This is a genomic window from Streptomyces sp. YIM 98790, from assembly GCF_011421595.1.
Lineage (GTDB): Bacteria > Actinomycetota > Actinomycetes > Streptomycetales > Streptomycetaceae > Streptomyces.
On the sequence record NZ_WTLH01000032.1, the window covers coordinates 1 to 42,213 of the forward strand.

General features: G+C 72.9%; 35 protein-coding genes and 1 pseudogene. 12 read left to right on the top strand and 24 right to left on the bottom strand.

The genetic code is table 11. The annotated features are described in order from the left end of the window. Positions 1–259: 259 nt before the first annotated feature. The 3 genes from GQS09_RS08315 to GQS09_RS08325 all read right to left on the bottom strand — a co-directional run bounded on the left by GQS09_RS08315 (position 260) and on the right by GQS09_RS08325 (position 3,150). Complete coding sequence (locus GQS09_RS08315; protein ID WP_165985356.1) at positions 260–664, bottom strand: hypothetical protein; 405 nt, start codon at positions 662–664, stop codon at positions 260–262. A gap of 185 nt (positions 665–849) precedes the next feature. Then, positions 850–2,034, bottom strand: a complete 1,185-nt coding sequence (locus tag GQS09_RS08320) for an adenosine deaminase (RefSeq protein ID WP_165985357.1) — start codon at positions 2,032–2,034, stop codon at positions 850–852. A gap of 144 nt (positions 2,035–2,178) precedes the next feature. Continuing rightward, positions 2,179–3,150 (bottom strand): LysR family transcriptional regulator, encoded by a 972-nt coding sequence (locus tag GQS09_RS08325; protein ID WP_165985358.1) that lies wholly within the window; start codon positions 3,148–3,150, stop codon positions 2,179–2,181. Positions 3,151–3,242: 92 nt separating this feature from the next. On the opposite strand from GQS09_RS08325, the gene GQS09_RS08330 reads away from it, so the two are divergent. Together GQS09_RS08330 and GQS09_RS08335 are read left to right on the top strand one after the other, a co-directional pair. Then, complete coding sequence (locus GQS09_RS08330; protein ID WP_165985359.1) at positions 3,243–4,568, top strand: MFS transporter; 1,326 nt, start codon at positions 3,243–3,245, stop codon at positions 4,566–4,568. Positions 4,569–4,733: 165 nt separating this feature from the next. Then, complete coding sequence (locus GQS09_RS08335) at positions 4,734–6,527, top strand: hypothetical protein (protein WP_165985360.1); 1,794 nt, start codon at positions 4,734–4,736, stop codon at positions 6,525–6,527. Between the two features lie 72 nt (positions 6,528–6,599). On the opposite strand, the gene GQS09_RS08340 is transcribed toward GQS09_RS08335, so the two are convergent. From GQS09_RS08340 to GQS09_RS08410, 15 genes are all read right to left on the bottom strand, one after another. Beyond that, entirely contained in the window at positions 6,600–7,061 is a 462-nt protein-coding gene (locus tag GQS09_RS08340) for a hypothetical protein (RefSeq protein WP_165985361.1), read from the bottom strand. Positions 7,062–7,078: 17 nt separating this feature from the next. After that, positions 7,079–8,404, bottom strand: a complete 1,326-nt coding sequence (gene mgtE, locus GQS09_RS08345; RefSeq protein ID WP_165985362.1) for a magnesium transporter — start codon at positions 8,402–8,404, stop codon at positions 7,079–7,081. A gap of 411 nt (positions 8,405–8,815) precedes the next feature. After that, positions 8,816–10,108, bottom strand: coding sequence for a thymidine phosphorylase (locus tag GQS09_RS08350; RefSeq protein ID WP_165985363.1), 1,293 nt, complete (start codon positions 10,106–10,108; stop codon positions 8,816–8,818). Between the two features lie 64 nt (positions 10,109–10,172). Next, positions 10,173–10,637 (bottom strand): cytidine deaminase, encoded by a 465-nt coding sequence (locus GQS09_RS08355; protein WP_165985364.1) that lies wholly within the window; start codon positions 10,635–10,637, stop codon positions 10,173–10,175. Continuing rightward, entirely contained in the window at positions 10,634–11,929 is a 1,296-nt protein-coding gene (locus tag GQS09_RS08360; RefSeq protein WP_165985365.1) for an ABC transporter permease, read from the bottom strand. The genes GQS09_RS08355 and GQS09_RS08360 overlap by 4 nt, the downstream gene beginning before the upstream one ends. Further along, a complete protein-coding gene (locus tag GQS09_RS08365; RefSeq protein WP_165985366.1) occupies positions 11,926–13,113 on the bottom strand; it encodes an ABC transporter permease in 1,188 nt (395 codons plus the stop codon). The genes GQS09_RS08360 and GQS09_RS08365 overlap by 4 nt, the downstream gene beginning before the upstream one ends. 5 nt (positions 13,114–13,118) lie before the next feature. Next, a complete protein-coding gene (locus tag GQS09_RS08370) occupies positions 13,119–14,753 on the bottom strand; it encodes an ABC transporter ATP-binding protein (RefSeq protein ID WP_165985385.1) in 1,635 nt (544 codons plus the stop codon). A 159-nt stretch (positions 14,754–14,912) separates the two neighbouring features. Beyond that, complete coding sequence (locus tag GQS09_RS08375; protein WP_165985367.1) at positions 14,913–15,944, bottom strand: BMP family protein; 1,032 nt, start codon at positions 15,942–15,944, stop codon at positions 14,913–14,915. A 195-nt stretch (positions 15,945–16,139) separates the two neighbouring features. After that, positions 16,140–17,477, bottom strand: coding sequence for an amidohydrolase (locus tag GQS09_RS08380; RefSeq protein WP_313896049.1), 1,338 nt, complete (start codon positions 17,475–17,477; stop codon positions 16,140–16,142). A 220-nt stretch (positions 17,478–17,697) separates the two neighbouring features. Then, on the bottom strand, positions 17,698–18,849 hold the full coding sequence (locus GQS09_RS08385; RefSeq protein ID WP_243761226.1) for a hypothetical protein: 1,152 nt from the start codon (positions 18,847–18,849) through the stop codon (positions 17,698–17,700). Positions 18,850–18,875: 26 nt separating this feature from the next. After that, a complete protein-coding gene (locus tag GQS09_RS08390; protein ID WP_165985368.1) occupies positions 18,876–19,820 on the bottom strand; it encodes an N-acetylneuraminate synthase family protein in 945 nt (314 codons plus the stop codon). After that, positions 19,817–21,049 carry an acylneuraminate cytidylyltransferase gene (locus GQS09_RS08395; RefSeq protein WP_165985369.1) on the bottom strand — a complete coding sequence of 411 codons (1,233 nt, stop codon included), beginning with the start codon at positions 21,047–21,049 and terminating at the stop codon, positions 19,817–19,819. The genes GQS09_RS08390 and GQS09_RS08395 overlap by 4 nt, the downstream gene beginning before the upstream one ends. Before the next feature lie 61 nt (positions 21,050–21,110). After that, positions 21,111–22,553 carry a DUF6716 putative glycosyltransferase gene (locus GQS09_RS08400; protein ID WP_165985370.1) on the bottom strand — a complete coding sequence of 481 codons (1,443 nt, stop codon included), beginning with the start codon at positions 22,551–22,553 and terminating at the stop codon, positions 21,111–21,113. A 261-nt stretch (positions 22,554–22,814) separates the two neighbouring features. Further along, complete coding sequence (locus tag GQS09_RS08405; protein WP_165985371.1) at positions 22,815–24,398, bottom strand: methylmalonyl-CoA mutase; 1,584 nt, start codon at positions 24,396–24,398, stop codon at positions 22,815–22,817. 491 nt (positions 24,399–24,889) lie between these two features. Beyond that, positions 24,890–25,507 carry an RNA polymerase sigma factor gene (locus GQS09_RS08410; RefSeq protein ID WP_165985372.1) on the bottom strand — a complete coding sequence of 206 codons (618 nt, stop codon included), beginning with the start codon at positions 25,505–25,507 and terminating at the stop codon, positions 24,890–24,892. Positions 25,508–26,097: 590 nt separating this feature from the next. Here GQS09_RS08410 and sdhC point away from each other — a divergent pair. Genes sdhC through GQS09_RS08430 form a run of 4 tightly spaced genes read left to right on the top strand, consistent with a single transcriptional unit; the run spans position 26,098 to position 29,493 of the window. Further along, a complete protein-coding gene (gene sdhC, locus GQS09_RS08415; RefSeq protein WP_165985373.1) occupies positions 26,098–26,478 on the top strand; it encodes a succinate dehydrogenase, cytochrome b556 subunit in 381 nt (126 codons plus the stop codon). 6 nt (positions 26,479–26,484) lie between these two features. Beyond that, entirely contained in the window at positions 26,485–26,943 is a 459-nt protein-coding gene (locus GQS09_RS08420; RefSeq protein WP_165985374.1) for a succinate dehydrogenase hydrophobic membrane anchor subunit, read from the top strand. A 22-nt stretch (positions 26,944–26,965) separates the two neighbouring features. Then, positions 26,966–28,726: a succinate dehydrogenase flavoprotein subunit gene (gene sdhA / locus GQS09_RS08425; RefSeq protein WP_165985375.1), complete on the top strand. Its 1,761-nt coding sequence runs from the start codon at positions 26,966–26,968 to the stop codon at positions 28,724–28,726. Continuing rightward, positions 28,726–29,493, top strand: a complete 768-nt coding sequence (locus tag GQS09_RS08430) for a succinate dehydrogenase iron-sulfur subunit (RefSeq protein ID WP_165985376.1) — start codon at positions 28,726–28,728, stop codon at positions 29,491–29,493. The genes sdhA and GQS09_RS08430 overlap by 1 nt, the downstream gene beginning before the upstream one ends. A gap of 127 nt (positions 29,494–29,620) precedes the next feature. Here the strand turns inward: GQS09_RS08430 and GQS09_RS08435 are convergent, their stop codons facing one another. Continuing rightward, positions 29,621–29,986, bottom strand: coding sequence for a VOC family protein (locus GQS09_RS08435; RefSeq protein ID WP_165985377.1), 366 nt, complete (start codon positions 29,984–29,986; stop codon positions 29,621–29,623). Between the two features lie 174 nt (positions 29,987–30,160). On the opposite strand from GQS09_RS08435, the gene GQS09_RS08440 reads away from it, so the two are divergent. The 4 genes from GQS09_RS08440 to GQS09_RS08455 all read left to right on the top strand — a co-directional run bounded on the left by GQS09_RS08440 (position 30,161) and on the right by GQS09_RS08455 (position 33,521). Then, entirely contained in the window at positions 30,161–31,528 is a 1,368-nt protein-coding gene (locus GQS09_RS08440) for an FAD-binding oxidoreductase (protein ID WP_165985378.1), read from the top strand. 159 nt (positions 31,529–31,687) lie between these two features. After that, positions 31,688–32,101, top strand: a complete 414-nt coding sequence (locus GQS09_RS08445; protein ID WP_165985379.1) for a hypothetical protein — start codon at positions 31,688–31,690, stop codon at positions 32,099–32,101. A 3-nt stretch (positions 32,102–32,104) separates the two neighbouring features. Further along, positions 32,105–32,575 (top strand): DCC1-like thiol-disulfide oxidoreductase family protein, encoded by a 471-nt coding sequence (locus GQS09_RS08450; RefSeq protein WP_165985380.1) that lies wholly within the window; start codon positions 32,105–32,107, stop codon positions 32,573–32,575. A 76-nt stretch (positions 32,576–32,651) separates the two neighbouring features. Next, complete coding sequence (locus GQS09_RS08455; protein WP_313896052.1) at positions 32,652–33,521, top strand: TetR family transcriptional regulator; 870 nt, start codon at positions 32,652–32,654, stop codon at positions 33,519–33,521. Positions 33,522–33,669: 148 nt separating this feature from the next. Here GQS09_RS08455 and GQS09_RS08460 read toward each other — a convergent pair whose 3' ends face one another. The 3 genes and pseudogenes from GQS09_RS08460 to GQS09_RS08470 all read right to left on the bottom strand — a co-directional run bounded on the left by GQS09_RS08460 (position 33,670) and on the right by GQS09_RS08470 (position 37,738). Continuing rightward, positions 33,670–35,307: an ABC transporter substrate-binding protein gene (locus GQS09_RS08460; RefSeq protein ID WP_165985381.1), complete on the bottom strand. Its 1,638-nt coding sequence runs from the start codon at positions 35,305–35,307 to the stop codon at positions 33,670–33,672. A gap of 185 nt (positions 35,308–35,492) precedes the next feature. Next, complete coding sequence (locus GQS09_RS08465) at positions 35,493–36,047, bottom strand: carboxypeptidase-like regulatory domain-containing protein (protein WP_165985382.1); 555 nt, start codon at positions 36,045–36,047, stop codon at positions 35,493–35,495. Between the two features lie 273 nt (positions 36,048–36,320). Then, a pseudogene (locus GQS09_RS08470) lies at positions 36,321–37,738 on the bottom strand (metallophosphoesterase). A gap of 245 nt (positions 37,739–37,983) precedes the next feature. On the opposite strand from GQS09_RS08470, the gene GQS09_RS08475 reads away from it, so the two are divergent. Beyond that, entirely contained in the window at positions 37,984–39,402 is a 1,419-nt protein-coding gene (locus GQS09_RS08475) for a D-alanyl-D-alanine carboxypeptidase family protein (protein WP_165985383.1), read from the top strand. A 115-nt stretch (positions 39,403–39,517) separates the two neighbouring features. Here GQS09_RS08475 and GQS09_RS08480 read toward each other — a convergent pair whose 3' ends face one another. After that, positions 39,518–40,108 (bottom strand): 2'-5' RNA ligase family protein, encoded by a 591-nt coding sequence (locus GQS09_RS08480; RefSeq protein WP_165985389.1) that lies wholly within the window; start codon positions 40,106–40,108, stop codon positions 39,518–39,520. Between the two features lie 246 nt (positions 40,109–40,354). Further along, complete coding sequence (trpS, locus tag GQS09_RS08485; protein ID WP_165985384.1) at positions 40,355–41,368, bottom strand: tryptophan--tRNA ligase; 1,014 nt, start codon at positions 41,366–41,368, stop codon at positions 40,355–40,357. Positions 41,369–41,584: 216 nt separating this feature from the next. On the opposite strand from trpS, the gene GQS09_RS08490 reads away from it, so the two are divergent. Then, the coding region (locus tag GQS09_RS08490; protein WP_165985390.1) for a sigma-70 family RNA polymerase sigma factor at positions 41,585–42,213 on the top strand (629 nt) is incomplete at its 3' end.

A 42,213-nucleotide genomic window follows, 5' to 3' on the forward strand; every position in this document is an offset into this window, starting at 1 on the left:
GCCGGGCATCGGCGGGCCGGCGCCCGCGCAGCCGCACGCGCCCGGCGGGGACGGGGTGTGGAAGCGGGTCACGGCCGGCGGGGACCGCCTGGACGGCTCGCTTCCCGTGCACTGACGCGGAGGGCTCGCGCGCCTCGCGCACATGCGGAGGGCCGCGACCCGGCTGGGTCGCGGCCCTTCTCCTCGGCCCGGGGCTGCCGCCCGGGATGCTGCTCTCCGCTGCGGCCGGCGGCACGGCGCGGCCGGCGGCACGGCGTGGTCAGAGCCGGACGCCGTCCAGGACCGGCCCCACCGGCAGTTCGGACACCGGCAGGCCGCCCAGCATGTCCAGTGCGCCGGCCTCGGTGGGCACCCCGCCGATGCTGCCGTTCTGGAGGATGTCGTTGCCCACCACCTCGGACACCGGGGTGTTCAGCGGGGTCTGCCGCAGCAGCGGGGTGCCGGCCGCCTCCTGCAGGGTGGTCTCCACCAGGCCCTGGCCGGCGGTGACCGTCCGGGCCCCGTCCGGCAGGATGGCGCCGAGCTGGTCGGGCACGCTCCGCACCGTGCTGTCCACGGCATCGTTCAGGGGCCCGGTGACGGCGGCTGCGCTGCCCGCTGCGGCGACGGCGAAGGCCGCACCGAGCGCGGCGGCTCCCAGGGAATTCACGGTGGCCTGCTTCATCGTTTTCCGTCCTTGCGTGGAGATCGTGTGGGGTGGGGGATCGAGCAGCGCAAGGACGATAGCCGGGCACCGGCCCCCGGGCAACGAACCGATAAACGCAGGTGTCGTCCCGGATTTGCCGGGGAAAAATCCTGCCGGCGCCGGAGAATCCGGCACCGGCGGGGTATCGGCCGAGTATCGGCAGGTCAGGTCACGTTCCCCTGCGCAGCGGTGAACAGCCATTCCGAACGCAGACCGGCATATCCTGGTTTGATCACATCATTGATCATGGCGAGACGTTCATCAAAAGGAATGAATGCGGATTTCATCGCATTGACGGTGAACCACTGAAGATCCTCCAGGGTGTAATGGAATGCCCGGACGAGGTGCTCGAACTCCCGGGTCATACCGGTGCCGCTCATCAGCCGGTTGTCGGTGTTGACGGTGACCCGGAAGCGGAGGCGGCTGAGCAGCCCGATGGGGTGCTCGGCATAGGAGGCGGCGGCCCCGGTCTGGAGATTGGAGGTGGGGCACATCTCCAGGGGGACGCGCTTGTCCCGCACATAGGCGGCCAGCCGGCCCAGCCGCACCCGGCCGTCGGCGTCCGTCGTGATGTCGTCGATGATCCGCACCCCGTGGCCCAGCCGGTCGGCGCCGCACCACTGGAGCGCCTGCCAGATGGACGGCAGGCCGAAGGCCTCGCCGGCATGGATGGTGAAGTGGTTGTTCTCCCGCTTCAGATACTCGAAGGCGTCCAGGTGACGGGTGGGCGGGTAACCGGCCTCGGCCCCGGCGATGTCGAAGCCGACCACGCCCTGGTCCCGGTAGGCGTTGGCCAGTTCGGCGATCTCCCGGGAGCGGGCGGCGTGCCGCATGGCGGTGAGCAGGGCACCGGCCCGGATGCGGTGTCCATCCCGGGCGGCCAGCCGCTCACCCTCCCGGAAGCCGTCGTTGACCGCCTCCACCACCTGCTCCAGGGTCAGGCCGCCCTCCAGGTGCTGCTCGGGGGCGTAGCGGACCTCGGCGTAGACCACGCCGTCCGCGGCCAGGTCCTGCACGCACTCGGCGGCCACCCGGAACAGCGCGTCCCGGGTCTGCATGACCGCGCAGGTGTGCGCGAACGTCTCCAGATAGCGCTCCAGGGAACCGGAGTCGGCGGCCTCCCGGAACCAGGCGCCGAGCCGCTCCGGATCGGTCTCGGGCAGCCGGTCGTAGCCCTGTTCACGGGCCAGCTCGGCCACGGTGGCCGGGCGCAGTCCGCCGTCGAGGTGGTCGTGCAGCAGCACCTTGGGGGCGCGCAGGATCTGGTCCGGGGTGGGCACATGGCCCGTCCCGGTGCCCTGGCTGCCGCCCGGTCCGGTGCCGGGATTCGGGTGGTGACTGTCGTTCATCCGCCGACTCTACGCCTACGCGCGTAGATGCGCATCCCGGCTGCCGCGAACACCCCTCTCCCGCGCCCTTCCCGCGCCCTTCCCGCCCCTTCCCCGCATCCTTCCGGGAACGCATCCGGGCCCGCACCCGGCAGGGGCGGGAGTTCAGGGGTGCGGGGGGAGAACCTTGCCGCGGCGGCCGAGCAGGAACTGCTTGAACGCGGCGACCGGTGCCGGATCGGGGCCGCCGCCCGCCATCCAGGCCACCCCGATGTCCCGGGCGGTGCGCGGCGCGGTCACCGTCAGCTCGCTCACCCCCGGCCGGGGCACCGTCGGCGGCGGCAGCAGCGCCACCCCCAGCCCGGCCGCGACCAGCCCGCGCAGCGTCTCCGCCTCCTCCCCCTCGAAGGCCACCCTGGGCTGGAACCCGGCTTCCCGGCACAGCCGTTCGGTGAGAGTGCGCAGGCCGTAGGCGGGTTCCAGCATCACGAACGGCTCCTCGGCCGCCTCGGCCAGCCGGATACGGCGGCGGCCGGCCAGCCGGTGGCCCTCCGGCACCACCAGCCGCAGCCGCTGCTCGTCCAGCCGCCGGGTGACCAGATCGGGCGCGTCCGGTATCGGCGAGGTCAAGCAGAGGTCCAGCTCGCCGGCGCGCATCCGCTCGACCATGTCCTCGCCGTAGCTCTGCACCAGGGCGAACCGCACTCGCGGGTGACCGGCGCGGAACTCCCGGATCAGCGCGGGCACCGTCTCCGGGCCCATGGTGTGCAGAAAGCCGAAGGCGACCTTGCCGGCGGCCGGATCGGTGTCGGCCCGCACCTGCTCGGCGGCGCGCTCCACCTCGTCGAGGGCACGCCGCACCGCCCGGGCGAAGGAACGGCCGGCCGGGGTGAGCGAGACGGCACGGCCGCGCCGGGCCAGCAGCGCCACACCCAGGTCCTCCTCCAGCCGGGCCATGGAACGGCTCAGGGTCGACTGGGGCACGCCCAGGTCGCGGGCGGCCCGGGTGATGTGCTCGTGCCGGGCCACGGCCGCGAACTGGGCCAGCCGGGGAGTGAGCAGCGCCGCCCAGGATTCCGCGGGAGCGACGGTCTCCCCTGTGACGGAAATGTCTTTTCTGTTGCCCGGTGATGACATGGCAGCCCGCCACCTCTCGTTATGCACAACAGCATCGATTCCAGCAGATTCGTGCATTGGACGCATCAGAAAGGGCGGCCTACCTTCGTGACATGCCCAGCGCACCGTCCGGGGCTCCCGCCACCGCGGGGGCCTCCGCTCCGCCGTTCCCGTCCACCGGCCACCCGGCCTCCGCCACCACCACGGCCGCCACCGCCACGGCCGGCACGGACCACCCGCATCCGTCGCCGTCACCGCTGCGCATCAACCTGGCCCTGTTCGGCCTCGGTGTGGCCACCTTCGCCCTGCTGTTCTCCACCCAGGCCCTGCTGCCGGAGATCACCGCCGCGTTCGCGGTCCGCCCGGACCAGGCGAGCTGGACGGTCTCGGCGACCACCCTGGCCCTGGCCGCGGCCGTGCTGCCGCTCAGCCTGCTCTCCGAGCGGGTCGGCCGGCGCGCCATGATGACCGGTTCGGTCGCTGCCGCGGTGGCGGTGGCCCTGGTGCTGCCGTTCGTCCCCGGACTGCCCGCGCTGATCGCGCTGCGTGCCGTGCAGGGCGTGGCCCTGGCCGGCATCCCGGCCTCGGCGGTGGCCTACCTCTCCGAGGAGCTGGACAAGCGGGCCATGGTGGGCGCGGTCGGCCTGTTCATCGCGGGCAACAGTGTGGGCGGCATGTCCGGCCGGATGGCCGGCGGCTGGGTGGCCCAGGGCTACGGCTGGCGCGCCGGGCTGGCCGCGGTCGCCCTGCTGGCCCTGGCCGGTGCCGTGGCCTACCGGGCGCTGCTGCCCCGGCCGCGCGGCTCCGGCGCGGCGGCCCGGCCGCGCCTGCGGGAGCTGACGGCCACCGTCGGCGGGCATCTGGCCAGCCCGCTGCTGCTGCGGCTGTTCGCCATCGGGGCGCTGCTGATGACGGTCTTCAACGCGGTGTACACGGCGATCGCCTTCCGGCTGGCCGAGGACCCGTTCGGGCTGTCGTCCGGGATCGTCGGCTCGGTGTTCGTCATCTTCCTGGTGGGCACCGGCTCCTCCTCGCTCACCGGCCCGCTGGTGGACCGGCTGGGGAGGCGCGGCGCGCTCTACGCGGCCTTCGGCGCGGTCGGCGCGGGCCTGCTGCTCAGCCTGTGGGACAGCCTGCCCGCGGTGCTGCTCGGCCTGGTGCTGGTCACGGGCGGATTCTTCTCGGGCCACGCGGTGGCCTCCGCCTCGGTGGGACGCGTGGTCGACCACGGCCGGGCCCAGGCGGCGGCGCTCTACCAGGTGGGCTACTACGCCGGGGCCAGCGCGGGCGGCGTCCTGGGCACGCTGGCCTACCACTGGTCCGGCTGGCCGGGCACCGTGGTGCTGTCCTCTGCCGCGCTGCTGGTCAGCGCCGCCCTCACGCTCTATGCCACGCTGCGTGCGGCGTCGGCCTCCCGCGCGGTGGCCGCGCCGGGGTGAGGGCCGCGCCGCGCGCCGGGGGCGTACGACAGGCAATTCCCTTGCCGCCGTTGCCGGTTCGGGACCGAAGCGCAACCGCGGGGGCCGGTGGAGCGTGATAGCACGGGCACACCCCGTTGCTCCGCTCCTTCCCGCGACCACCGACCACCCGACAGGGGAGCCGTCATGACGCTCTACGGCCCCGGCGCGCCGGTTCCGCCCTTCCCCCCGGCCACGCCCCCGCCCTCCGCCCCGCCACCGGGCAACAGCGCGGCCCGCGGCGCGGCCGCCGCCGCGCTCAACATCACCGCGCTCGGCGCCGGTTATCTCTATCTGCGCCGCTGGCGGCGGGCCGCGGCGGCCCTGGGCATCACCCTGCTGCTGGTGCTGCTGGCAACCTGGCTGGAGGCGCCGGGCGGGCGGGTGGTCTGGGCGGCGGTGTTCCTGCTGTGGGCGGCGGCCACCGCGGTGGACGGCCGGCGGCTGGGCCTGGCCGCACCGGGCCCGGGCCCCCGCCGCCCCTGGCCGGCGCCGGTCGCCGCCGTGGCGCTGCTGGCCCTGGTGGCGAGCGGCTACCTGGGCTACCAGGCGCTGCCCGGACAGGCCCTGGAGGACGCGGAAACGGCACACGCCGCCGGGAACTGCGCACGCGCCTCGGGCCTGTACGACAAGGCGCTGTCCGCCCGCTACGCCCTGGCCTTCCACGGCCGGGACGCCGCCGCGGCCAAGGGCCGCAACGGCTGCGGCATCGTGCTGCGGGCCGAGCAGCAGGCCGAGCGGGAGTCGTGGGCCGAGGCGGTCTCGTCCTACACCTCCTACATCGGCCTCTACGGCGGCGAGCCGCCCTGGGACGGCGCGCACGCCCGGCTGGCCGGCCTGCGGCTGGCCCATGCCGACAGCCTGGTGGAGCAGGCGTCCGGCAGCGCCATCGAGGCCGCCGACAACTTCTACCTGCGGGCCTTCGACGAGTACGTCACCCTGCGCGGCGAGCAGCCCGGCTCCTCCGAGGCCGCCGAGGTCCCGGGCCGCCTCGACGCGCTGTGGGACACGGCGACCGCTTCCCTGGCCGCCGAGGACCACTGCACGGCAGTGCGCGAGCTGCGCTTCTTCACCCGGCTTCCGGAGGAGTCCGGGGCACCGGAGGAGTGGGCGGCAAAGGACGCCGCGCGGCTGGCGGACCGGGCCGGCGGCGCGCTCCCCGCCGAGCTGCTGGCCTGCGGCAAGAGCTCGTACCGGAACGCCGACTGGGATGCCGTGGAGCGCAGCTTCGGCGATCTGCTGGCCGAGTTCCCGGACAGCGAGCAGAGCGGGAAGGTGCCCGGCACCCTGGAGTCGTTCCGCAAGGCCACGGCCGGCGACCTGTCCGGGGCCAAGGGCTGCGCGGCCTTCGAGGAGCTGGAGTTCCTGATCGGGCTGCCCGGCGGCCCGGCCGGCTTCGACGGCAAGACCTACGAGGAACTGGCCGGCCGGGCGGAGAACTCCCTGGCCGAGGCGCTCTACCAGTGCGGCAGCGCGGCCTTCGAGGACGGCGACTACGACACCGCCGAGGACCACATGCGGACCGTGGTGGACGAGCACGACACGCACGACCGGGCGGACCACGCCGCGGACATCCTGATCGCCATCGAGATCGCCCGGATCGGTGAGGGCGTGACCGGCGAACTGCCGCCGCCCTCCGCCGCGGGCAGCGCACCGGGCGGAACCACCACGGTGACCATCATCAACGACTCGGGCGAGGATCTGGAGATCCTGTACACCGGGCCGGAGACCGGCACCGCGTCGGTGGCCTCGCCGGGCGGCGGTGGCGGCCAGTGCCTCTCGCCGTCCGGCAAGCCCTCGGTGACCCTGGAACTCCGGCCGGGCGACTACTCCGTGGTGGCACGCGCCACCACCGGCAACGTCACCCCCTACTACGGCTCCTGGAACCTGGCCTCCGGCACCGCCTACAGCGACTGCTACTACATCACCTTCGGTTTCTGACCGCCGCGGCTCCCGCCGCGCCGCATCCCGGCCTCCGTGCCCCCGCCGCGGGCGGGGGCACGGAGGCCGGGATCAGTAGCGGGAGGCGCCGGCGTCCCGGGACAGGCCGGGCGCGGGGCCGGGGAGGGCGGCGGCCAGCTGCCGGTGGCCGAGGCGGACGGCCTGCACGTCGTCCATGTCCGGGTCGCCCAGGGCGTGCAGGGCGTGCAGGGCGGCGGTCACGGAGCCGGTCAGCGCCTCGCGCTCATCGGCCGGGAGGGGGTCGTGCGGGCCGCGTGACGCGGCGGCGCTCTCCACCAGTTCGCGGGTGAGGCGGCGCAGGTCTTCCTCGGTGAGGGTGCGCTTCTCGCCGCGGAAGGTGACCAGGGCGGACAGGCGCACCGGGCGGCCGGTGAGCCCGGCGCCCGGCTCCTCCGGGTGAAAGAGTTTCCTGACCAGCGGGGTGACGGCGGTGGAGCCGAGCCGCAGTGCGATACCCGCGAGTCCCTCTTCCTCCCCCCGGGCGGCACGGTTGCCCCTCCGAGTCTGCCGCATCGGCGGGGCGGGAGGGGTCAGAGGCCGAGGATGATCTTGGCGGTGGTGAAGTAGATGATGAGGCCGGTGGCGTCGACCAGGGTGGTGACCATGGGGGCGGAGACCACGGCCGGGTCGATGCGGAGCCTCTTGGCCAGCAGGGGCATGGTGCCGCCCACGGTGGAGGCCCAGCCGCAGATGACGATCAGGGTGATGCCGACGATCAGCGCGATGTCGGCGCCGACGAACAGGCCGCCGATCAGCGCGCCGACCACGGCGAGCAGGGTGCCCAGCACCAGTCCGGTGCGGCATTCCCGCCAGATGACCCGGAACAGGTCGGAGACCCGGACCTCGCCCACCGCCAGGGCGCGCACCGCCGCGGTGGCGGCCTGGGCGCCCGCGTTGCCGCCGGCGCCGATCAGCAGCGGGATGAACAGCGCCAGGGCGGTGACCTCCTCCAGGGTGGCCTCGAAGAAGCGGTTGACCGAGACGGTCAGGGTGGCGGCGACCAGCAGCAGCATCAGCCAGACCGCCCGCGCGCGGGCCAGCCGGAGCACGCCGACCGACATGTAGTGCCGTTCCAGCGGCTCGGCACCGGACTGCCGGGCGGTGTCCTCGGTGTCCGCGGCCTCGATGACCTCCACCGCGTCGTCGATGGTGAGCAGGCCGACCAGCCGGTCCTCGCTGTCCACCACCGGCAGGTCGAGCATGTTGGTCTCGCGCATCAGGCGGGCGGCCTGCTCGGCCGGGTCGGTGGCCCGGGCCCGGGGCGGTTCGGTGTCGACAAGCTGGGCGACCTGCACGTCCGGGTTGCTCAGCACCAGGTCGCGCAGTTCCACGATGCCGGTGAGGCGGCGGCCGGTGTCCACCACCGGCAGGGTGTAGATGGTCTCGGCGTGCGCGCCGCGCAGCCGCACCACGTCCAGCGCCTCGGCCACGGTCAGGTTCTGCTGGAGCGCCACGGTCTCGGGGGTCATGTAGCGGCCGACCGAGCCCTCGGGGTAGCCGAGCAGCGCGGCGGTCATGTGCCGCTCGTGCGCGCTCAGCCCGGCCAGCACCCGGCGGGCGACCTTGGCCGGCACCTCGCCCAGCATCCGCGCCCGGTCGTCCGGGTCCATGCCCTCGACAAGATCGCGGAACGCCTGGTCACGCAGCCCTTCCAGGATCTGCTGCTGGTCGACCGGATCGAGTTCCTCGAAGACTTCGAGCGCACGGTCCTTGTCGAGCAGACGGAAGGCGACGACGGAATTCACCGCGTCCATCCGCGCGATCTCGTCGGCGATGGAGTAGGCGGGCTGGGTCTCCAGCCACTCCATGGCCCCGGCGAGGTCGTGCTCCTCCAGCAGGACAGGCAGATGCGTCATGACGGGGTACCCCCTGACAACGGAATGCGGTCACTGAACCATCCGGTGTTCGCGCACACGCCTGGTGTCCCAGGGGCCGTCGCGGCGGCAGCTCGTCAGGCTGTCAGGCGGACCTGGGCGCGGGGGCGCGGCGCCGGGGATGACTGGGAGGCTCGCTGCGCATGACAGCACCACCTCCCGCAGGGACATTGACCTTCCGCCGAAACCGTTCTTCAGGCTACATCGAGCAGGAAAAGATCATGACAGAAAGTCCGGCATAAAGGACAGCGAATCGGGGAGGATTCACGGAATGTGCGCCGTCGCGCAACCGGACGCGGGGCATGCTCCGCCGCCCGCCGCCCCCGCAGGGGCCGGTGCGGACGGGGACGCCGGGCGCGGGGAACGGGGATGCCCGGCGCGGTGGGCGGGGTTTCAGGCGATGCGGTCCAGGATCAGCGGGGTGCGGGCCGGGGCGGGGACGGTGCCGTCCGCGTCGGGGGTGACGACCACGGCACCGTCCTCCAGTGCGGCCAGCGCGGCGGGGAAACGCTCGGGAGTGTCGGTGTGCAGGGTCAGCAGCGGCTGCCCGGCACTCACCCGGTCCCCCGGCCGGGCGTGCAGCTCGATCCCGGCGCCCGCCTGCACCGGGTCCTCCTTGCGGGCCCGGCCCGCCCCCAGCCGCCAGGCGGCGACGCCCACCGCGTAGGCGTCCAGCCGGGTCAGCACCCCGCTCGCCGGGGCGGGCAGGGTGTGCCGCTCGCGCGCCACCGGCAGCGGCGCGTCCGGGTCGCCGCCCTGCGCGGCGATCATCCGGCGCCAGACGTCCATGGCGCTGCCGTCGCGCAGCGCCCGCTCCGGATCGGCGTCCGGCAGCCCGGCCGCGTCCAGCATCTCCCGGGCCAGCGCCAGGGTCAGCCGCACCACGTCGGCGGGGCCGCCGCCGGCCAGTACCTCCACCGACTCCCGCACCTCCAGGGCGTTGCCGGCGGTCAGGCCGAGCGGGACGGACATGTCGGTGAGCAGCGCCACGGTGCGCACCCCGTGGTCGGTGCCCAGGCCGACCATGGTGGCGGCCAGTTCCCGGGCGTCGGCCAGGGTCTTCATGAAGGCGCCGGAGCCGACCTTGACGTCCAGCACCAGTGCGCCGGTGCCCTCGGCGATCTTCTTGCTCATGATGGAGCTGGCGATCAGCGGGACGGACTCGACCGTGCCGGTGACGTCCCGCAGGGCGTAGAGCTTGCGGTCGGCCGGGGCCAGGCCCTCGCCGGCCGCGCAGATCACCGCGCCGGCCGAGCCGAGCACGTCCAGCATCTCCTCGTTGCTCAGCCGGGCCCGCCAGCCGGGAATGGACTCCAGCTTGTCCAGGGTGCCGCCGGTGTGGCCCAGTCCCCGGCCGGAGAGCTGCGGCACGGCCGCGCCGCAGGCGGCGACCAGCGGCGCCAGCGGCAGGGTGATCTTGTCGCCGACGCCGCCGGTGGAGTGCTTGTCCGCGGTGGGCCGGGGCAGGCCGGAGAAGTCCATCCGCTCACCGGTGGCGATCATGGCGGCGGTCCAGCGGGCGATCTCCGCCCGGTCCATGCCGTTCAGCAGGATCGCCATGGCCAGGGCGGACATCTGCTCGTCCGCGACCTCGCCGCGGGTGTAGGCGCCGATGACCCAGTCGATCTGCTCGGGGGTGAGTGCGCGCCCGTCGCGCTTGGCCCGGATGACGGTGATGGCGTCCATGACGTGCGGCTCCTGGAAGAGGACGACGGGCCGGGCGGGACCGCGGCGAGCGGTCCGCGGCCGGTTAGGGATGCTGCGGGGCGGGGGGGCCGGCGGGGTGGCCGGCGGCGGGGGGGCCGGCGGGGTGGCCGGCGGCGAGGTGACCGGGGCCGAAGGACTGCGGCAGCAGGGCGGAGAGCGGCAGCTCCCCCTCGGGGGTGTCCATGCGCAGCTCCGGGCCGCCGTGCTCCAGCAGCAGCTGCCGGCACCGGCCGCACGGGGTGATGGTCCGGCCCTCGCCGTCGCAGCAGGTGAAGTGGGTCAGCCGGCCGCCGCCGGTGGCGTGCAGCGCGGAGACCAGTCCGCACTCGGCGCACAGGCCCAGCCCGTAGGAGGCGTTCTCCACATTGCAGCCGGTGAGGGTGCGGCCGTCCGCGGTGCGGGCGGCCGCGCCCACCGGGTAGCGGGAGTAGGGCGCGTAGGCCCGGGACATGGCCTCCCGGGCCGCCGCGCGCAGTTCCTCCCACAGCCCCTCGCCGGTGCCGGTCATGTGGACTGTCCCCTGCGGTAGGGCTTGCCGATGGCCCGGGGCACCCGCAGCCGCTGGGAGAACAGGGTCAGCACCACCAGGGTGGTGATGTACGGGCTGGCGGTGACCAGCTCGCCCGGCATGGTGTCGGTGACGGACCACCAGAACAGCAGCACCGCGGCCAGCGCGGCGTTGACCCCGGACGCCACCGTGACCCGCCGCGCCCGCACCGTCTGCCAGACGGCGACCGCGGCCAGCAGCACGGCGAAGAGCAGCAGGATGGCGTGCACGGTGTCGCCGCCGCCGCGGATCTGGAGCGCGTCCATGAAGCCGAACAGGCCCGCGCCGACCGCCACCCCGCCCGGCCGCCAGTTGCCGAAGATCATCGTGGCCAGGCCCAGGAAGCCGCGCCCGCCGGTCTGCCCGTCCTGGTACATGCGGATGAACACGGCCAGGTAGGCCCCGCCCAGCCCGGCCAGCGCGCCGGAGACCATCACCGCGATGTACTTGTACAGGTAGACGTTGACGCCCAGGGACTCGGTGGCCACCGGGTTCTCGCCGCAGGAGCGCAGCCGCAGGCCGAAGGAGGTCTTCCACAGCACGACGTAGGTGGCGATGAACAGCACCACGGCGATGACGGTCAGCCAGGACACCCGGGAGACCAGGGCGCCCAGCACCCCGGCGGTGTCCGAGACCAGGAAGAGGTTCTGGTCCTTGAGGTCGGCCAGCCATCCGGAGACGCCGGGGATGTTCATCTCGCCCAGGGGATCCATGCGTGGTGACTGTTTGTCGTTGCCGCCCTGCTCTCCTGCCTCGGTGCCCTCTCCGAACCACAGGTGGGCCAGGAACTGCACCACGCCCAGGGCGAGGATGTTGACGGCCACACCGGAGACGATGTGGTCCACGCCGAAGGTGACGGTGGCCACCGCGTGCACCAGGGCGCCCAGCACGCCGCCGATCACGCCGGCCAGCACGGCCGGCCACGGGCCGTACTGCCAGCCGATCCAGCCGGCGCCGAACATGCCGAGCATCATCATGCCTTCGAGGCCGATGTTGATCACGCCGGAGCGCTCGGACCACAGACCGCCCAGACCGGCCAGGCCGATCGGCACGGCCAGGCCCAGGGCGCTGCCCCACTGCCGGGCGTCGGTCAGGCTCGGGGTGTCGGTGACCACCCGGGCCAGGGAGAGCAGCAGCAGCCCGGCGGCGATGATCAGCAGGACCACCGGATAGCTCAGCCGCCGCCGGCCGCCGCGCTCCACCTTGCCGCGGACCTGCACCGGGTCCGGCGTGGTGTGAAGTTCCGTGCTCACTGGCCGACCTCCGCCGCGTCGTTCTTCCCGGGTCCGTTCTCCCCGGGCGCGTTCTTCCCGGCCCCGTTCCGGCCGGCCTGGGCGGCGGCGAGTTCGGCGCCGACCCGGCTCTGCTGGCGCCGCAGGCCCCAGCGCCGTACCAGTTCGTAGGCGATGACCACGGAGAGCACGATGGTGCCCTGCATCACGCCCACGATCTCCTTGCTGTAGCCCTCGAAGTCGAGGTGGTTGCCGGTGCGTTCCAGGAAGCCCCACAGCAGGGCGGCGAACGCCATGCCCACGGCATGGTTGCGGCCCAGCAGCGCGATGGCGATTCCGGTGAAGCCCATGCCGGTGGGGAAGTTGTTGCCGAAGTTGCCGGAGTCGTTGAGCAGGATCGGCATGCCCACCAGGCCGGCCGCGGCACCGGAGAGCAGCATGGCGCTGATCACCATGGTCTTCACATTGGCGCCGCTGGCCAGGGCCGCGGAGTCGGAGTGGCCCACCGCCCGCAGGTCGTAGCCGAAACGGGTGCGGCCGATCAGGAACCAGTAGCCGACGCCGGCCAGCACGGCGATCACCACGGTGCCCCACACCTTGCCGTTGCCGGTGTCGATGGTGAAGAACATGCTGGAGTCCGGCAGGTCCGGGGTGTGCACGATGTTCCCGGACAGCTCCGCCAGCCGGCCGTCCTTGAGCAGGTAGCCGACGAGCGAGCCGGTGGCGATGGCGTTCAGCATGATGGTGCTGATCACCTCGCTCACCCCGCGGGTGGCCTTGAGGTAGCCGGCGATTCCCGCCCACAGGCCGGAGACCAGCACCGCGGTGAGGATGATCAGCGGGATGTTGATGATCCCGGTCAGCGCCAGGGTTCCGCCCAGCCAGGCGGCGATCAGCGCGCCGACCTGGTACTGCCCGTCCACACCGATGTTGAACAGGTTCATCCGGAAGCCGATGGCCACGGCCACCGCGGACAGGTAGTAGGGGATCGCCTTGTTGATGATCCAGACCTGGCTGTCCGCCTTGGTCCCGTAGTCGAACATCAACCCGAAGGCGCGGAACGGGTTCTGGTCCGTGACCGCCATCACCAGGGCGATCAGCACAAAGGCCGTGAGCAGGGCCAGCGCCGGGGCGGCGGTGCCCAGCAGCAGCCGCTCCCGCCGGTGCGGGTCACGCACCAGACGGGTCAGGGGGGCAGCCAGCATGGCCATTACTCCTCACTTCCCCGGGCGCCGGACTCGCCGGCCGCACCGTCGTCACCGGTGCCGCGCCCGCCCTGGTGCAGCTCTCCGCCGGCGGCACCGGTCATGGCGGTGCCCAGCTCCTCCGGGGTGATGGCGGCCGGGTCGGCGCTGGCCACCAGCCGGCCCCGGTACATCACCCGCAGGGTGTCGGAGAGCCCGATCAGCTCGTCGAGGTCGGCGGAGATCAGCAGCACGGCCATGCCCTCGCGCCGGGCCTCGCGGATCTGGTCCCAGATCTGGGCCTGGGCGCCGACGTCCACGCCCCGGGTGGGGTGGGCGGCGACCAGCACCCGCGGCCGGTGGCTCATCTCCCGCCCGACGATCAGCTTCTGCTGGTTGCCGCCGGACAGGCTGGCCGCGGTGACGTCCACCCCCGGGGTGCGCACGTCGTACTCCTCCACGATCCGCTCGGTGTCCTTGCGGGCGTCGGCGCCGGTCAGCCAGGGACCGTTGCTGTTGGGGCGCTGGGTGACATGGCCGAGCATGCGGTTCTCCCACAGCGGGGCGCCCAGCAGCAGGCCGTGCCGGTGCCGGTCCTCGGGAATGTAGCCGACCCCGGCCTCGCGGCGCTTGCGGGTGGACGCCTGGGAGACGTCGTCGCCCTCCAGCCGGATCACGCCGCCGTCCGGCCTCCGCATGCCCATCACGGCCTCGACCAGCTCGGACTGGCCGTTGCCCTCCACGCCGGCGATGCCCAGCACCTCGCCGCGGTGGATGGTGAAGGTGATGTCGGACAGCACCTCGCGGACCACGCCCTCCGCGTCGGTGCCGGACAGGTGCAGCCCGGAGACCTCCAGCACCGGGGTGTCGGTCACGGTGGACTCGCGGGTCTCCGGCACCGGCAGCTCGGTGCCCACCATCAGCTCGGCGAGCTGCTTGGGGGTGGTCGCGGCCGGCTCCACCGAGGCGACCGTGGTGCCGCGCCGGATCACGGTGATCTCGTCGGCGACGGCCAGCACCTCGCCCAGCTTGTGGGAGATGAAGATGACGGTCAGACCCTCGGCCTTGAGCTCGCGCAGGTTGGCGAAGAGGGCGTCCACCTCCTGCGGCACCAGGACGGCGGTGGGCTCGTCCAGGATCAGGGTGCGGGCACCGCGGTAGAGGACCTTGAGGATCTCCACCCGCTGGCGGTCGGCCACGCCGATCTCCTCCACCAGCACGTCCGGGCGCACCCCGAGGCCGTAGGCGTCGGAGATCTCCTGGATGCGGCGGCGGGCGGCGGCACCGATGCCGTGCAGCTTCTCCGCGCCGAGAACGATGTTCTCCTGCACGGTGAGGTTGTCGGCGAGCATGAAGTGCTGGTGCACCATGCCGATGCCGCGCGCGATGGCGTCGGCGGGCGAGTGCAGGGTGACGGGTTCGCCGTCGAGGGAGATGGTGCCCTCGTCCGGCTTCTGCATGCCGTAGAGGATCTTCATCAGGGTGGACTTCCCGGCACCGTTCTCACCGATCAGGGCGTGCACGGTGCCGCGCCGGACGGTGATGTCGATGTCGCGGTTGGCCACCACGCCGGGGAAACGTTTCGTGATGCCGCGCAGCTCGACAGCCGGCGAGCCGTTGCCTGTCCCGGCGGAGGAGGCGGCTGGTGATGAGGCAGAGATGACGCACTCTCCTGGGGCGAAGGAGCAGGGCCTGGTCGGACGCCGACGCTATCGCGTCCCGGCCGATGCTACGCGCGTAGTCTTCCGAAGAGCGGCCCGGCGGGGAGGCTCGCCTCCGCGCCGGGCCCGGGTGCCGTTCCCGTTCCTGACCGCGGCGGGTCAGGGGGTCTGGCTGACCTCGATCTCGCCGCTGATGATGGCTTCCCTGGCGGTGTCGATCTCGCCCTTGATGTCGTCGATGAAGCCGCCGGAGGTGGCCAGGTAGACGCCGTCCTCGGCCAGGCCGTACTCGCCCACGCCGGTCAGCGGGTCACCCTCCTCCACGCTCTTGATCAGGTCGTAGACCGCGACATCCACCGCCTTGACCGCGGAGGTCAGGATGTGGTCCTGCCACTCCGCCAGGCCCTCCTGCTGGTACTGGTCGGAGTCGACGCCGATGGCCCAGACGCCCTCGTGCTTGGCGACCTCCTCGATGGAGCCGTTGCCGGAGGCGCCCGCCGCGGTGTAGATCACGTCGGCGTCGCGGACGATCATGCCGTCCGCCTTCTCCTTGGCCTTGGCCGGGTCGGCGAAGCCCGCACCGGTGCCGCTGTTCTCGTAGAGGTACTCGACCAGCACCTCGGCGTCCGGGTTGGTGTCGGTCACGCCCTGCGCGAAGCCGGCCTCGAACTTCTGGATCAGCGGGTTGTTCTCACCGCCGATGAAGCCGACCACATTGGACTGGGTCTTCAGCGCCGCGGCCACACCGGCCAGGTAGGACGCCTCGTGCTCGGCGAAGACCATGCTGTAGACGTTGTCCGCCTCCACCACGGAGTCCACGATGCCGAAGGTGGTGTCCGGGTACTGCTCGGCGGCCCGCTCCACGGCGGTGCCGTAGAGGAAGCCGACGCCGATCACCGGGTCGTAGCCGGCCGCGGCCATCTCGGTGAGGCGCTGCTCCCGGTCGGCGTCGGTCTCGCCCTCGCGGGCGGTCTGGTAGAAGACCTCGACGCCCAGCTCCTCCTCGGCCTTGTCACCGCCGCGGGCGGCCGACTCGTTGAAGGACTGGTCGTCGCGGCCGCCCACGTCGAAGGCGATGGCGGGACCCTTCTCCCCCTCCGACTCCGTCGAGCTCTCGCCGCACGCGGCGGCGGACAGCGCGAGCGCGACGGTGGCGGCCACCGATGCTGCAAGCTTGGATACGCGGCGCAAGAGACGTTCCCTTCGCTCGAAGCGCCTCGTTCGGCGCTGCTTTCGCGGAATAGTAACGCGCGTAGATCCCGCGATGCGGGAGGGAAGGCACCCGTTATCAATTCGTCGTGATCGCAATGCGCACGCAACACGACGGTGCCCCGGACGGTGACCGGCGCAGGGCCGGCCGGCCCTTGCGGACGCCGTACGGCCCGGTCAGCGGGCTGCGGCGTCCCGCAGGGCGGCGGCGGCCAGGAACTCCGCGCCGACCGCGACGGCACGCTCGTCCACGTCGAAATCCCCCTGGTGGATGTCCAGGTCCCGGCCGGTGCGGCCGGGGGTGCGCACCCCGAGACGGGCCATGGCACCGGGCACCCGCTCCAGATACCAGGAGAAGTCCTCGCCGCCCAGGCTCTGCTCGGTGCCGGTCACGGCCTGCTCCCCGAACCGCTCGGTCATGGCGGAGCGCAGCAGCTCCACCGCGCCGGCGTCGTTCACCACCGGCGGGACACCGCGCACGTAACGGAGCTCGGACTTGGCCCGGTACACGGCGGCCACCTCGTCCACCGCGGTGTGCACCAGATCGGGTGCCGCGCGCCACCCGGCCAGCTCCAGGCACCGGATCGTGCCGGCCAGCTCCGCGCTCTGCGGGATGACGTTGGCGGCGTGGCCGGTCTGCAGCCGGCCCCAGGTGAGGTTGACCCCCCAGCGGGTGTCGGCCCGGCGCTGCACCAGCGCGGGCACGTCCACCGCGAGCCGGGCGGCGGCGGTGACCAGGTCGGTGGTCAGATGCGGGCGGGCGGTGTGGCCGCCGGGCCCGGACAGCACGACGGTGATCATGTCGGCGGCGGAGGTGATCGCGCCGGTGCGCAGCCCGATCCGGCCGGCGTCCAGCCGGGGGTCGCAGTGCACCGCGACGATCCGCTCCACGCCCTCCAGGGCACCGCTGTCGATGGCCGAGTGCGCGCCGCCGGGCATGACCTCCTCGGCGGGCTGGAAGATCAGCCGCACCGGGTGCGGCAGCAGGCCGCCGCGGGCCAGCCGGGCCAGCGCCAGGCCGGCCCCGAGCACCACGGCGGTGTGCACGTCGTGCCCGCAGGCGTGGGCGCGGCCGGGCACCGTGGAGCGGTAGGGGACGGTCTTGGTGTCGGGGACGGGCAGCGCGTCCATGTCGCCGCGCAGGGCCAGCATGGGGCGGCCGCCGGCCCACTCGCCGGGGCGGCCGGAGGGCAGGATGTCGCAGATCAGCCCGGTGCCGCTGGCCAGCACCCGGGGCGCCAGGCCGGCCTTCTCCAGCCGCGCCTTGACCGCGGCGGTGGCCCGGACCTCCTGGTTGGCCAGCTCCGGGTGCATGTGCATGTCGCGCCGGAAGGCGATGAGCTCGGCGGCGAGCGCGTCGTCGATCAGGGCGGCCGGGCGGTGGCCGCTCCCGGGAAGGGGGTCCTCGGGCGCGGAGTCGGTGATCAGACCGGCCGCTCCGTCGTGGGGCACCGCGGTGGACCGCCCCCCGGTGGGCGGTACGGCTACGGCATCCCGCGACAGCATGTGGCTCACCTGACCGAGCGTAACCTCGGAGGGCCCCAAGTTCCCCGCGATCATGAGAACTTCACCCGCGAGGACGACATGTTGTTGATAGCTCCGCGCATACTCCGTCAGAGTACGGGGTAAGGACTAGGACTTCCCTTGAGTCCACAGAATGAGACGCAGGCCACTCCTGTCACACTCATTGATACGGGCAGCCAACTTCCCCGATCCCGGGCGCGGTTGCCGCGGCTCAGGGCGCGCCGGGCAGGGTGGCCAGACCGTGCACACCGCTTGCGGTGCGGGTGACGGAGGCCAGGAAACCGCCGGCGCGCGGCGAGGCGCGCTCGGTCAGCCAGGCCTCGTCCACCTCACAGACAGTAACCTTCACCGGCGTGTCGGCCAGCACCAGCGGCAGCGTGTGCACCACGGTGGAGGGGAAGCTGAGCACATGGGCGGCGACCGGGCCGCGCCGGGCCACCAGCTCCAGCGGCAGCTCGGGCCGGACGATCTCCAGTCCGGCCTCCGCCGCCACCCGCCGCAGCTTGTCCGCGCCCTCCCGGCGGTGCGCGAAGTAGCGGGTGACGCCGTAGCGCCCGGCCAGGGCACGGACCGCGGCCAGGTAGTCGTCCTCCCGGACCACACCCGTCTCCACCAGTGAGGTGCCGACCAGGTCGGCCCCGGGAGCGAGGGCCGGCGGGCCGAAGCGCTCCCGCGTCCAGCGGAAGTCGTTGGCCATGACGCTCATGCCGTCCGGGACCTCGACCGGCATGGCGCTGAACAGCTCCACGGAGCGGCGGCCGGGGCGCGGCCGCAGCCGGGTGACGGCGCGCCGGGCCACGGGGGCGAACAGCGCGGCGCGCGGCCCGCGCGACGGCTTGCGGTGCCAGCGCACCAGCCGTTCACCGCGGGCCAGTTGCGCGGCGAACTCCATGGTGGCGGTGCCGTCGTCGACAACCACCACCTCCCGCGGCCGGGACAGCGCGAGCAGCGTCTGTATCCAGCGGGAGAAGGGGTCGCCGACCAGCAGCACCCGCGCCCGGCGCAGCCGGGCGGCCAGACCCGGCAGGGTGCGGACGCCCGCGCCGGGCGTGCGGACCTCCCGCCAGAGCACCCGGTGACCGGCCTCCCGGGCCAGCCCCGCCATCCGGCGCAGCTGGTCCCGGGCACCGGCGTCGCGCGGCGGCAGCACCACCACGCGCAGCCCGGCCTCCCCGCGTCCCCGGGCCCACTCCAGCACATTGAGCAACTGCACCGGGCTCTCCACCAGCGCCAGCCGGCCGCCCTCACCGGACCGCCGCTCCCCCGGCCCGGGGGACGCCGCGCCGGCTCCCCCGGCGGGCGTGCCGGCCGCCGGGCCTTCCGGGCCGCCGCCGGGGCCGGGGACGGGATCGGGTCGGGTCATGTGGGGTCCCCCGGGGTCACGGTGCGTCAGACCATCGCCGGCTCGGTGCCGGCCGCGGACTCCTGCTGCTCGGCCACGACGCCCTTGACCCGGCGCAGCTTCTTCATCGGGGCAAGCTCGCTGTCGTAGACCTTCTTCACGCCGTCGCCCAGGGACTCCTCGATGATCCGGATGTCGCGGACCAGCCGGGTCAGGCCCTGCGGCTCCACCGAAGCGGCCTGGTCCGAGCCCCACATGGCGCGGTCCAGGGTGATGTGCCGCTCCACGAAGACCGCGCCCAGCGCGACCGCGGCCAGCGTGGTCTGCAGGCCGGTCTCGTGGCCGGAGTAGCCGATCGGCACGTTGGGGTACTCGGCCTGCAGGGTGTTGATGACCCGCAGGTTCAGCTCGGCGGCCTTGGCCGGGTAGGTGCTGGTGGCGTGGCAGAGCAGGATGTTCTCGCTGCCCAGCACCTCCACCGCGTGCCGGATCTGCTGCGGGGTGGACATGCCGGTGGACAGGATCACGGTGCGGCCGGTGGCGCGCAGCGCGCGCAGCAGCTCGTCGTCGGTGAGCGAGGCGGAGGCCACCTTGTGCGCCGGGATGTCGAACTGCTCCAGGAACGCCACGGCCTCGGTGTCCCAGGGCGAGGCGAACCAGTGGATGCCCTTGCGGCGGCAGTACTCGTCGATGGCGCGGTACTCCTCCTCGCCGAACTCCACCCGGTGCCGGTAGTCGATGTAGGTCATCCGGCCCCAGGGGGTGTCCCGCTCGATGTCCCACTGGTCGCGCGGGGTGCAGATCTCGGGCGTGCGCTTCTGGAACTTCACGGCGTCACAGCCCGCGTCCACGGCGGCGTCGATCAGCGCGAGGGCGTTCTCCAGATCGCCGTTGTGGTTGATGCCGATCTCGCCGGTGATGTAGACGGGACGGCCGGGGCCGACCACCCGGTCGCCGAAGGTGCGCAGTCGGGGGGCGCTGACAGGGGTCATGATGCGATGAGTTCCTTTCCGAGAATCCACGAGGCGATCTCGCGGATCGCGCCGGCCCCACCCGGGGCGGCGGTGACGGCGCGCGCCGCGGCGCGGACGACGTCATGGGCGCCGGCCACCGCAACGGGCCAGCCGACCAGGTGAAAACAGGGCAGGTCGTTGACGTCGTTTCCGGCGTAGAGCACGCGCTCCGGGGCTATGGCCCGCTCCTCGCACCACTGCTTGAGGGCGAGGTCCTTGCGGTCGATGCCGTGCAGTACCGGGATGCGCAGCTTGCGCGCCCGGGCGGCGACGACCGGGTTCTCCTCGGTGGACAGGATGAGCAGCGGCAGCCCGGCCCGGCGCAGCGCCGCGATGCCCAGGCCGTCGCCGCGGTGCACGGCGACCAGCTCCCGTCCCTCGGAGTCGATCAGCACCCGGTCGTCGGTCTGGGTGCCGTCGAAGTCGAGCACCACCGCGTCGATGTCCTCGCGGGTCGGGCGGATGCCCGAGCCCGGCGGCGGTGCGGCGCCGGCCTCTGCCGCCGCGTGGGCGTCGTCGCCGTCGAACAGCGGGGCCAGGGCGCGGGCCCGGGCCAGGTCGTGCGGGTCGTCGATCTCCAGCACCCGGGCCGGGTCGGTGGGCACCAGCTCGGTGCGGCCGAAGAACCGGTGGCGCCGGTCGCGGAAGCCGGGGGCCCGCATGGCGTACGCGGCGCCGGTCTCCAGCAGGTCGCGGGGACGGTCCTGGCGGCGCGGGCGGTGGCTCTTGTCGTGGTTGACGCCACCGGCGTCGCCGTCCGGGCCGGTGTTCTCCCGCCAGACGAAGCCGTGGAACGGGGCCACGGTGAGCGCGGTGTCGGCGCCGTCCCGGACCGCGCGGGCCACCCCGTCGATCTCCTCGGCGGTGAGGAACGGGCTGGTGCACTGCACCAGCAGCACCACGTCGGCGGCGGTGCCGTGCCGCTGCTCCCAGCCGTCCATGGCGTGCAGCACCGCGGCCTCGCTGGTGGCGGTGTCGCCGGCGATGTCCGCCGGGCGCTCGACCACCTCGGCGCCGGCCGCGCGGGCGGCGTCCGCGATGCCGGGATCGTCGGTGGAGACGACCACGGCGGTCACCAGCCGGGCCGCCCGGCAGGCCCGGACCGCACGGGCGACCAGCGGCACGCCCCCGACCGTGGCGAGGTTCTTGCCCGGCACGCCCTTGGACCCCCCGCGGGCGGGGATCACGGCCAGCACCTGTGTGGTCATCGTCTCGTCCTCGGTTCCATGCGGCGTACGGGTATGCGGCGGGGGTGCGGGGCCACGGGGTTCACATCCGGCCCCAGCGGCGGACGGCCGGGGCGACGCGCTGCACCCCGGCGCGGTAGGCGCCGCGCGCGGCACGGTGCACCAGGCGGCGGGTGGCGGCCCGCATGCCGCGCCCCGCGGCCGTCTCCGGGTCGCGGTAGCCGGGCAGCGGCTCGCCCTTGGGGTCCAGGCCGTGCCGGGCCAGCAGGCCGGGCAGATAGCCGGGGGCGGTGCGCGCGGTGTAGTAGGGGGCGAGCGGCGGCAGCCCGTCGTGCCGGGCGCGTACGGTCAGCGCCTCCAGCCGGGCCCGGGCCACCGCGAACGCGCGGTCGACGGCGTCCTCGGCGTCCTCGGGGTTCCCGGGGTTCCCGGGGTTCTCGCCCTGCCGCCCGCCCTCGGGGTCCGGGGAGACGCCCTGGTCGGTCAGCCAGCGGGGGTCGGGCACCGGCAGACGGCCGTCGTCGAGCTCGTCCCAGGAGGCGTAGCAGCCGGAGCCGGCGTAGTAGTGATTGCCCAGCGGTTCCCGGATGCCCAGGTCGGTGAGGACGGCGGTGGGGATGCCGCGGCACAGCGCCTCCAGCGCGGCCGTGGAGCTGACCGTGACCAGCAGGTCGGTGGTGTCCAGCACCTCGTCCATGCGGCCGTAGACGAGGCGGAAGTTGCCCGGCAGGCTCTCCTTGGGCAGCCGGCCGGCCAGCCGCTGGTAGGGCACCTCGTCGATGTGGGTGGTGTGCTCGCCGGGCTTGCTGCGCAGCTTGAGCAGCACTTCCCGGTCGGGGTGGCGCCGCGCGTGGGCCACCGCCCGGTCCAGCAGATAGGCGCGCTCCCGGCGGGTGTCCGGCACCGAGGGCTGCACGGCGAAGACCACCCGGTACGGGCGCTCGCCGCGCCGGACGGCCCCGGGGTCGTGGCGCGGGCCGCCGAGGAACGGCAGGGCGCAGGGCGTGACCGTGCCGGTCTCGGCGCCCACCCCGCTGTACACCTCGCGGAAACGCGCGGCGTCGAAGGGGCTGTTGGCGAGGACCAGGTCGGCGCCGTGGCGCAGCAGCAGGCCCTGGACCAGCTTTTCGTAGACCACACCCACATAGCCGGTGGCCACCACCGGCCGGTGCGCGGCGGACGGCCAGCGGCGCGCCAGGGCGTGCAGGGCGGCCTGCACGGTGTGGCCCACGCAGGCCAGCAGCAGCAGGTCGGTGCCCCGCCCGGGCTCGTCCTCCCGGGCCAGCTCCTCCACCAGGCCGGCCAGGCTGGTCTCGCGCAGCGCGGCGGCGCTCACCCCGGTCTCGGCGAGCTGGCGGGGGGAGGGCGTGGCTCGGCCGCGGAGCAGATAGCCGTGGAGTTCCGCTCCGGGAGCGAGGCGGCGCGCGGTGAGCGCCCCCCACTTCCACCGGGTGTCGGAATCCGCCAGCACGGCCACGCGCCGCGGAGCGGGAGAGGTTACGGACACATCAGCGAAACTAGGCATTCCCGGGGCGCGCCGGGTCAACTTCCCCGCAAATGCACGTGAACAGCAGGCAAAGAGCCGCCCAACCGGCCATGTGGGAGCGGGTGTCCCACCAGGTGCACGCCTCGGTTTATGCTCCCGTCATGTTTAGGCGGGGAAAAGAATGAACGGAGTTCACCTGCCGTCATTCACGGCACTCCGGCACCGGTCGTTGCGTTCCTTCCCGCCGGCACCGGTGCCGGCGGGAAGGAACGCAACGGGAACGGCCGGCGGACCGGCGGCTCAGAAGGTCTCGGAGGGCACATAGGCCCCCCACACCTCGCGGAGCAGATTGCACACCTCGCCCACGGTGGCGCGGGCCTTGAGCGCCTTGCGCATCGGGTAGAGCACGTTCTCGGTGCTGCCCTCCGCCGCCGCGCGCAGCTCGGCCAGGGCCGCGTCCACCGCCGCCTGGTCACGCCCGGCGCGCAGCTTCTGCAGCCGCTCTGCCTGCTGCGCCTCGATGGCCGGGTCCACCCGCAGCGGCTCGTAGGGCTCCTCCTCGTCCAGCTGGAAGCGGTTGACGCCGACCACCACCCGCTCGCCGGAGTCGGTCTGCTGGGCCACCCGGTAGGCGCTGCGCTCGATCTCGGACTTCTGGAAGCCCTGCTCGATGGCCTCCACGGCCCCGCCCCGGTCCTCGATCTGGCGCATCAGCTCCACCGCGGCGGCCTCCACGTCGTCCGTCATGGACTCCACCACATAGGAGCCGGCGAACGGGTCCACGGTGGCGGTGACATCGGTCTCGTAGGCCAGCACCTGCTGGGTGCGCAGCGCCAGCCGGGCGGCCTTCTCGGTGGGCAGCGCGATGGCCTCGTCGTAGGAGTTGGTGTGCAGCGACTGGGTGCCGCCGAGCACCGCGGCCAGGCCCTGCACGGCGACCCGGACCAGATTGACCTCCGGCTGCTGCGCGGTGAGCTGCACGCCCGCGGTCTGGGTGTGGAAACGCAGCATCATCGACTTGGGGTTCTTCGCACCGAATTCCTCCTTCATCACCCGCGCCCAGATCCGGCGGGCGGCCCGGAACTTGGCCACCTCCTCCAGGAAGGTGGTGCGGGCCACGAAGAAGAAGGAGAGGCGGGGCGCGAAATCGTCCACGTCCATCCCGGCGGAGATCGCGGTCCGCACGTATGCGATGCCGTTCGCCAGGGTGAAGGCGATCTCCTGGGCGGGAGTGGCACCGGCCTCGGCCATGTGGTAGCCGGAGATCGAAATGGTGTTCCACTTGGGGATCTCGGCCCGGCAGTACTGGAAGATGTCGGCGACCAGGCGCAGCGAGGGCTTGGGCGGGAAGATGTAGGTGCCGCGCGCGATGTACTCCTTGAGCACGTCGTTCTGGATGGTGCCGGCCAGCTTGTCCGGGGACACCCCCTGCTCCTCGGCGACGAGCTGGTAGAGGAGCAGCAGCAGCGCGGCCGGGGCGTTGATGGTCATCGAGGTGGAGACCCGGTCCAGCGGGATGCCGTCGAAGAGCACCCGCATGTCGTCCACCGAGTCGATGGCCACGCCGACCTTGCCGACCTCGCCGTGCGCCAGCGGGGCGTCCGAGTCGTGGCCCATCTGGGTGGGCAGGTCGAAGGCGACCGACAGGCCCGTGGTGCCGTTGGCGATGAGCTGCTTGTAGCGGGCGTTGGACTCCACCGCCGTGCCGAAGCCCGCGTACTGGCGCATGGTCCAGGGGCGGCCGGTGTACATCGTGGGGTACACGCCGCGGGTGTAGGGGTACGCGCCGGGTTCGCCCAGCTGTACGGCCGGGTCCCAGTCCTTGAGTGCCTCGGGGCCGTAGACCGGCTCGATGGGCTTGCCGGATTCGGACTCTCGCGCCATGGTTCATACCCTCCCGCCGTGGATGGACCCTCAGCGACGGACTGTAGCGAGGGGTCTGCGGCGGGTGCGAGAGGCTCCCGCTGGGAATTCCATCACATGAACAACTCACAGGTGCAAAGCGCCATGGAACGGCCCATCCCGCCGCGGTCACCCGCCCGTCGGAAAACTCCCGGAACACCCGGAACGACTCCATCGGGGCAACGCCCCCGGAAAAACAGGGCGCGGGCGGGACAAGGGGGAAATGCCCCGCCCGCGCATGGGCGCCCCGCGGGCACGGGGGGAACCCCGGGGGACCCGAACGGCCGATGACCAGTCGGCCTGTTATCTACAGCGTTCCCCGCTCCGAAACCGTTACCACCGGCGAATCGCCCGGCACACCGCCGTGCGGGACGGCGGAGCACCCCGCGAGTGCCCCGCGAGTGCCGTGCAAGCCGGCCTGCGAGGACGGACGGGCCCGGCCGCCCCGCGCGGGCGCCCGGCAGACGGGCCGGTCAGCGGTGGCGGGAGGACATCTGCGGGACCCGGGCCCCCGGCAGGGCCGGCCCGGAGGTGGCCTCCGGCGTCTCCGCCAGCACCTTGGCCAGCCGCCGCAGCCCGCGGTGCGCGGCGGTGCGCACCGCGCCCGGGCGGCAGCCCAGCAGCACGCCCGCCTGCTTGGCGTCCAGCCCCATCATGGTGCGCAGCATCACCGCACCGGCCTGCTCCCGGGGCAGGGTGCCGACCAGCGCCACCGCGCGGTCGGTGGCCACCGCGGCCAGTGCCTCCTCGGCGGTGTCCGCGGCGGCCGGCAGCTCCGCGAAGGCCGTGTCGTCCGCCAGTTCCACCGGTCTGCGGCCGTGCGCGCGCAGATGGTCCAGGGCCCGGTTGCGGGCGATCCTGGTGGTCCAGCCGCGGAACCGGTCGGCGTCGCCGTGGAAGCGCCCCAGATCCCGCGATATGTGCAGCCATGCCTCGGCCGTGACGTCCTCGGCGTCCGGTCCGGCGACTATGGTCCGGACGTAGCCCAGCAGCCGTGGATGGAGAGCCCGGAAGACCCGGCCGAAGGCCGTCTCGTCGCCCCGCTGCGCCGCGAGTACGGCGTCGCTGAGCTCGCTGTCTGCCCCCTGCACTCGAACCCGCCCCTCTTCACGGTGTGACCGCAAGTGTGACCGCATACTGTCGCAGAGCTGGTAACCGTGTGTCTCTGTGAGTTGTACGCTACGCGACGAATGCCTGCACGTCCATGCCTCCCTCAAGGACCGTCGGTGCCCGGCCATCCGGGGCCGGCCGGGCCGGTGCGCGCACCAGTAACACAATGGCCCCGTGTGGCGCTGAAGCCAACGTGGACGCGAGCGCCGCGGGGCTCGCGCGCCCGTGGCAGCCGGGGTCTCTCCTGTGGGGGGTGGCGGCCCCGGCTGCCCCGTCCGCCCGTTCCCTCCGTCCGCCGGGTCCCTCCGCCGGTTCACGGCCGCGAGCGCCGGGCGGGGTCCGCGCCGGGCCGGCCCTCTGTGCGCCAGGAGCCCGGATACGGCCGTCCGGCAGTCCCGAACTCAGCCATCCGTGCCTGATTGATCACACTTCCGGGGGCGGAGCAACCGACTCCGGGTGGCGTCGATAGCATGTCGGCGGCCGGTGGACCGTACCCGGCCGGGCCCGGCGGACGTCCCCTCGTCAAGGAACTGGCCGGCCGGCCCTACATCCGCTCCCGGAGGGTTTTTCCGTGCCGGCAGGAACGCTGTACCGCGGCCGGGAAGGCATGTGGTCATGGGTGGCTCACCGAGTCACCGGTGTCCTCGTCTTTTTCTTCCTGTTCGTTCATGTGCTCGATACCTCGCTCGTCCGCGTGTCGCCGGAGGCCTACGACGACACCATCGCCGTCTACAAGACGCCGATCGTCGCCTTCATGGAGTACGGCCTCGTCGCCGCCGTCCTCTTCCACGCCCTGAACGGCCTGCGCGTCGTCGCCGTGGACTTCTGGAACAAGGGCCCGCGCTACCAGAAGCAGATGCTCTGGGCCGTGATGGGGCTGTGGGCCCTGCTGATGGCCGGAGCCGCGTACCCGGTCCTCGGGCACGCCTTCCGCGAGCTGTTCGGGAGCTGATGACTCATGTCCGCCATCACCACCGAGAACGCGCAGGGCTTCGGCCCCGACAACCCCGCGCCGCGCATCGACCCGCCGCGCGCCCGCACCCGCCGCACCCCGCGCAGCACCCGCACCAACTTCGAGCTCTACGCCTGGGTCTTCATGCGGCTCTCCGGCATCCTGCTCGTCGTGCTCGTGCTGGGCCATCTGCTGATCCAGCTGGTGCTGGAGGGCGGCGTGACCAAGGTCAGCTTCGCCTTCGTGGCCGGCCGCTGGGCCGACCCGGTCTGGCAGGTATGGGACCTGCTGATGCTGTGGCTCGCCATGCTGCACGGCACCACCGGTCTGCGCACCATCATCAACGACTACGCGCAGCGGGACGGCACCCGCTTCTGGCTGAAGATGCTGCTCTACACGGCGGCCGTGTTCACCATCGTGCTGGGCACCCTGGTGATCTTCACCTTCGACCCGAACATCCGCTGACGCACCGGGGCTGACGAGACTCATGCAGATCCACAAGTACGACACCGTCATCGTCGGAGCCGGCGGCGCCGGGATGCGCGCCGCGATCGAGGCCACCAAGCGCAGCCGGACCGCCGTTCTGACCAAGCTCTACCCCACCCGCTCCCACACCGGCGCGGCCCAGGGCGGCATGGCCGCCGCCCTGGCCAACGTCGAGGAGGACAACTGGGAGTGGCACACCTTCGACACCGTCAAGGGCGGTGACTACCTGGTCGACCAGGACGCCGCGGAGATCCTGGCCAAGGAGGCCATCGACTCGGTCCTGGACCTGGAGAAGATGGGCCTGCCGTTCAACCGGACCCCGGACGGCACCATCGACCAGCGGCGGTTCGGCGGCCACACCCGCAACCACGGCGAGGCCGCGGTGCGCCGCTCCTGCTACGCCGCGGACCGCACCGGCCACATGATCCTCCAGACGCTCTACCAGAACTGCGTCAAGGAAGGTGTGGAGTTCTACAACGAGTTCTACGTGCTCGACCTGCTGCTGACCGGGACCCAGGCCGGCCGCAAGCGGACCGCGGGCGTGGTGGCCTACGAGCTGGCCACCGGTGAGCTGCACATCTTCCAGGCCAAGGCGGTGATCTTCGCCTCCGGCGGCAACGGCAAGTTCTACAAGGTGACCTCCAACGCCCACACCCTGACCGGTGACGGCCAGGCGGCGGCGTGGCGGCGCGGGCTGCCGCTGGAGGACATGGAGTTCTTCCAGTTCCACCCGACCGGCATCTGGAAGATGGGCATCCTGCTCACCGAGGGCGCCCGCGGCGAGGGCGGCATCCTGCGCAACAAGGACGGCGAGCGCTTCATGGAGCGGTACGCGCCGACCATCAAGGACCTCGCGCCGCGCGACATGGTCTCCCGCTCCATCTACACCGAGATCCGCGAGGGGCGCGGCTGCGGCCCGGACGCCGACCACGTCTACCTGGACCTCACCCACCTGCCGCCGGAGCAGCTCGACGCCAAGCTGCCGGACATCACCGAGTTCGCCCGCACCTACCTGGGCATCGAGCCGTACACCGACCCGATCCCGATCCAGCCCACCGCGCACTACGCCATGGGCGGCATTCCCACCACGGTGCGCGGCGAGGTGCTGGCCAACAACACCGACGTGGTGGAGGGCCTGTACGCGGCCGGCGAGGTGGCCTGCGTCTCGGTGCACGGCGCCAACCGCCTGGGCACCAACTCGCTGCTGGACATCAATGTCTTCGGGCGGCGGGCCGGGATCGCGGCGGCCGAGTACGCCTCCACGGTGGACGGCCATGCCGAGCTGCCGGAGGCGCCCGAGACCTTCGTGGCCGAGACCCTGACCCGGCTGCGCGACTCCGAGGGCGGCGAGCGGGTGGCCGACATCCGCCGCGAGCTGCAGGAGACCATGGACAAGAACGCCATGGTGTTCCGCACCGAGCAGACCCTGAAGGAGGCGCTGGAGGACATCGGCGCGCTGCGGCGGCGGTACCGGAACGTCTCCGTGCAGGACAAGGGCAAGCGGTTCAACACCGACCTGCTGGAGGCGTTCGAGCTGGGCAACCTGCTGGAGCTGGCCGAGGTGCTGGTGGTGTCCGCGCTGGCCCGCAAGGAGTCCCGCGGCGGGCACTACCGCGAGGACTACCCCAACCGTGACGACGTCAACTTCATGCGCCACACCATGGCGTACCGCGAGGTGGACGCGGACGGCAACGAGTCGATCCGGCTGGACTACAAGCCGGTCACCCAGACCCGCTACCAGCCGATGGAGCGTAAGTACTGATGAGCACCGCGACCGCAGCACGTCCGGAGAGCGCCGCCGGCGGCGCCCCGGCAGCCCACAAGATCACCGCCACCTTCCGGATCCGCCGCTTCGACCCGGAGGTCTCCGACAAGGCCGTGTGGCAGGACTTCACGATCGAGATCGATCCCAAGGAGCGGGTGCTCGACGCCCTGCACCAGATCAAGTGGGACGTGGACGGCACGCTGACCTTCCGCCGCTCCTGCGCGCACGGCATCTGCGGCTCGGACGCCATGCGCATCAACGGCCGGAACCGGCTGGCATGCAAGACGCTGATCAAGGACCTGAGCCCGCAGAAGCCGATCACCATCGAGCCCATCAAGGGCATGACGGTGCTCAAGGACCTGATCGTCGACATGGAGCCGTTCTTCCAGGCGTACCGCGATGTGATGCCCTTCCTCATCACGACCGGGAACGAGCCGACCCGGGAGCGCCGGCAGTCGGCGGAGGACCGGGCCCGCTTCGACGACACCACCAAGTGCATTCTCTGCGCGGCCTGCACGTCCTCCTGCCCCGTCTTCTGGAACGACGGCCAGTACTTCGGCCCGGCGGCGATCGTCAACGCGCACCGCTTCATCTTCGACTCGCGGGACGAGGGAGGTGAGCAGCGGCTGGAGATCCTCAACGACAAGGACGGCGTCTGGCGCTGCCGCACCACCTTCAACTGCACCGATGCCTGCCCGCGCGGGATCGAGGTGACCAAGGCCATCCAGGAGGTCAAGAGGGCGCTGATCACGCGCCGCTTCTGAGCGCTCGCGCGCACGGCCGGACGCGTCGCCGTCGCGGGGCCGGTACCCGGTCCGGGTACCGGCCCCGCGCGTGCGTCCGCCCGGCGCGGCACGGCCGGGTCACCGGGCCTCCGGGTCCGCGCGCCGGTCAGGCGTCGTGGGGTTCCCAGTAGGTCTCCACCTGGTGGCCGTCCGGGTCGGCGCACTTGAACGCGACATAGGCCGGTTCGTCGTAGTCCTCGGTGATGCGCAGACCGTCCCCGCGCATCCGGGCGAGCAGGGCCCGCACCTCGCCGGGCGCGGCGAGCCGGAAGCCGAAGTGCAGGAAGGGCGGCGGCGGGCCGACCTCCTGGACGCCGTGCAGCGCGAGGTCGAAACCGTCGGCGTTGCGGATGATGACGGTGCCGTCGTCGTACTGCCGCGCGGTGCCGGGACCGAAGCCGAAGTACGTCTCGTAGAACCGCTTGCTGCGCGCCACGTCCCGCACGGGAAGGCCGAGATGGTTCAGGTGCATGAACCGCAGCGTGGAGCCTGAGCGCGGCGGACGCAAGCGGAATTCCGCGCCGCGCACCGGGCGGCGGGGGTGCAGGGGCCCGGCCCCGCCGCCGGTGGGCCGTTCGCCTCATGCCCGCGGGCCGGCGGTGACGTGGGGGTTCTCCCGGCGGGTGGCCGGTGCGACCGTGGGGGGATGGAGCATCTTGTCGCACGGCTGCGGGAGGGCCTGCCCGCCGAGGCCGTGCTCACCGATCAGGACGTCATGGCGTCGTACGCGCACGACATGGCCGGCTTCTGTCCGGCCGGCCGCCCGGCGGTGGTGGTGCTGCCCCGTACGGTGGAGCAGGTGCAGCACGCCCTGCGGACCGCGAGCGCGCTGCGGGTGCCGGTCGTGCCGCAGGGGGCGCGGACAGGGCTGTCCGGGGCGGCGAACGCCGTGGACGGCGGCATGGTGCTGTCCCTCCTGCGGATGGACCGGATTCTGGAGATCGACCCGGTGAACCGGATCGCCGTGGTGGAGCCGGGCGTGGTCAACGCCGACCTGACCAAGGCGGTGCAGGCGCAGGGCATGACCTACCCGCCCGACCCGTCGAGCTGGGAGCAGTGCACCATCGGCGGCAACATCGGCACCGCGTCCGGCGGCCTGTGCTGCGTCAAGTACGGGGTGACGGCGGAGTATGTGCTGGGGCTGGACGTGGTACTGGCCGACGGCAGACTGCTGCGCACCGGCCGGCGGACCGCGAAGGGGGTCGCCGGGTACGACCTGACCCGCCTGTTCGTGGGGTCGGAGGGGACGCTGGGGGTGGTGGTGCGGGCGGTGCTGGCGCTGAAGCCGGCTCCTCCGCCGCAGCTCGTGCTGGCCGCGGAGTTCCCCTCCGCGCAGGCGGCCGGCGAGGCGGTGTGCGCGGTCATGGCGGCCGGGCACACGCCGTCGCTGCTGGAGCTGATGGACGCCACCACACTGGCCGCCGTCAACCGGCTGACCCGGATGGGTCTGCCGGAGAGCACCGAGGCGCTGCTGCTGTGCGCCTTCGACACCGCCGAACCGGCCGCCGATCTGGCGGCGGTCGGTGCGCTGTGCCGGGAAGCCGGGGCCACCGAGGTGGTCCCGGCCGAGGACGCGGCCGAGTCGGAGATGCTGCTGGCGGCCCGCCGCTCCGCGCTGGTGGCGCTGGAGGCGGTGACCGGCACCACCATGATCGACGACGTGTGCGTGCCGCGCAGCAGGCTGGCGGAGCTGCTGGGCGGGGTGGCCGCGATCGGCCGCCGGCACCGGCTGACCATCGGGGTGGTGGCCCACGCGGGCGACGGCAATACGCATCCCACGGTGTGCTTCGACCCGCGCGACGAGGACGAGTCCCGGCGGGCCCGGGAGTCGTTCGACGAGATCATGGCGCTCGGCCTGGAACTGGGCGGCACCATCACCGGCGAGCACGGGGTGGGCGTGCTGAAGAAGGAGTGGCTGGCCCGGGAACTCGGCCCGGTGGGGCTGGAGATGCAGCGCGCGGTCAAGCGGGCGTTCGATCCGCTCGGGATTCTCAATCCGGGCAAGGTGTTCTGAGCCGGGCGGCCGCGGAAGGCGCCCCGTCCCTGGAAGGGGCGGGGCGCCTTCCGTTGTGACGGGGGCCACCGGCCCCGGTGTTGAACATGTTCAAAAGCGGGGGTACGGTCGAGGAGCCGAGATTTTGAACATGTTCAAGAAGGAAGTGAGGGGCCGGGAATGGACCTCAGCGTGGTGGCATATGTGATCTATCTGGTGGTCAGCATCGGTCTGACCGTCTGGGTGGCGCGCACGCTCAGCCGGAACGGACGGGTGTTCCTGGTGGACGTGATGCGCGGCAACGAGTCGCTGGCCGAGTCCGTCAACCACCTGCTGGTGGTGGGCTTCTACCTGGTCAACCTCGGGTTCGTGGCGCTCCACCTGCGCAACGGGGCCGTCATGGAGGACTGGCGGGTGGTCATCGAGGAACTGTCCGTGAAGCTGGGCGTGGTGCTGCTGGTGCTGGGCGCCCTGCACCTGGTCAACGTGTTCGTCTTCCACCGGATCAGGCGCCGCGGCATCCAGGAGCGCGAGCAGCACCCGCCGGTGCCGCCGCAGGGCTGGACCACGGCCGTGCCCACACCGGGAGCCTGAGCCGTGGGCGGGAAGCAGGCCGCGTTCCCGGTACGGCGGCTGACCGTGCTGTACGACCCGGACTGCCCGCTGTGCGCCTTCGTCCGCACCTGGCTGGAACGGCAGCGGCAGCGCGTGCCGCTGGACCCGGTGCCGGTGGCGTCGGAGGAGGCCCGGCGCCGGTTCCCGCACCTGGACCACGGCGCCACGCTCCGGGAGATCACCGTGATCGGCGACTCCGGCCAGGTGTACCGGGGCACGGCGGCCTGGATCGCGGTGCTGTGGGCGCTGGACGGGTACCGCGGCCTGGCGCACCGGCTGTCCACGCCCGCCGGGCGGCCGTTCGCCCGCGCCGCGGTGCTGGCCGCCGCCCGTTACCGGGAGACGCACGGCTCCGCGCTCACCGGGCCGGCGCGGCCGTCCGGGCAGGCGGAGGGGGCCTGCCCGGACGGCTGCGCGGTGCCGGACACCCGGCCCGGCCCGGCGCCGGGCTAACCTCGGGCAGGTGAGCGATGGTGTGGACGGACGGGCGGCGGCCGGGGCAGGCGGCACGGGCACCGGCCGCCGGCCGGTGAAGAGCGGCCGGACCGAGAAGAGCGAGCAGACCCGGACCCGCATCCTGCAGAGCGCCATGCGCCTCTTCGAGGAGCGCGGCTACGACAAGACCACCATGCGGGCCATCGCGCAGGAGGCCGGGGTCTCGGTGGGCAACGCCTACTACTACTTCGCCTCCAAGGAGCACCTCATCCAGGGCTTCTACGACCGGATCGCCGCCGAGCACCGGGCGGCGGTCCGGGACGTGCTCGCCCGGGAGACCGACCTGGCCGCACGGCTGCGCGGCGTCATGCTGGTCTGGCTGGACATCGCGGAGCCCTACCACCGGTTCGCGGCACAGTTCTTCAAGAACGCCGCCGACCCGGACAGCCCGCTCAGCCCCTTCTCCCCCGAGTCCAGCGGCCCGCGCGAGGCGGCCATCGACGTCTACCGCGAGGTGCTCTCCGGGGCCAGGGTGAAGGCCGATCCGGAACTGGCCGAAATGCTTCCGCAGTTGCTCTGGCTCCAGCAGATGGGCCTGGTGCTCTACTGGGCGCACGACCGCTCGCCCGGCTGTGCCCGCAGCCGCCGCCTGGTGGAGCGGGCCGCGCCGCTGGCCGCCACCGCGGTGTCGCTCTCCCGGTACCGGGTGCTGCGCCCGGTGGTACGGGAAATCCGGGACATCCTGCACGACTTCCTGCTCCCCAGCGACCAGGCGGAGGAGGCGCGGGAGCGGGGCGGAGGCAGATCCGCGGGGCCCGGCGGGGAACGCACCGGAGGGGAAGGCACCGGAGGGGAACGCACCGGAGGGGAACGCACCGGAGGGGAAGGCACCGGAGGGGAACGCACCGGAGGGAAGGACGACCGGAAGGACAGCGGGGGGCCGCAGGGCGGCGCGGGGCGGTGAGACGGGTCCGGCCCCCGTGCCCGGTGGCGGGCGCGGGGGCCGGTTCGTCCCTCGTCGCTGCGCTGCGTTGCGCGGTGGCCGCGCGGGCCGCCGCGCAACGCGGCGCAGTCGGCCCGCGGAACCGGCAGAGGCGCCGGCACAGGCGCCGTCAGAGGCGGTCGAGCTCCCAGAGGCGGAAGATGCCTCCGGCGTCGCGCAGGTTCTGCAGTCCGGTGATCTCGCGGACCGCCACGGTGATCTGCCAGTCCTGCCAGATCGGGATCACCACCGCGTCCTCGGCGGCGAGCGCCTGGATCTCCCGGAACAGGTCGGTGGTGCTGCCGCGCTGCGGCTGCCCCTTGGTCTCGGCGACGAGCTGCGCGAGCCGGGCGTTGGCGTACCCGTGGGAGAGGACCGAGTCCTCCAGCAGCAGCGGGGCGGTGTAGGTGTCGGGGTCGGAGAAGTCCGGCCGCCAGCCCACGAAGTAGGAGTCGATGTCCCCGGCCTGGAGAGCGCCGAAGATCTCGCCGAAGCTCTGGAACTCCTGCACGGTGATCTCGAAGATGCCGTCCGCCTCCAGCATCGCGTCGACGAACGCGGCCTCCTCGGCGTGCACCTGGCCCGCGTAGCCCAAGTTCAGCGCGATGGGCAGGTCGTAGCCCGCGTCCTCCAGGCTGCCGCGGACGTCCTCCGGGCCGGTCTCGGCGTACAGGTCGTAGTAGGGCGTGCCGTGCCCGGCGACGCCGACCGGGATCAGCGAGTAGGCCGGCTCCACGGTGTCCAGCCGGACCTGGGAGGAGATGGCGTCCCGGTCCAGCAGCGCGGCCAGGGCCCGGCGCACCGCCTTGTCACCGGTGGGGCCGGGGCCGTTCACGCCGTTGATCAGCATCCGGACCGAGAACCCGGTGGTCTCCTCGTACCGGATGGTGGCGTCGTTGCGGTCCACGGCCACGATGTCCTCGGCCGCCATCTGCCCCGCGTTGACGTCGATCTCCCGCTTCTCCCAGGCCTCCTTCAGCTCCTCCGGGCCCGCGTAGTAGCGGATGGTGGCGGGCAGCCTGGGCCCCTTCACGGCGCCCTTGTAGTCGGGATTGGGCACCAGCTCGGCAAAGCCGGGAGTGCCGGTCTCCTCGTCGACCTCGGCGTAGTCCTTGAGCACATAGGGTCCGGAGCCGGTTGCCTCGCCGTCCTCCCGGGGCGCGTCCAGCGGGTACTCCTCGCGGTCCACGATGGAACCCGCGCCGCCCGCCAGCACATACGGGAAGGTGACGTCCGGCTCGGCCAGCTCGAAGATCACGTCCTGCCCGTCGGTGCGCACCGCCTCGACGCCCTGCAGCAGGCTGATCGGGCCGCTGTAGGCGAACCGGTCGGCCTCCGGGATGGACTCGTCCTCGGCCTCCTCCTCGGCCCGCTGCGCCATGGCCTGGATGCGCTCGATGGAGAACTTCACGTCCTCGGCGGTGACGGCCCGGCCGGAGGAGAAGCGCAGGCCCTCGCGGAGCGTGCAGCGGTAGACCTGGTAGGCCTTGTCGGTGAACTCGCACGACTTGGCGGCGTCCGGGACCGGGGTGTCCGAACCCGAGCTGAGGGTGAGCAGCCCCTGGAAGAGGTTGCTGTACAGATCCCATGAGCCGGCGCTGTAGCTCGCCCCCGGGTCGAGGGATTCGGCCCGGTCCGTCACGCCGACCACGATCGGCTTCTCGTTCCCGGCGTCGGAACGCAGAACCAGCCAGCCTCCGACTGCGCCCACTACCAGGACGCCGGCCAGCAGTATGCCTATGCCCCCTTTGGCGCTGATCGCTCGCACCCCGACGTGCCCCTTCTTGGTCAAGACCTGTTGCGAGCTCAGCCAACCACAGCGCGACCCCCCATGCACCAGCCGTATCACAACGGACCGGCCACAACTCAGGGTGTGATCGCACGGCTACTTGGGCACCCGGCTCACCGGATGACGCCCACGGGGACGGCTGTCGCGGCCCCCGTGGGCGGCGCTCACTCCAGTACCGTACCGGGTACCTCGATCCGGAACTCCACCTGCACCGGACTGCCGCTCATGGTGACGGTGACGCGCTGCTCGCCGAGCTGCGGCGCGTAGACGGCCAGCAGATAGTCGCCGAGCTCCGGGGCCTGCAGCCGGAAGGCGCCGTCCGGGGCGCTGCGGGTCTTGGCGATCTGCCGGCCGCCGCGGTTGCGGGCCAGTGTGACCACGGCGCGGGGCAGGGCCACCCCGAAGGCGTCGCAGACGGTGCCGTGGATGAGCAGGTCCTCCTCGGAGACGGCGGTGCCCACGGTGGCCCCGGCCGCTCCCTCCGGGCCGGCGGCACCGGTGGTGCCGGGCGAACCGGTGGTGCCGCTGTCGATGAAGTCGATGCCGTCGATGCCGTCGATGGTGTCCATGGCGCCGTGTCCCCCCGTGCCGATGCCGTTGCTGCCGTTACTGCCGCCGCTGCCGTCTCTGCCGCTGTCGCTGTCGCCGCCCGTCCCGGGGCCGCCGCCCCGCTGCGCGGCGGCGCCCTCGTCGCCGCCGCGCGAGAGGGAGTCCGACATTCCCCACACTCCTCATCTCGTCCGCTGTCCGGTCACCCTGTCCGCGCCCGTGCTGCCGTCATGGTCATTGCTGCCGTTGTCCGTCCGGTCGTCCCACCGGTGTCCGCTCCGCCGCCGGGAAGCCCTCCGCTCCGGCTGCCGGCGGGCCCGCGGCCCCACGCCGCGGTACCGGTGCCCAGATGTTGCCGTCTCGTTATCCAAGGACACCAGCGTGGCCCGAATAGTTGACTGACAGAAGAGCGAAAGAAGAACAGCTTTCCACTCGGACGGGGGTCAGGCCCGGGTGGAGGCCAAGGTGACGACCGTGATGTCCGGATCTGCCCCGACTCGTACCGGTGGGCCCCAGGCTCCGGCCCCGCGGGTGACATAGAGCTGGGTGTCGCCGTAACGCTCCAGTCCGGCGACCGTGGGATTGGCCAGCGCGGCCAGATACGGGCCCGGCCAGAGCTGGCCGCCGTGGGTGTGCCCGGAGAGCTGGAGATCCACGCCGTAGTCCACGGCNAGAGCTGGAGATCCACGCCGTAGTCCACGGCGTCGTGGATCTGCACCGGCTGGTGCGCCATCAGCACGCTGGCCCGCTGCCGGTCCCGGTCGCCCAGCGCCGCCTCGAAGTCCGGGCCCTGGCCGTCGCTCTCGCCCTCGAGGTCGTTGACCCCGGCCAGGTCGAAGGCGTCCAGCTCCACCCGGGCGTTCTCCAGCGGGGTCATGCCCAGCTCGCGCACATGGTCGATCCACTGCCCGGCGCCGGAGAAGTACTCGTGGTTCCCGGTGACGAAGTAGGCGCCCTGCCGGGCCCGGAGGTCGGCCAGCGGGGCCGCGGCCGAGCGCAGCTCCGCCACATCGCCGTCCACCAGGTCGCCCACCACCGTGATGAGGTCCGGCTGGGTGCGGTTGATGGCGTCCACCACGCGCCGGCAGTGGCCGCGGCCCATGAGCGGGCCGAGGTGGATGTCGCTGACCACGGCGATCCGGTAACCGTCGGCGGAGCGGGGCAGCTTGGCCAGCGGGACGGTGACGTGCTTGGTGGTCAGGTTGCGGGCGGCGTAGCTGCCGTATCCGACGGTCGCGGCGGCGGCCGTGGCGGCGCCGACGGCCACGGTGCGGGCGATGAACAGCCGGCGGCCCGGGTCCTCCGGCCCGGCGGGTACGGCGGCGCCCGCCGCACCGGCGGGCGCCGCGGACGCCCCGGACGCCCCCGGGGCGGCGGTCCCGCCGGAGGCGCCGGGGTGCCCCTGGGCCGCGGTGCCGCCTCCGGAGGAGGATGCGGGGGAGGACCGGGCCGCGCCGACCAGCAGCGCCCGGTCGTCCTCCGGGCCCGCGGCATCCGCCCGGTCCGCCTGCCCGGCGCTGCCGGCGGACGCGGCGGCGTCCCGGCGGCGGAGCCAGATCCGCAGCAGCGGCCGGACCAGCTCGCCGGCCAGCAGTGCCAGCAGCAGATAGAGCAGCAGCGCGGCCCAGTAGAAGCCGGGCCAGGAGAGCACCTGCCGCAGCCCGAAGGGCACGCCCGCCATGGCTCCCGCCTGGGAGGCCACCAGGGCCGCGGGCAGCAGGAAGATCAGCACCGTGCCGGTCCGGCGGTAGACGCTCCCCGGTGCCGAGACATCGCGCACCAGGCGGCGCCACAGATACCAGTGGGCGAGGCCGATCACACCGATCAGCACGAGGACGAGGACGACGGCAAGGACGATCATTCCGAACCCTTTCGCTGGTCTGGCTCAGCGGGTAGGACGCACAGACAGCGAAAACCGATGAGTCCGTTCGGGATTCCGGGGCAGGCCATGGGTTCCAGTATCCCGGACCACGGGTCACCCGACCGGAGGGTTCTCGCCCCGATGATCCGAAAATCTCACCGATTCGGCTCTCCCCGGCTGGTGGCACGTGTGGGTACCACAGGTAAGTTCACGATGTGTTGACTCGCGTCTTGTCATCTCGTCGTATGAGCAGATCGCGCGGGGTGCTGCGTGGCTCCCCGGCCCGCCGCCGCGCGATCGCCGCCGCCGCGCTGGCCCTGCCCGTCCTGCTGGGCACGGCCCCCCCGGCGGTCGCCGCCGAGGACGAGGACACGATCGACGATCCCGCCCCGCCCGCCAGGATGTCCACCATCGGCGGCGAACTGCTCGGCCGCAGCGGCACCCAGGTGAAGCTGCTGGACGGCGCGCCCCGACTGCCCAGGACCACCTGCCGGGCATGGATCGTGGCGGACGCGGACAGCGGGGACGTGCTGGCCGCCAAGAACGCCCACTGGCCGCTGGCCCCCGCCAGCACCATCAAGATGCTCTTCGCCGACACCCTCCTCGGCAGCCTGGACAAGGAGCAGAGCTACCTGGTCGATCCCGCGGACTTCGTGGACATGGGCGCGGGCAGCAGCCGGGTCGGCATCGCGGACGGCCAGACCTACACCGTGGACCAGCTCTGGTACGGCGTCTTCCTGGCCTCCGGCAACGACGCGGTGTACGCGCTGACCGCGCTCAACGGCGGCAAGGAGAAGACCGTCCGGCAGATGAACGAACGGGCCGAGGAACTCCAGGCCATGGACACCCGGGTGGTCAACCCGGACGGCTACGACGGCCCCGGCCAGGTCTCCTCCGCCTACGACCTCACCCTCTTCGCCCGCGCCGGCATGCGCGACGAGGACTTCCGGCGCTACGCCTCCACCGCCACCTACGACTTCCCGGGCGCGGTGGAGGAGGACGAGCAGGACGAGGACGAGGACGGCCCGGACGGCGACGGCGGCAGCAGCACCGGCGGGGAGGACCCCAGGCGCGGCGACGGACCGGAGAAGCCGCCCAAACGGCCCACGTACCAGATCCAGTCCACCAACCGGCTGCTGGTCGGCGACTCCGGCCTGGACCCGTACAAGGGCATCATGGGCGTCAAGAACGGCTACACCTCCAAGGCCGGGTTCACCTACACCGGAATGGCCGAACGGAACGGCCGGACCCTCATCGCCACCTGCATGAACCCCGAGGACGACGACCGGCTGCGGGTCTACAAGGAGACCGCGGCCCTGTTCGACTGGGGCTTCACCGCGGCCGGCAAGGTGGAGCCGGTCGGCGAACTCGTGCCGTCGCTGACCGAACTGGCCGAGCAGGAGGCCCAGGAGGCGGAGAAGAACGGCAAGGACGCCGGGGACGGCGAAGACGGCGAGGACCGGGGCCTGGCCGAGGCGGCCGGCGAGAAGGACGGCTCCTCCGGCGGCCCGGTGGGCACCGTCACCCTGCTCTCCACGACCACCGCGCTGATGGTCGGTCTGCTGGCGGGTGCCTGGCTGCTGGGCCGGCGGCGGCGCGGCAGGAACCGCCCGCTGCGCGTCTATGTGATGCCCAAGCGCCCCGACCGGCCCTCCGGCGGCTGACCGCCGGCACCGGAGCGCGGCGCCCGCCGCCGGGGCTCCCGCGGCCGCCGCGGCCGCCGTCCCTGCCCCTGCCGCTGCGCGGCCTGGTGCGGCAGCCGGGCCGGGCCGGGCGGCGCTAGGCCGTGGTCTGCGGGCGCCGGGCCGCTGTCTGCTGGTGCGGCAGCCGGGCCGCCGGAGCGGCCGTGGTAGGGAAACGGAACTCCCGGCGCAGTCGCCACACGCCCTCTCCGTCCTGCTCGTGCAGGGCGAAGCCGTGCGCGGTCCAGCTTGCCTCGTACCCGGCCAGCTCGCGCTGGGCCAGATCGAGCGCCTCCTCGGCGATGCCGTGAGCCACCGTCACATGCGGGTGGTAGGGGAAGGGCAGCTCACGGGCGAGCGGCCCGCCGGGCTCCCGCACCCGCTGCTGGAGCAGCCCGCACTCGCCCGCTCCCTCCACCACCCGGACGAAGACCACGGGGGTGAGCGGGCGGAACGTCCCGGTGCCGGACAGCCGCATGGTGAAGGGCCGGCCGGCCGCGGCGATGGCCGCCAGATGCTCCTCGACGGCCGGGCACTCGTCCACCGGCACCTCGGTCGGCGGCAGCAGGGTCACATGGGCGGGAATGCAGACGGCGGCGGAGTCACCGAAACCGAGCCGGCGCTGCTGGAGCAGACCGCCGTGCGGCTCCGGGACCGCGAGCGACACGCCCAGCGTGACGATCCCCACCTCCATGTCCGTGCTACTCCCTCCTGCCGAGCCCGATGCCCGTGCCAGTGTGGCCGGTGCGCGCCCGTAAAGCGAGCAGTCTTCCGCCCTTCTTGGCCGGGCCGAAGGTCCGTTGACACCACTGTGCAGCGGAGATGCCGTCCCGGTGCACTTCCTCACAGCCACGGCGTGCCGCGGGCGCGGCGGCGCACGGCCCCGGTGCCGGGAGCACCGGCCCGGCGCGCGGCAGCACGGGCGGCGGTGCGGTCAGCGCCGCTGGGGCAGGAAGCCGACCTTCTCGTAGGCCGCGGCCAGGACCGGGGCGGCCACCTCGCGTGCCTTGTCGGCACCGCGCGCCAGGATCGCGTCGAGCTCGGCCGGATCGTCCAGATAGCCCTGCGCGCGCTCGCGGAACGGGGCCGTCCAGTCGGCCACGATCCCGGCCAGCTCGGTCTTCAGCGGCCCGTAGAGCTGCCCGGCGAACTTCTCCTCCAGCTCCTGGATCGTCAGGCCGGTCAGCGCCGCGTAGATGGTCAGCAGATTGCTGACCCCCGGCTTGGCGACCGGGTCGTAGCGGACCACGGTGCCGGTGTCGGTGACCGCGCTCCTGATCTTCTTGGCCGACACCTTGGGGTCGTCCAGCAGATTGACGATGCCCTTGGGCGAGGACGCCGTCTTGCTCATCTTGATGGACGGGTCCTGCAGGTCGTAGATCTTCGCGGTCTCCTTGAGGATGTACGCCGAGGGGACGGTGAAGGTCGTGCCGTAGCGGCCGTTGAACCGCTCGGCCACGTCCCGGGTCAGCTCGACGTGCTGCCGCTGGTCCTCCCCCACCGGCACCTGGTCCGCCTGGTACAGCAGGATGTCCGCCGCCTGGAGGATCGGGTAGGTGAACAGCCCCACCGTGGTGCTCTCCGCGCCCTGCCTGGCGGACTTGTCCTTGAACTGCGTCATCCGGCTGGCCTCGCCGAACTGGGTCATGCAGTTCATCACCCAGCCGAGCTGCGCGTGCTCCGGGACATGGCTCTGCACGAACAGGGTGCAGCGGTCCGGGTCCAGGCCCGCCGCCAGCAGCTGGGCGGCGGCCAGCCGGGTCGCCGCACGCAGCTCCCGCGGGTCCTGCGGAATGGTGATCGCATGCAGGTCCACGACCGCGTAGAAGGCGTCGTGGGTCTCCTGCAGGGCGACCCACTGGCGGACGGCGCCGAGGTAGTTGCCCAGGTGGAAGGAGCCCGAGGTGGGCTGGATACCGGAAAGCACGCGAGGACGATCGGTGGCCATGCCGGCCATTCTCTCAGCACCGGAACCCCGGGCGTCCCCCCGGTGTAGGAAGACGACGGGACACTGCGGTGGCCGGCCGCGGCAGGCGGCCGGCCGGGACGGACGAGGAGACGCGCGGTAGCGGAGAAGGACACCGGAGCGGACCCGGCGGGACCGGCGGGACCGGCAGGCAGGGCCGGGGCCGCCGCCCGGGAGGACGGGGACCGCGACGGGGAACTGGTCGCACGCATACGCGCCGGGGAGCCGGACGCCTATGCGTCGCTGGTGCGCGCCCACTCCGGGATCGCGCACCGCACGGCCGCCCTGCTGGGTGCGGGCGCGGAGACGGAGGATGTGGTGCAGATCGCCTTCGTCAAGGCGTACCGGTCGCTGGACCGGTTCCGGGACGGCGCGGCCTTCCGGCCGTGGCTGCTGCGCATCGTGGCCAACGAGACCCGCAATGCCCTGCGCGCGCTGGGCCGCCGGGCGGCGGCCGAGCGGCGCGGTGCCGCGCTCGACGGGCTGGGCGCGGTGGCCCCGGAGGAGCGGCTGGCGGTGGCCGACGCGTCCACGGCCGTGCTGGCCGGGGAGCGCCGCCGGGAGCTGGTGGGCGCGCTGCGGACGCTGAGCGAGCCGCACCGGCAGGTGCTGGTGTGCCGGTTCCTGCTGGACCTGGACGAGGAGGAGACCTCGGCGGTGCTGGGGTGGCCGCGCGGCACGGTGAAGTCGCGCCAGCACAGGGCGCTGGCGCGGCTCCGGGCACGCCTGGCCGGCGCCCCGGACCCGGACCCGGACCCCGACCCGGACCGGGACCGGGGCCGGGGCCGGGGCCGGGGCCCGGCGCAGGGTGCCGGTCCGGGTCGGGG

Excerpts from the sequence above, each read along its gene's own strand:
- GQS09_RS08445 (WP_165985379.1), top strand. The coding sequence starts at position 31,688 with ATGGACCTCAGCGTGGTGGCATATGTGATCTATCTGGTGGTCAGCATC.
- GQS09_RS08395 (WP_165985369.1), bottom strand. The coding sequence starts at position 21,049 with ATGACCACACAGGTGCTGGCCGTGATCCCCGCCCGCGGGGGGTCCAAG.
- GQS09_RS08465 (WP_165985382.1), bottom strand. The coding sequence starts at position 36,047 with ATGTCGGACTCCCTCTCGCGCGGCGGCGACGAGGGCGCCGCCGCGCAG.
- trpS (WP_165985384.1), bottom strand. The coding sequence starts at position 41,368 with ATGGCCACCGATCGTCCTCGCGTGCTTTCCGGTATCCAGCCCACCTCG.
- GQS09_RS08475 (WP_165985383.1), top strand. The coding sequence starts at position 37,984 with ATGAGCAGATCGCGCGGGGTGCTGCGTGGCTCCCCGGCCCGCCGCCGC.
- GQS09_RS08320 (WP_165985357.1), bottom strand. The coding sequence starts at position 2,034 with ATGAACGACAGTCACCACCCGAATCCCGGCACCGGACCGGGCGGCAGC.
- GQS09_RS08325 (WP_165985358.1), bottom strand. The coding sequence starts at position 3,150 with ATGTCATCACCGGGCAACAGAAAAGACATTTCCGTCACAGGGGAGACC.
- GQS09_RS08430 (WP_165985376.1), top strand. The coding sequence starts at position 28,726 with ATGAGCACCGCGACCGCAGCACGTCCGGAGAGCGCCGCCGGCGGCGCC.
- GQS09_RS08385 (WP_243761226.1), bottom strand. The coding sequence starts at position 18,849 with ATGACCCGACCCGATCCCGTCCCCGGCCCCGGCGGCGGCCCGGAAGGC.
- GQS09_RS08405 (WP_165985371.1), bottom strand. The coding sequence starts at position 24,398 with ATGGCGCGAGAGTCCGAATCCGGCAAGCCCATCGAGCCGGTCTACGGC.
- mgtE (WP_165985362.1), bottom strand. The coding sequence starts at position 8,404 with ATGACGCATCTGCCTGTCCTGCTGGAGGAGCACGACCTCGCCGGGGCC.
- GQS09_RS08400 (WP_165985370.1), bottom strand. The coding sequence starts at position 22,553 with ATGCCTAGTTTCGCTGATGTGTCCGTAACCTCTCCCGCTCCGCGGCGC.
- GQS09_RS08365 (WP_165985366.1), bottom strand. The coding sequence starts at position 13,113 with ATGCTGGCTGCCCCCCTGACCCGTCTGGTGCGTGACCCGCACCGGCGG.
- GQS09_RS08435 (WP_165985377.1), bottom strand. The coding sequence starts at position 29,986 with ATGCACCTGAACCATCTCGGCCTTCCCGTGCGGGACGTGGCGCGCAGC.
- sdhA (WP_165985375.1), top strand. The coding sequence starts at position 26,966 with ATGCAGATCCACAAGTACGACACCGTCATCGTCGGAGCCGGCGGCGCC.
- GQS09_RS08355 (WP_165985364.1), bottom strand. The coding sequence starts at position 10,637 with ATGACCGGCACCGGCGAGGGGCTGTGGGAGGAACTGCGCGCGGCGGCC.
- GQS09_RS08420 (WP_165985374.1), top strand. The coding sequence starts at position 26,485 with ATGTCCGCCATCACCACCGAGAACGCGCAGGGCTTCGGCCCCGACAAC.
- GQS09_RS08315 (WP_165985356.1), bottom strand. The coding sequence starts at position 664 with ATGAAGCAGGCCACCGTGAATTCCCTGGGAGCCGCCGCGCTCGGTGCG.
- GQS09_RS08335 (WP_165985360.1), top strand. The coding sequence starts at position 4,734 with ATGACGCTCTACGGCCCCGGCGCGCCGGTTCCGCCCTTCCCCCCGGCC.
- GQS09_RS08340 (WP_165985361.1), bottom strand. The coding sequence starts at position 7,061 with ATGCGGCAGACTCGGAGGGGCAACCGTGCCGCCCGGGGGGAGGAAGAG.
- GQS09_RS08390 (WP_165985368.1), bottom strand. The coding sequence starts at position 19,820 with ATGACCCCTGTCAGCGCCCCCCGACTGCGCACCTTCGGCGACCGGGTG.
- GQS09_RS08350 (WP_165985363.1), bottom strand. The coding sequence starts at position 10,108 with ATGGACGCCATCACCGTCATCCGGGCCAAGCGCGACGGGCGCGCACTC.
- GQS09_RS08330 (WP_165985359.1), top strand. The coding sequence starts at position 3,243 with ATGCCCAGCGCACCGTCCGGGGCTCCCGCCACCGCGGGGGCCTCCGCT.
- GQS09_RS08440 (WP_165985378.1), top strand. The coding sequence starts at position 30,161 with ATGGAGCATCTTGTCGCACGGCTGCGGGAGGGCCTGCCCGCCGAGGCC.